The organism is Candidatus Acidulodesulfobacterium acidiphilum, assembly GCA_008534395.1.
Taxonomy (GTDB): domain Bacteria; phylum SZUA-79; class SZUA-79; order Acidulodesulfobacterales; family Acidulodesulfobacteraceae; genus Acidulodesulfobacterium_A; species Acidulodesulfobacterium_A acidiphilum.
Genome location: SHMQ01000016.1, coordinates 1 through 52,527, shown reverse-complemented (window position 1 = coordinate 52,527; position 52,527 = coordinate 1). Strand labels below are relative to the sequence as shown.

The window sequence follows — 52,527 nt, the reverse complement described above, 5'->3', positions numbered from 1 at the left end:
TATCGCTTAACCCGTAATAATCTTCTATGTTGTCCGTAAAGGGAAAAACTTCATATCCGCCGGTTTTTAAATTATTTTTATAAAAATTCTCTGCCGTTTCGGCGTCGCGCAAACCGGTTTGATGATATATGATTATATTGCGCAATAAATTATCGTCCATTCCCGATAACATCTTTAAAACGGCCTTATTTACGGACGAAGCGCCCTGAGAGCCGCCGAAAACGAATATTTTTAATTTTTTATCCGCGGTAAAGTCTTTTTCTTTTTTTGATTCCGAAAGAGCATATCTAAATATTTTTTCCCTTACCGGATTGCCAGCCGTAATAACCGTGCCGAAACTGATTCGCCGTTTGGTTTCTTCAAATGAAGCAAATACCGTTATTCCGAGAAGGGCAAGAATTTTATTTGCAAGTCCTGGTTCGACGTTCTGCTCCATAACTCCGCACTTTATTTTTCTTAACCTTGCGACGACAAGAGGAACTAAAGATATATAGCCCCCAAGCCCTAAAACGTAATCGGGTTTTATATTTTTATAAATTGCATTCACGGTTTTCGCCGCATAAACAGCATTTTTTAAAGATTTTAATTTATTCATAAAATTTTTTCCCGAAAACCCCGTAACGTTTATCGTCAACAGCCTGAAGCCGTAAACGTCTTTAACCTTATTTTCTATTCCTCTCTCCGTTCCTATAAAATAAATATCCGCTTTTTCGTCTAACGCTTTTAACTTTTCATAGACCGCAACGCCCGGAAACATATGTCCTCCGGTTCCTCCGCCGGCAATTACTATGTTCATCGAATATTTTTCCCTTTAATGCTCTGAGAAGATATATTAAGTAAAATCCCTATGCCTATGCACGTAGCAAACATAGAACTGCCGCCGTAGCTGATAAACGGAAGAGCAAGCCCTTTCGTAGGCAGAGCGCCCAGAACTACGCCGATATTTATAAATGCGCTTAGAGCAATCAAGCACGTAATGCCGTATGCAAGATAAGTTCCAAAAAGGTCGGGCGCGTTTATCGCCACTTTTAATCCCCTGTATGCAAGAATAAGATAAAGCAGTATAAACACTAATACGCCTATAAACCCAAGTTCTTCGCCTACCGTAGAAAATATAAAATCCGAATAAGGTGTCGGAAGAAAGAAAAGTTTTTCTTTTCCGTTTCCGAGTCCTACCCCGTATAAACCGCCCCGCGCAAAAGCAAACAAAGATTGTATTATTTGAAAACCTATACCCGTCTTATCGTGCCAAGGATGAAGAAAAGCAAGTATCCTGTCCCTTCTGTATGCCACGGTAAATATTAAAAAATATGCGGCGATTCCGCCGAGTGCGGCAACCGCTAACAGGTAAAACAGCGATACGCCGCCTGCATAAAGCATTATAAAAGTTATAAAAAACATCATCGAACTTGTTCCAAAATCGGGTTCTTTTAAGAGCAGCAAGTCTAAAAATCCCAAAAATATAAAAGGACCTATAAAAATAAACGAATACGGATTTTTATCAAGATCGTCTTTTCTCTTTTCCAAAAAATTAGCTAAATACACTATAAAAAAAATTTTTAAAAATTCTGAGGGCTGTATGCTAAAAAACCTTAAATTTATCCATCTCCTTGAACCTCCGGCATCTATTCCGATATGGGGAACGAATACTAAAAACATTAAAACTATTATTATAAATAAAATAATTTTATAAAAAGATTTAAGCATATGGTAGTCGTTGCGCATTAAAAACCATACGGCTAATCCGGACAACGCAACATATATTCCCTGCCTTAAAATAAAGTGATAACTTACGCCGTACTGAACTATAGAAATCATCGCGCTTGTAGAATAAACCATAACTAAGCCGAGCGATATTAACAGTATGACCGTAAGAAACAACGCCGTATCGTATTTTCTAATAAAAACTTTTCCGTAGTTAATCATAATTTTTCATAAAAATTATTTTTTAATTTCTCGAAACATTTTTTAAATACGTCCCCTCTCTCGCCGTAATCTTTAAACATATCGAAACTAGAAGATGCCGGGGACAGTAAAACCGTTCCAGAAGCGCCGTTTTTAACCGTATCTTTTAAATAATTAAAAGATTTAACGACTGCGTCTTCCATATCGCCGGCAAGCATATATTCTACGCGTCCTTTCAGCGTTTTTTCCAGGACTTCTTTAGTTTCTCCCATTAAAACGCACGCTTTTACGCTTCTTTTTACGGGTTCTACGATGCTCTCGTAATTAAATCCCTTGTCTTTCCCGCCGAGTATAAGGACTATATCCGTTTTAACGCCGTCTTCGCTTAAAGCGCCGAACGAATTAAGCGCGCTTATTACAGCCGCCGGATTAGTAGCTTTTGAATCGTCGTAAAAATATACGTTATCTATACTGCCGATGCATTCAACCCTGTGTTTTAAGAGGCGGTAGCCGTCGAAAGCTTTTTTTATAACGTCTGGAGAAATTCCATACAGAGCCAGAGAACAGGCGGCGGCCATCATGTCTTCTATGACGAATTTTCTTTTATCCGCAACGTCTTTTAAGGAAATTTCGGCGTTAAACCCCAATAAATCTTTAAGCCGCAGATTAATAAAGCCGTCTTTATAAAAAACGTCGCATTTATCTTCTTCAAATCCGTATAAAACGGTATTTGAGCCGACAACGCCTTTTAAAATAGACGAATTATAATCTTCCCCATTTAATACGGCGACATCGTTATATCTAAGATTTTTAAACATTTTATATTTAGTAAGCCTGTATTCGTCAAAATTAAGATATCTGTCCATATGATCGTCTTCTACGTTAAGAAGCACGGCGATATCGGGTTTAAAATCGTAAATCCATTCAAGCTGAAAACTGGATATCTCTAAAATAAAATCTTCGTAATCGTCTATGCCGGATATAAAAGGTACTCCCAGATTGCCTCCTACGAAAGTTTTTCCGCTTAAACCAGCCGCTTCTATCGCGCTTTTACACAGGGTAACCGATGTAGTCTTGCCGTTTGTTCCGGTAATAGCTATAATTTTTGCATTTTTATCTTTTTGAATATTATTAATATTATTATACGCAAATTCAATTTCGCTTAAGACTGGAATATTTGCTCTTTTTAATTTTAAAATAATTTGATGGTCTCTGGGTATTCCGGGACTTACGATGCATTTTTCTATATCTTTAAAATATCTGCCTAAAAGTATTTCTTCGTTTTGCTTATTAAAAAATATAACGTTTCCGTCTTGAACGTCTATGCCGCCCGCATTTTCGGAGGTATCGTCGTATATAAATAGCCTTTCTTTTTCTGCGTACTTTTTTCTGCTCTTAATATATTCGTAAACGGCAGCGCCTGTTTTACCGAAACCTAAAATTAAATCAGACATTAAAAAATCCTCAATTTAAGAGTTGACAGTGCAAATATAGTCAATATCAGGGAAACTATCCACAGCCTTATTACTATTTTCGATTCGGGAACGCCTTCTATTTCAAAATGATGATGTATAGGCGCCATTTTGAATATCCTTTTTTTTCTAAGCTTATAAGAGCCGACCTGAAAAATGACGCTTAAAGCCTCAATGACGAACACAAATCCTATTATAATCAATAAAATTTCCTGCCGAGAAACTATTGCGACGTAACCTAATATAGCGCCCAAAGGTATTGAGCCTGCATCTCCCATAAAAACCGAAGCTGGATAAGAATTGAACCATAAAAAACCTATAGAAGCGCCGAATAAAGAAGCGCATAATATTACGACTCCTCCTATGTTTTTTATATAAGGTATATGCAGATAGTCCGCAAATTTGTAATTCGACGCCGCATACGAAAATATAAGATATCCGGCTATGGCTATGGCAAAAACCCCTATGGCCAAACCGTCGAGACCGTCGGTTAAATTAACTGCGTTGGAAGAACCGACTATTATAAATGCCGAAAAAATTATAAAATAAACGCCGAAATTTAAATAATAGTCCTTAACAAACGGAATTATTACAGTTCCAAGAGATTCGTCGTGAAAATAAAGGGCGGTAGAAATGCATACGGCTATTAAAGTTTGAATAGAAAATTTATATTTGCCTCTAAGTCCCTTTGAAGAATGCCCCCTGATTTTTAAAAAATCGTCCGCAAACCCTATCATAGCAAACGATAAAAGCGTTAAAACGCCCATGTAAAGATAAAAGTTGTTAAGTTTTGTAAGCAGTAAAACCGGAACTAGGACGCTGAATAAAATTAAAAGTCCGCCCATTGTCGGAACGTCTTTCTTTTCGTTTATATGCGATTTTGGTCCGTCTTCGCGGACTACCTGCCCTATCTTCATTTTTTTCAATGCATTAATAAATATTTTACCGAAAGCTATCGATAATATCAGCGACAGTATAATGGCGTATGAAGACCTAAAAGTAATATATTTAAAAAAATCCGCATTTAAACTCAGCATACAGATGATTCGACCTTTTTATTCGTTTCTTCTTTAAAATACTCTTCAAGCTTCATGCCTCTCGAACCTTTAAGGAGTACTACGGCGTTATTTTTGTCTAATTTTTTAAAATCGTTTTTAAAAGTTTCGTCGTCTTTTATTAAAAAAAAATTTCCGGAAAATTTTTTTTCTTCCAGTCCTTTCGTAATAAAATCGGAATAATCTCCTTTATAAAAAATAAAATCGGCTAAACCGCTAATTTCGCGGCCAGCTTTAACGTGCTCTTCAGGAGCGGAATCGCCAAGTTCAAGCATATCTCCAAGAACTAATATTTTTTTGTTTTGGGAATAATCCGTTCTTATAAAATCCAGTGCGGCTTTAAGAGAATCGGGGTTTGAATTATATGCGTCGTTAATCAAAGTCCATTCGCCAGTATCGTCGGTTATACGAATTATCTCCATTCTTCCGTGAGGAATAATAAAATTTTTAAAAGCATCCGAATTAATATATGTTTCTGGAGCTATGCCGCATGCCGAAGCAATGGAAAAAGCACATAAAAAATCGTAAATTAAATGTTTTCCGCTAAAATTAACTTCTATAACGTATTTTTTCCCTTTAAATAAAACGTTTAAGGTTGTTTTACCAGTCTTTTCGTTTGAAACCGCGCTTTCGCATAAAACATCGGGAATGCCGTCGCTTTGAGAACTTTGGGCATTTTGGACATTTTGGGCATTTAGTTTTCCAAACCCGAAAGAAACGATATCGACTCCTTCTTTTATTTTATCCTTGTATTTTGCGGGCGGTATTGCATCGTCTGCGTTAAGAACTAGGAAACCTGCGTTTTTAAGGCTCAGGGCAAGTTCAGATTTTTCCATGAACACGCCTTCCGTATTTTTAAACTCTTCGAGGTGGGACTTCCCTATATTCGTAATAGCGCCGATATCCGGCGATATAATTTCGGAAAGCCTTTTTATCTCTCCTTTTTTGTTGGTTCCTATTTCAAGAATAAGATAATCGACTTTGTCGTTAAGCCTTAGGATAGCCTTTGGAACTCCTATTAAGTTATTATAATTATAATCATTTTTAAGAATTTTTTCTGCGCCGAAAACTGTAGAAAAAATTGCATAAACAATCTCTTTAGTGGTCGTTTTTCCGCAGGAGCCGGTTAAAGCGATTTTTTTCTTTAAATTAAATTTACTAAGATATAATTTGGCAATATCTCCCAAAGAAGAAACCGGGTCTGAAGTTGCTATAATAATTTTATCGCCGTATTTAGATATATCGTTGTTTTCTAAAAAATCCCATGAAACCAAAGCGCAATAGCCGCCTTTTTTAAAAACGGCTTCGACGAAGTCTTCTCCTTTGAAATTTTTGCCTTTTAACGCTATAAATATTGCGTTTCTGCCGAAATCATCCCTTGAATCGGTAAAAATTTCGTTAAAAACCAGCGGTCCGGTACCGTCGCCTGCAATGATTAATTTGCCGTCCGTTGCGCTTAAAATATCGTCTAAAGTTAAGTTATATTGTATTTTCATTTTTTTTACTTTTTTTATTTTTATAATATTTTAATACCTCTTCCTTATCGCTGAAATGAAACTTGGCGTCTTTTACTATCATATAATCTTCATGACCTTTGCCGGCTATAACGACCGTATCGTCCGCTCCCGCTATATAAAGAGCTAATTTTATGGCTTCCGACCTGTCTTCTTCTATAGTATAAGCATGTCTTTCATGCTCGGCAGACTTTTTAAAATTAATTAAAGCGTCGGGGTCTTTCTTATCGACGTACGATGCGTTTGTAACGCCGGATTTTATTTCTTCTATAATAGCCTGCGGATCCTCGCTTCTGGGATTGTCCGACGTTATTATGCTTATATCGGCAATATCGGTGGAATGTCTGCCCATAAGCGGCCTTTTACCTTTATCTCTGTCGCCGCCGCATCCAAAAACGCTTATCAGCTTTCCCTTGGAAATATCTTTTAAAGTGCCAAGAACTCTTTTTAATGCGTCGTCGGTATGCGCATAGTCTATACATACCAAAGGAGAAGACGGAACGCCGGTATCTATCTTTTCGAGTCTTCCAGAAACGTTCAAAAGCGATTCTATGCCTGAAATTATAAATTTGTCGGGAACGGAAAGAGCATGTGCAACGGAAACGGCAGCAAGTATATTATAAAGGTTATAAGAACCTATAAGCGGCGAATGTATATTTTTTAGAATTTTTTCGTTACGGCCTTTCATTTTTATAACGGCGTCGAATTTTAATCCGTCCATAGAATAATCTATGTTCTCGCAGGAAACATTCGACCCCTTATTTAACCCGTATGTAATAATATCGATATCGGTTGCGGATTTTAAAGCAAACAGCGGTTTAAGCTCATCGATAAGTTTTTTGCCGTATGGATCGTCGCCGTTTATAATTGCATATTTTTTAGCTTTGGAACTGTCCGTCAATACTTCGGAAAACAGTTTCTTTTTTGCTTTATAATAGGACTCCATATCTTTATGATAATCTAAATGATCCCGCGTTAAATTAGTAAAAACTGCGGCGTCGAACGGCGTTCCGTAAACCCTTCCCTGGTCTAAACTGTGGGAAGAAACTTCCATAACGCATGCAGAACCGCCCAAGCGTACGGTTTCGGCAAACATTTCGTTAAGTTCGTAAACATCGGGGGTAGTGTTTTTAGATTCTTTTTTGTCTTCTCCGATTTCATAATCGATAGTGCCGATTAAACCGGTTTTGTTTCCCGCGGCGTTTAAAATAGATTTTATAAGAAACGTAGTGGTGGTTTTTCCGTTTGTTCCCGTGACCCCGATAAGATTTAACTTATCTCCGGAATTGCCGAAAAAATTTTTAGACATTACCGCATATGCCTTAAGAGCATCTTTTGCAAAAATTACCGTAATATTTTTTTCGTTTTTAAGTTTTTCGGCAGTTTCTGCATCATCCGTCAATACGGCTACGGCGCCTTCAGACAAAGCATCTTTTGCAAAAATGTTTGAATTAACGCTAACGCCTTTTCTTGCTGCAAATAGACATCCTCTCTTAATTTTTCTAGAATCGTTAGATATGCATAAAATATCAGTATCCGTTCTGCCGCTAATGTATTCTATAAAATCGTTGTTTTTTATAATATTTTCTATCTTCATATAACTTATTTAACTTATTTTTTAACTTTTTTACTTAATTTTAACGCCGAAACCGACGTTAAATTTTTCTTTTTCGGTTTTAAAACTGATTTTGTTTGATTTTTTTTCTCCGTTTTTTGCAAAATGGTATAGCCTTAATTTTTTGGCTTAAATTTTAAAACCGCAGAATTTACGCCGCTGCCTGTAGCAATATATGTTCCGGGTTTAATGCTTTGATAATATAAATATCCGCTTCCGTATATTTTTATAGAAAGTCTCTCGAAATTACTTAATGCGTTTAATGCTTCATAAATCGTATCGCCTTTTAAATCCGGCATTGTTTCGGAATTGCTTGCATTATACTTTTTTTTATGTTTAAAACTTTTATTTTTTAAATTTTCAGTTATTTTCTTTAATTTATTATTACCGTTATAAGAGTTTCCGGCTTTTAACTGCTTTTTATATGCTTTGCCGCCGGGATAAACGTTTAATATATTCAAAGCGGTTTTAAATACGTCGCGGACTACGGGAGCGCTGACCGCTCCGCCGTAATAACTTATCTTAGAAGGCTCCTGCTGTACCACGAGCATTGCAAGAACAGGATGTTTATAGGGAACGAAAGCCATAAAAGAAGCGGTATATTTGTTTTTAAAATACGTTCCTGTCTTAGGATTGTCGACCTGACCCGTTCCTGTTTTACCGCAAACCTTAAAATCTATAAGTTTTGCATACTGACCCGTTCCTCCTTTAACGACTAAACGCATCATATATTTAATTTCTTTGTCGGTTTTTGAATTTATAACTCTTCTTATTTCATGAGGTTTTGCCCTGAATATAACCTTTCCGTATGGATTAACTATTTTTTTAATAATATAAGGCTTCAATAAAAAACCGCCGTTTGCAATTGCCGAAAGAGCCGTGATTTCCTGAAGTCCGTTTATAGCAGCTCCTTGCCCGAAAGCCTCTTCGCATGGACCGACTTCCGACCATTTGCTTACGTTTCTGTCGATTCCGGCATTTTCTCCAAGCAAACCTGCATGAGGCACGGATCGTAATCCCCATCTTTTAAGCCAATGCCAAACTCTTTCTTTTCCCATTTTCATTCCTACCTGACAGGCGCATACATTGCAGGAATATTCTATTAATTGATTTATAGTAAGTTTGCCGAACCAGTCTTCGACGTCATGAACTGTTATTCCGTCTATATAATAGGCTCCATGGTGTCCGTTTATTATAGTATCGGGCTTTATTATTCCGTCCTGCAAAGCTCCCGATATTATAAACGGCTTCATCGTGGAACCAGGCTCGAAATCATCTGTCACTGCCCTGTTTCTCCAGTATCTCGCAGGATATTTCCAGTAATAATTTGGGTTAAACGCAGGATAATCCGCCATAGCAAGAATAGCGCCTGTATTAGGATCCATTAATATCGCAAAAGCTCCTTTAGAATCGGCAGCTTTTGCCTCCTTGTCTAAATAGTACTGCGTAATAAATTGAAGTTGTTTATTTATAGTCAAATAAATATTATCTCCGTGGGTAGCCTTTTTGAGACCAAAACCTCTTATAAATATATACTGCCCCAAACCGTCCTGAAGAACCTTTAACGATTTTTTATTGCCTTTTAAATATTTATTGTATTTATACTCTATGCCTGATAAACCGTTATCGTTTATTCCTACAAACCCCAAAACATGAGCAAGCAATGTGCCGTTAGGATAATACCTGACCGGCTGTTTTACTATAATTATTCCTTCTATTCCTAGCTTCTCGACTTTTTTTGCCGTTTTTGCGGAAACTCTCCTTTTTATCCATGCAAATTGAAGATTTTGCGTCAATATTTTAATTATTTTATCATATTTTAAACCTATTACTTTTGAGAGCATTTCGGCGCTTTTAAGTTTATGCTTTACTATTAACGGATCTACCGCAACTCCGGGAATATTTACGCTTGCGGCAAGTATACTGCCGTCAGTCGAATAAATATTGCCGCGTTCAGGCGTAAAATATACGCTTGTCTGAAATTGCGCATCTGCAAGTTTGCTTAATCTGCCCCCCTCGATTATCTGGATGTCAAATGCCCTAAATATAAGCAAAACAGCAAAAATCGATATTACCATAAAACCGATAATCATTCTCAGTTTTAAAGTGGTTTTCCATACTCTAATCATGCACCATTATAATTTCGCCCTCTTTCGGATAAATAAAACCCATTTTTTTTGCAATACCGTAAATTCTGGACGGTGAACTTAAAGCCGTTTTTTTAATTAATAGTTTTTTATGCTTGTGTTCTAATTTTGATTTAATGTCATTAAGTTTTGTAATATCATAACCCAACTTAATGCTTTCCATAGTCGTCCATACGTAAAAAATTCCAAGAATGGTAAGTATTATAACTAAAATTATAAAATAAGGTTTTATCTTAGTCACGATAAAATGCCCTCAATTTAGCGCTCCTCGATCTGGGATTATTTTCTATTTCTTCTTCCGTCGGAACTATAGGTTTTTTATTTAAAGGTTTAAAATTTAAATTATTTTTTAAAAAATTTTTAACAATCCTGTCTTCGCCTGAGTGAAAAGAAATTATAACCGCTCTTCCGTCTTTTTTTAAAATGCCGTCAAGTTTAGATAGAAAAAGCGAAAGAGAATCGTATTCTTCGTTTACAAAAATTCTCAAAGCCATAAACGTTTTCGTTGCGGGATCGGTCTTGAATCTTTTAAATTTTCCGTATCCTTTGTAAACCGCTTTCCTTATTATTTCGGCTAATTCATAAGGGGTTTCTATAGATTTATTTTTCTTTCTATATTCTATTATGCTTTTTGCTATCCTTCTTGAAAATTTTTCGTCGCCGTATTTATATATAATGTCGGCTATTTCCCGCTCAGAATAGCCGTTTATTATGTCGTAAGCCGTTAATCCCCTTTCGTCGCCTGCATCCATCCTCATATCTAAGCTCGATAGTTTCGATAGGCTGGATAGACTAGATAGGCTGGATAGGCTCGCTTCGGCATCCTTCTTTTCGCCGTTTTCTTCGGAGGTTGCCATAGATACATCTACGGAGGCTTCATTGTTAAAAGTAAAGCTAAACCCCCTGTTGCTTTCAAGCTGTATCGAACTGATGCCCAGGTCGAGAACTACTCCGTCTATGCTTGCAAAACCGGCCGTTTTTATTACTTCGTCTATTTTGTCGAAATTTGAATGAAAAAGTTTAAAATTTTTATTATTAAATTCCGTTTCAAATTTAGACGAAACATTTTTAACCGCCGAAAAATCCCTGTCTATTCCGATAAGAAAACCTTCGCCGTCGAGTTTTTTCAGTATTGCTTCCGAAAATCCGCCGCCGCCTAAAGTTCCGTCGACGTAAACATTGCCGCGTCGTATGTTTAAAGCGTCCATAGCTTCTTTTAAAAGCACCGGTATATGGACTGCAGACTGCACGGCTTTAGACTGAGGTTGAGGTTGCGCCTTACGCACATATTCGCCTGTGCCGTCTATATCAACGCCGCCGCCGCTTTTTTTTCCGGAAAATATTTCCATAATATTTTATCTTATTTATATCATTTATATTATTTATTTATATTATTAACAACTCATATAGTTAGTATCCTTAATGCCATTTATTTTAATATTATCGGAATTTAGTTAGAATCCTATCTGTGCCATAGTAGCGGCAATAGACTCAAAATTTGACTTCGCACCTTGAAAATTAGCATCCCATAAATCTCTGTCCCATATTTCAAATCTGTTTATTATCCCTACGATAACCGCTTCTTTATTTAAATTTCCGCTTAATTTAAGCGATTGCGGAATGTGTATCCTGTCCATTTTATCGAGTTCTACTTCCTCCGCTCCAGAGAAAAAATACCTTAAAAATTCCAGCACGTCTTTTTGCATAGACGGAAGTTTAAGCGCCTTTTCCTCTAACTTGCGCCATTCCTCAAGCGGGTATGCGACAAGGCATTTATCGAGATTGGTAATTACCACGGACGTATCGTTATAAACCGACGCTAACGCCTCTTTTATCTTTTGAGGCACCTTTATTCTGCCCTTATCGTCTATCGCATGGTTATATCTGCCGCTAAACATAATGATATATTGAGAATAGATATTAAAATAAATTAAATTAAATTAATATAATTAATCTTTTACCACTTTTTACCACTTTTTACCACACTTAAATAATATTATTCATTTTATTAAAAGTCAAGTAAATTTAAAAATATTTTTTAAAATATCTATTTTAAAGGAGGTTATACTTGCTATCAAACGCAGTCGGGGGTTGGGGAATAAATAAATCTGACCCTTTTTTTGCCTTTTTTGTCACACCTTTTTTTCCTTTTTTTTAAAGTCGGAATTGAGAATACGGGAGCGTTTATGAAAAGAAAAAGGTGTCAGATTTTGTTTTACGCATACTAAAATGAACAATTAACGATAAAAGATATTGCGTAAAATTAATCTGACACCTTTTTCGACAACGCGATTATTACCTCGCTAAACCATCAAACGCAGTCGGGAGTAAAGATACGGAGGCGGGCGTTTATAAAAGCGAAGCTTTTATGCCCGCTGGAGTGAATAAATCTGACCCCTTTTTCTTTTTCGTGACGCCTTTTTCGCTAAGAAAGATATACTTCCAACCATTCCTTTAAGTGCGTCCTTTTTAATCCTAATATTTCGTCGTTTTTTTGCGATTCATCGTCTGTTTCGCAGATATTGTCGTGCTTCAGCATTCTAATCTGGTCGGAAGTTACGGGGGCGTTTTTGGATAAAGACGCGGATAATTTTTCGATAAAGCCGAGAGATTTTTCCGCAATGAACGAAGGAGTATGAATTTTTAGTTTTTTTGGCGGGGAAATTTCCATAATTAAGTCTATAATTTCCTCGAATTTGTAAATATCGGGACCGCATAAGCGGAAAACTTCGTTTACTGTTTTTTCGTTATATAAAGAATTATTATACGCTTCAGCTATGGAAAAGACGTCTATCGGCGCAAATTTATTTTCGCCGGTTCCTATTATCGGAACAAATGCTCTTGTTTTTATCAAGTCGATTATATCGTCGAAAAAACCGGCGTTGTTTCCGAATATCAAAGAAGGACGGAAAACCGTCCATTTTAAACCGGAATTTTTGACGAGCGATTCGCCTTCGTACTTTGTCGAAAAGTACTCCGAATCGCTATTTTCGGATGCGCCTAGAGCGCTCATATGTATAAACCTGCCTATGCCGTTTTCCTTCGCCAAGTCCAATAAGGTATTTACATAATCTACGTGAACTTTTTGAAAGGAAAAACCGGGTAAGCTTCTAATTATGCCTATAAGATTTATTACGGCGTCAAATTTATTTGCGGATAAAAAGCCGTTGACTGCGGCTTTATCTTCGAGCGTCCCTTCAAAAACTTCGTATCCCTGTTCCTTTAAACTGGGAATCTTATTTTTATTGCGCTCTAAAAGCGTGACGAAAGCGCCGGACGATTTAATTTTTTCGGATACGACCGAACCTACGAAACCTGTACCGCCGGTAATAAAAACTTTCATAAAATACTCCGCGTTATTTTATTTCTTTGTAATTAAAATAGTGATTAGCTTCTATATATCTTATAGTTCCGGTTTTAGACCTCATGACTACGGAATGCGTTTTCGCGCCTCCGTGAAAAAATTCCACTCCGTTCAAATAATCGCCGTTAGTCACGCCTGTTGCTACGAATATCACGTCTCCTGCCGCAAGTTCCTGTATGCCGTAAACTTTATTTAAATCTTTTATACCCATTTTAAGCGCGCGCTCTTTTTCGTCTTCATTCCTGAAAGCAAGCCTGCCCTGCATATCGCCTCCGACGCATCGTAATGCCGCAGCGCCGAGAACTCCTTCGGGTGCGCCTCCGATGCCCATAAGAACGTCTATTCCGGAGTCTTCTTTAGCGGTAGCTATAGCTCCGGCAACGTCGCCGTCCTGGATAAGACGAATTCTTGCTCCCGCTTTTCTGACTTCTTCTATTAATTCTTTATGTCTTTCGCGGTTAAGGATTATGACGGTAAGGTCTTCGACATACCTGTTCATAACATCCGCTATCCTGTGAAGATTTTCGGTAGACGAAAGATTAATGTCTATTGCACCTTTTGCTTTAGGACCGACGGCTATTTTCTGCATGTAAGTATCCGGAGCGTGAAGAAAGTTTCCGTGGTCGCCTATAGCCATAACCGCAATAGCGTTAGGCGCGCTTGTAGCCGCTAAGGTAGTTCCTTCTAAAGGATCGACGGCTATATCGACCTTCTGTCCTTTACCGTTGCCGACTTTTTCCCCTATATAAAGCATCGGAGCTTCGTCCCTTTCGCCTTCGCCTATAACGATAGTGCCGTCTATATCTATGTAATTAAGGGAGTCCCTCATGGATTCGACGGCCGCCCTATCGGCCGCTTTTTCGTCGCCCCTTCCTATAAACCTTGCAACAGATATTGCGGCATGCTCCGTAACCCTGACAAATTCTATAGTCAACGCTTTATCGTCCATACTACCCCTCCCTTATGTTATATTTACGATTAAAGTTTGTAATGTTTTAAAAAATTAAACGGTAAATTCTTAAAAGACATTTTTGCCTCACGTAACTATAAAAAATTATACTATGTTTATCTATATATTTCAATTTTAAACGTCTTTTTAGCTGTTTTTATAGCTTGCGTTCCGGCACTCCGTCGTATTCGTGGAGGTTTGCGGCTAATCTCCTGAAGGGTTTTTCCCTCATCCATTCCTCGAAAACCTGTCCGACGAGTCCGGCGGAACGGGCGATAATAAAAAAGCCTTTGCCGAGCCTGTAATCGAAACCCATATCGGAAATTATTGCGGCGATACAGCCGTCGACGTTAAGAGGAAGCTTCTGCTCCGGTTTTTTAATTTTAAATTCGTCGGCTATATAAACGGCTAACTTAATAAAATCGCCCCCGAAATTTAAATCTTTGGCTACCTCTAAAAGTCTTTTCGTCCTGGGGTCGACGGTATGAAGCTTATGCCCGTAACCTGCTAGTCTCTTTTTATTTTTGAGCGCATCGTCGACTATGTTTGCCGCCATTTCTTTTATTTCGGATTCTTTAAGTCCGTCCTTGCCTTTTAAATAGTCCTGAAACATTTTAGCGGCTTTTTCTATTGCTCCTCCGTGCGCATCGCCGAGAGTCAATACTCCGGCCGCCACGGCGGCATTAAGCGAATTCCCTCCCGAAAATACGGTCCTTGCGGCAACTGACGATGGAGCGGCTATGCCGGCATCTATGCAGGAAACGAAAATTGCGTCAAGCATTTTAGCTTCGTTTTGATTTGGAAGTTCGCCTTTTAAAAGCAGAAAACAGACTTCCGCATAAGATTTATTCCCTATCAGGCTGTCGAGATTGTAACCCCTTATAAGAATTTTGCCGTCCTGATTGGACGTAATTGCGGTTCTCCACTCTTTTTGAGAAACGGTTTCGGACATAAAATCATCGCTCCTTATTTTAAAAATTATTTTTAATATTTAAATTTATATTATGTTATGCTAAGTTAAGTTTAAGTCGGCTTGATTCCAAAATTAAATTTCCCTTAGTTTCGACAAATACATTGAAGAAACTAAGGGAGTGAAATTATAAATTCTATAAAAATTTATTTTAAAGTGCTGTAAAGCGGTTTTACGTCGTCGGAAGAACCGTCTTCAAAATCTCTTTTTACTCCCAGGGAAATAATCGAGTTGACTAATTCGTGATAAAATTTGGCGACCTTGATTGTTCCGGTTTTTTTGCCGACTTCTTCAAGCAGTTTCATCTTGTTGGTAGCTTTTCCCATACCTCTTTCTACTATAGCTCCCGCATGACCGAAAGATACGCCTTCCGGCATCATCTCCTGAAAAACGCCTGCTACGAATACCGCCAACGGCTTAGTATATCCGCCTTTATCCACGAGTTCGGCGACCTGCTCCTCATAAACGCCGCCGGGTTCGCCCATTATAACGCATGCCTGGACGTTTTTGTCTTTTTCCAGTTCCGGCAGGACATCCGCAAAAGTAGTACAGGCAATAACGTCTCCGCCTACGGCAAGCGCCATATAAATTCCGAAGCCTCTTCTTTTAAACATCTCGGAGGTCGTAACGGTAAGTCCGCCGCTTTTTGAAAGTACGACAATAGAGCCGTCCTTGAATGCGATGCTCGGGTCTTTTCCGCCTATCGCCCCTATCCTGCCTACCGAAGGAACGTAACAGCCCAGTGAAGTTCCTCCTACTATAGTAACGCCTTTTTCTTTGGCAAATTCGTATATTATTATAGAATCCCTGATGGGCACATGTTCGGTAATTATATATATAAGTTTAATGCCGTTGTCTATAAGTTCATAGACGGCATCCAAAACGGACGTCGGCGGAACGTAAACAAGTCCGGTATTAACCGAATTTTTTAAATCTTTAGCTTTAAGAGCTTCTTTTACGGTATCGAAAACGGGTACAGGACAGTCGTCCGTAAGCACGGTACCGCCTTTACCCGGCGTTACTCCGCATTTTACTATGCCGGGGAATAATTTTTCCGATTCGATAACGACTTGAGAAGCCTCTCTTCCGGTAATACCTATTACTATAACTCCTGTTCCGTCGTTTAAAAATTTAGTGCCTTTCATATAAATAATCTCCAATCAATTATTTTAACGAACTAAATTATTTTTTATGCAATTTAAATAAATAATATAAAATAAAATTATATTAAGCCGTTATATTAAATTTTTAGATTTTAAAATTTCATATAATTTTTCCGGCGCTTCGGTCAGCGGAAGTTCCGAATCGTATATTACGCCTTCGATGTTATTTTTCTGGAAACATTCGTAAAGCATTTTTAAACCTTTCTGATATTCAGGCCCGCTTCTTCTTACCATCCAAATCAAACCTTCCGGAAATGTCCCTTCTTTCTTCATTTCTTCTATTGCCGATACCAATCCTTCGCCTATCGTTACGTCTATTCTTGTATTACTTGCCGTGCCTCCGCATACTAGAACGGCTTTTAAACCCGGCTTAGAAAGTATTATTTTTGAAATTTTATTCATTTTTTCTGCGGGAGGATTTCCGCCTATATCCGTCAAATTAGCAGGCTTCATTCCAAGCGCAAAAACTGTTTCGGCCGTAATGGTAGAGCCGCCGCCTCCAAAAGTCATCATTCCTATATTGCCGTCTAATTCTACATATGAACCTGCTTTTCCCCTGTGGTCGTCCCTGTCTATCAAATGCGCCGCTTTCTCTCTTTCCGTCAGAGGCCTTCCCATAGCGCCTCTTGCCGTATATATTTTTGAAGGCGCTATTCTGGCATCGTCGTCTATCATGGTTACGGCATCGATGGCAAAAACTTTCTGCTTATCGGGATTTGCCTTGTCTCCAGCTATTATTAAAGGATTAACCTCAAGCAGTCTTGCTTCCGAATTCCAGAATCCTTTATACATATTGGCTATGACTTCGGACATTTGCCTCAATACAGGCTTGTCCTCAAGTCCTATTTCAATAAGATATTCCCTTACTTTATAAGGAAACAGCCCTTCGAGCGGATTTATTTCAAAAGTAAATATTTTAGAAGGGTCCTGCTCTTCGACGTCCATTCCGCCTTCAAGGGAAACTACGAATACTGGACGCCTCGGTTTTGAAGAATATGTAAAACTTACATATAATTCCTTAATTATAGAGGCTTTTTCCTGAAGGATTACGCTTACCGGTTTTTCGCCGTAAACTTCGGCTTCCATTAAAGCCTGAACATGTTCGTTTGCTTCGTCGCCGTTTTTTGCAAATTTTACTGCGCCGGCTTTGCCTCTTTTGCCTACCAGAACCTGCGATTTAATGACTACATCGCCGTACTGCTCTACAAAATCGGTTACATTCTGACCGGGATGCTGAACTACTAAATATTTAGGCGTAGGTACGCCGTACTTTTTAAATATGGTATCATAAGTTTCGTATTCGTAAAGCTTCATATAAAACCTCGATAAATTAATTAATATATTACACTGCGGAATTGAATTCAGCAGCGGTCGCACTTTATCCTCTTATCCTATATTTAACAGCGGATCGTCCGGCGTAATATTATCGCCTACTTTAACGTAAATCGCTTTAACCGTACCATCTGCCGCGGCGTGTATTTCATTTTCCATTTTCATGGCTTCGACCATAGCGACGGTCTGTCCTTTCGTTACTTTATCTCCCTCTTTTACTAATATCTTAGCAACTTTGCCCGGCATAGGAGGAGTAACGTCTCCTGCTTCGATACCTCTTTTACCGTTAGATGCGCCTCCCGCGGAGGTCTTAGAACCGCCGGCTTTTCCGCCGATTACCGCTTCTACTTTGGGAAAAAGCTGTATTTCTTCTAATTTACCGCCTACCCTTACATAATATTTTCTGGGTTTGCCTTCTTCCTGATTTGGAGTTACGCCTTCAATTTTTACGTTAAATTTATCGCCGTGATATGTAACGTCAAACTCCACCGGCGCCGTATTTTCGATAACTCCTGCGCGGGTTTCTATCATGTCTTCGGTACCCGGCGTCACTTCCGGCGTTTCTAACTCTCCGTTTTCCCTTGCTTTCAAAAATTCCATAGCCTGAAGCGGGAACAAGACGTAAAGAAGAATATCCTCGTCGGATTTTGCAAGCGAACCGAGTTCTTTAACCGCCTTATCCCATTCGTTTACGTCTGCGCTGTCGCTTGGACGCTTTGAATAATCCGGTTTGCCGCCTGGTCCCATAATTTTTTCGACAAGATCTTTAGACACCGGTCCCGGAGGCGTGCCGTATTTGCCTTCTATATAATCTCTTACCTCTTTCGTTATCATCTTGTATCTTTCGCCGGATATAACGTTTAAAACAGCCTGAACGCCGACTATTTGAGACGAAGGTGTTAAAAGTGGGGGGTAACCAAGGTCTTTTTCGACGTTCGGAGTTTCTTTAAGAACCTCTTCCATTTTATCGATAGCGTTAGCCTCTTTTAACTGAGCCGTCATATTTGAAATCATACCGCCGGGTATTTTATGGATAAGAACTTTTGCGTTGACTCCGCCGTATTCAGTTTCGTATTTTTTATAATTTTTCCTTATAATTCCGGTTAAAGCTGCTGCTTCCTCCAAGATTTTTAAATCTATGCCCGTATCGTAAGGCGTGCCTTGAAGCGCGGCGACTACGCTTTCCGTAGCCGGATGCGAAGAACCGAAAGCAAGAGGAGAAAGAACCGTATCCAGCATGTCCACGCCGGCATATATCGCCATCATATGATTCATTATGGCTGTTCCGCTCATATCGTGATTGTGAAACAAAATTTTTATTTTGTCTCCAACTTTTTCTTTCATTCCTTTTATTATGTTGTAAGTATCTAACGGCATTATTATACCGGTAGCGTCTTTAAAGGAAATCCAGTCAGGCGCTATTTCTAAAAGTTCGTCTGCGTATTGCATCCATTTTTCGTATGTATGAACGGGGCTTTTGGTATAGCTTATTTCCGCATGACATTCTCCGCCGAGTTCCTTAATAACCTTGCATGCGACTTCGATATTGCGGTTATCGTTTAAAGAGTCGAACACCCTGAAAACGGTAATACCGTTTTTAAGGGCTTTTTCGACAAACTTGTAAACCACCTTGTCGGCTCTAGGTCTATAGCCCACTATGCTCTGTCCTCTAAACAGCATCTGTATTTTTGTATTCGGCATCACGGCTTTAATTCTTCTGAGCCTTTCCCACGGGTCTTCTTTTAAGTATCTTAGGCAGACGTCGTACGTCGCTCCGCCCCATGCCTCGAAAGCGTAAAGTCCTGCTTTATCCATTTTTTCGCATAAAGGAAGCAAATCGTCAGTCGTAACCCTCGTCGCCAGCTTACACTGCTGTCCGTCCCTTGCGGTTAAATCGGTAATTAAAATCTTTTTAGGCTTTGCGATTTCTATCGAGCCTTCTTGCAACATAGTTTCGATATTTTTCATTTATTCCTCCGTTATAGACTATAAACCGTGATACGCCGACAAGGCGGCGCTAATAAAAGCTACAAAATCTTCTTTATCTCTCTGCACTTCATATTCAAAAACATCCGGATTTTCTTTTAAATAATTAGTGGAAAAAAGTCCAGTTTTAAAATTATCTTTTTTAATTATCTTTTTTATAATAGGTATCGTCGTTTTAATGCCTTTAATTTCGTAAGTTTCTAATGCTTCATAAGTTCTGCTTATAGCTTCTTCAAACGTATTGCCCCAGCAGATTAATTTGCCGATCATAGAATCGTAATAAGGAGTTACTTCAAAGCCTACCGATGCCGCGCTTTCTATTCTTATACCGTTGCCTCCTGGAACGTAATAGCGTTCTATAGTGCCGATGCTCGGACGAAAATCGTTTTTCGGGTCTTCCGCATTTATTCTGCATTCTATGGCAAATCCCTTTAGCTTGACGTCTTCCTGTTTTATTGATAATTTATTGCCGGCGGCGATTTTAATCTGCTCTTTAACTATGTCGAATCCGGTAATGCTTTCGGTAACGGGATGTTCTACCTGAACCCTCGTGTTCATTTCTATAAAATATATATTACCCGACAAATCGGAAACGAATTCCATGGTGCCTGCGCTGTAATAGCCTATATCCCTGCATGCCTTAACAGCGGCATCGCCGTAAAATTTACGTTTTTCTTCGGTTAAAACCATAGACGGCGCTATTTCTATCATTTTTTGATTTTTTCTCTGAATAGAACAGTCTCTTTCGCCAAGATGAACTACGTTGCCGAATTTATCGCCGAGAATTTGGAACTCGATATGTTTCGGATTTTCGATAAACTTTTCTAAAAGCAGTTCTCCGTTGCCGAATGCTTTAAGCGCTTCAGCGTAAGCGTTTTCATAATTGGTCTTTACTTCTCCGGCATTGCGGCATAACCTTATTCCTCTGCCTCCTCCGCCAGCGGTAGCCTTAAGAAGAACGGGATAACCTATTTTTTCCGCTATTTCAAGTGCTTCTTCGGCAGATTTTAATATGCCGTCGCTGCCAGGAACGGTAATAACGCCGGCTTTTTTCATAATTTCTTTCGACCTTGCTTTATCGCCCATAAGCCTTATAACTTCCGACGAAGGTCCGATAAAATTAATATTATTGTCTTCGGCGGCTTTTGCAAAATCTTCGTTTTCGGCAAGAAATCCGTAACCTGGATGAATTGCGTCCGCTCCTATAGATTTTGCAAGGTCTATTATAAGCTGATAGTTAAGATAAGTATCGAGAGGGTTTGCGCCTATCATATAAGCTTCGTCGGCCATTTTTACGTGCCGCGCTGTCGGTTCTACGTCGGAAAAAATAGCCGCAGTGGGTATGCCGAGCTCTTTCGACGCCCTTATTATTCTGCAGGCTATTTCGCCCCTGTTCGCTACTAAAATTTTATTAAACATTATTTTAAAAATCCTCCGTCAGATTAATTCGGTTCACTTGGATACTAACCAAGTTTAATGCTGTAGGTTATAGGGCAAGCTTTGTTTACTAAATAAGCAATGCTGCAGGAACTGGTAAGAGCTTCTTCTACGGCTTTTTTAACGTCTTCTTCGGTTATTCCTTTGCCTTTTACTGTAAAGCTTAACATTATTTTCGTGAATACCTTCGGTTTTTCTTCCCTTCTTTCACTGTCGGTATCGACAATTACGTCTTCTACATGTTTGCCCATTTTATGAAGCGCTTCGTATGCATGTATTCCCATGCAGCCTGCAATAGAATATAAGAATAACTCTGGAGGTCTTATTCCCCTTCCCTTGCCGCCGACGTATCCTGCCGCATCTATATTAATTTCGCCGGATTCGCTCTTGCCGACAAAATGAAAATCTTCTTTTTGTTTAACGGTTAATTTCATATAGCCTCCGGAATTGATTTAAAATCTTATTTTAAATTATCGTTTTAAATTATATTTATTCTGTATTTTTAAATCTCTTTTATTATATGTTGACCAAACTCTACGGTGCTTAGTTCAACGGCTTTTTTGTCCAATTTTTCAAAACCTGTGTAAATATCCCTCGTGCCGTTGCCCTGATAAATAGTTCTTTTCACGGCATCGTAAACAAGCTTTGCAGCTTCGTTAAAACCTATATATTCAAGCATCATAGCTCCTGAAAGAGTAATAGAAAGCGGGTTCGCTATCCCCTTGCCTGCGATATCCATGCCTACGCCGTGCGTGCTTTCAAAAAGAGCGTAGCCATCGCCGATATTACCGCTAGGCACGAAACCCGGTCCGCCGACTAACGCCGAAGCAAGGTCGGAAATATAATCGCCGTTTAAATTTTGCGTAATAATAACGTCGTATGCATTCGGATTTAAAACCAACTGCATAAGCATCTGGTCGGTAATAACTTTGGATAATTTTATTTTTCCGGTCGCACCTGCTTCCGTTGAAATTTTATCTTTAAATTCGTCTTCTTTTGCTACTTCGAACGCCCAGTTTAAAAATGCGCCTTCGGTAGCTTTCATTATATTACCCTTACCTGCAACGGCTATAGATTTTTTACCGTTATCTATAGCATATCTGAAAGCCTTTTTTACGTGCCTTTTAGTCTTAAATTCGCTCATGGGCTTTATAGTGATTCCTGCATCTTCAGGTATTGCGTCTTCTTTGACCCCCATTTCTTTAATAAAGAAATTGCGCACCTTTTTTGCGCCTTCGCAACCTGCCATATATTCTATAGCCATATATACGTCGTCGGAATTTTCCCTGAAAATAGTAACGTCCACTCTTTCAGGGTCGGGAATAGGCGTAGGCTGACCGAGATAATAAACAGGCCTGATAGCAGAATAAAAATCCATAGACTGCCTTAATATCGAATTTAAAGATTTTCCGGGTTTGCCTACCGGAGTTCCGAGCGGACCTTTTATGGAAACCACGCTGCGTTTAAGTATTTCTAAAGTCTCCGCGGGCATTCTTTCCAAACCGTTAGATTCTGCTTTGTCTCCTGCGACTGCTTCTACCCAGTATATTTTTTTTGAATCTCCGTAAGCTTTTTTCATTGCGGCATTTACTACGTTAAGCATTACGGGAGTAATCTCCGGACCTATGCCGTCTCCGCTTATAAAAGGTATTATAGGATTATTAGGCACTTCTAAGCTATGGTCGCTTTTTAATGTTATAAATTTGCCGTCTTTAGGTATGTTTATTTTACCGTCCCATAAAAAAACGTTTTCGTTTTTCATTATATATTCCTTTTAAAATTATCGTTATTTTAATTAATTATTAAATTAAACGGATTAAAAAATATGATGGCATTGATTATAATAAAACATTTTTTTAAAATCAAGCAAAAAAAATAAAAACATTAATTTATTTTTTCAAAAATATCTCCGCCGAACGAATAGTTATAAACATCTCCGGTTTCTATATCGTAATGCCATCCGTATATATTTATATCTTTATTTTCTTTAATATAAGGATAAGAATTAAGGTGTTTAAGCTGTTCTTTTATATTTTCCCTTTCGGTAAGCGCCGCTATCTGTTTTTCCGTAAATTTTTCGCCGTTTTCGCCCGCTTTCCTGATGTGTTCGGATACTATTTTTTTTGCGCTGCCTGCAAGCTCAAGCCATTTTTTTGTATGCGGAATATGTTTTAAATCCTGGTCAGACATATATAGAGCCCTGCATCCTCCGCAGTTTGAATGTCCGCATACTACTATATTACTGACTTTTAAAACATTTATTGCATATTCTATAGCCGAAGTCGTCGCAAGATATTCGGCTACGTTTCTATATGGAGGCACTAAATTTGCTATATTTCTGACGACGAAAAGTTCGCCGGGGAGAGACTTAGTTATTAAGGTGGGAACAACTCTGGAATCGGAACATCCGATAAAAAGCGTGTGCGGACTCTGTCCATCCGCTATTTTCTTAAATAGTTCGCTGTATTTTTTATACTCGTTATTATTGAAATCGATAACTCCGTCAAATAAACTTGCCATAACTGCGACCTATTATTTATTATTGATTTTAAAACGAATTATTATAAAAAATTAGTTCTTATTATAATAAAACATTTTTTTAAAATCAAGCAAAAATAAAAACTTTAATCATGCAATAGAACAAAAAACCTCTATAATATGTTCTAACGATTGGAAAAACGTTTAAGAAAAAAGCGTAAGATTTTATTTTACGTTTACGAAAAGTAGCAATTAACATCAGATTGTTGCGTAAAATTAATCTGACACCTTTTTCCTCACCTCTTTTTAGTTTATATATTTTTATTGCCGGTTAAAATCGTTTAAAAAATATTTAAACAGTTTAGAACCGGAGTCAAAAAATAAACCGCTGTTTTGCGCTAACGTTTCGGAATAATTAACGGATGAGTATTTATCTGCCGCCTGTTTTTCCGTTTTAGTAGAAAAACCGCAGAACGGCACCGGTTCCGGAGTATGCTTTTTTAATTTAACCTGATTGTAATGGTCCGGCAAAATCATTACCGTATAATCGCCGAATTTCTTAAGTCCTTCAAGCACTCCTCCGGCGATAAATTTGTCGAAATCTTCTATAGCTTTAAGTTTTAAATCTATTTTTCCTTCATGTGAAGCTTCGTCGGTCGCTTCTACGTGAATATAAACAAAATCTCCGCCATTTAAAGATTTCATCCCGTATTCTACTTTACCTGCATAATTGGTATCCAAATATCCGGTAGCGCCTGGAACGTCTATAACTTTAAGTCCGGCATATTTTCCTATACCTTTTACCAAATCTACGGCGGAAATAACCGAACCTTCAAGTCCGTAAGCTTCTTTCATGGTCGGCATGGAAGGTTTATATCCCTGTCCCCAGAGCCAAATTGAATTTGCCGGCAATTTACCTGCGGCGATTCTTTTTTTGTTTACTTCGTGATTTTCTAATATTTTTTCTGCTTTTTTCATTATTTCGACTATTTCGGAACTTGAAGCCGTGCCGTGAGGAATATATTCGTCTATCTGCAAATCGGGAATGTCATGCGGCGCAACCGTTTGAAGACCGTTTATGTCTATATTTTTGACTACGAGAAGATGCCTGTAGCTGACGCCGGGGTAAAAACGGAACCTGTCGCCGCCGAGTTCTTTCCGAAAAGTTTCAATAATCTGCTTTGCCTCTTCAGTGGTAATATGTCCGCCGGAATAGTCGTGCATATATTTTTTGCCGTTTTTCTCAAGTATATTTACTAGATTAAGCCTGAACGCAACGTCGTCTTTGCCGAGTTCGACGCCCATGCTTGCGGCTTCGAGAGGCGACCTTCCGGTATAATAATTTAAAGGATCATATCCGAGTATCGACATAGAACCTATATCACTGCCGGGAAGACATCCGTCCGGAATAGTTTTCATTAAACCGGTAACTCCTCTTGCCGCCACGGAATCCATATTCGGCGTTTTAGCGTACTCAAGGGGCGTCTTGCCGCCGAGTTCGGATAACGGGGTATCGGCCATGCCGTCGGGGCATAAAATAACGTATTTATGTTTATTCATCTAATTAAATAAATCCTCCTTTTTCAATTTGTGGTCGCCGTATGCTTTGGCGGTGCCTAAAAAGATAAAAAGTCAATTAAATTATATTGTTTCGATTCCGGAAAAGGTGTCATGTGTCAGATTCCGGAAAAGGTGTCAGATTAATTTTTTTTTGCAAATAACTTTTTATGTTAATTGACTGTTTAGTATGCAAAAAAAATAAAATCTGACACCTTTTCCCCCTGACACTTTTTCACACCGGCAATTTCCATTTTGTGACTATCCATTTTGTGACGGGGACAGAATTGAATTCTGTCCCTTTATCCATTTATCTATTTTGTGACAGGGCCAGAATTGAATTCCGGCACTGTATCTATTTTATGCCCATAGCTTTTAGTACCGAGTTTTTATCGCAAGGAACGACGACGGGTTCTTTGGAAACCTTTATGGCGTTGCCGGGGTCTTTAAGCCCGTGGCCGGTAAGAGTCAAAACGCAGACCGAACCTTTTTCAAAAAATCCGCGTCCGTTAAGTTTGATTAATCCGGCAAGGGTAATCGCCGAAGCAGGCTCGCAAAAAACTCCTTCGCTTGCCGCCAGCAAAGCATAAGCCTTTAATATATCTTCATCGCTTACCGATTCTATTAATCCGCCCGACTCTTCTTTTGCTTCTACAGCTTTCTGCCAGCTTGCGGGATTGCCTATTCTTATCGCAGTCGCAACGGTGTGCGGTTCCTTTACTATATGGTTTAAAACTATGGGAGCGGCGCCTTCTGCCTGAAAACCGAGCATTTTTGGAAGTTTTTTTATTTTGCCTGCGGCGAGATATTCTTTGTATCCTTTCCAGTATGCAGTTATATTTCCGGCGTTTCCTACGGGCAGAATATGGTAATCCGGCGCGGTACCGAGTTCGTCCGCTATTTCAAAACTTGCGGTCTTCTGCCCTTCTAGTCTGAACGGATTAACGGAATTAACCAAAGTAACGTCGTAATCTTTTGCTATCTCGCGCGTAATTACCAAAGCGTCGTCAAAATTTCCCTGAATTTGCATGACTAACGCTCCGTGGACTAAAGCCTGAGACAGCTTACCCGTAGCTATTTTGCCTTCGGGTATTAAAACGAAAGATTTTATTCCCGCCCTAGCCGCATAAGCCGAAGCGGAGGCGGAAGTATTTCCGGTGGAAGCGCATATTACGGCTTTGGAGCCGTCAGACACGGCTTTTGATACAGCCATAGTCATCCCTCTGTCTTTAAAAGAGCCTGTCGGATTCAAACCCTCGTATTTAAAATATATTTCTATATCGGGATTTATTATCCCGCATAGATTGCGGGCTTTTATAAGCGGAGTATTTCCTTCGTTTATAGTAATTATATATTTTTCGTCAATTTCGGGTAAAAATTCGCGATATCTTTTTATTACTCCTTCGTATCCTTTAAATACCAAACTTCCCTCCGTCAGTCTTTTTATGAGTTATTTTTTGATTGATTTGTTTTATTTGTTTGAATTACTCGATTTTGTCTTCTATCCTTAAAACCATAGTCTTAGCCGTAATAACGTCTAATTTGTCGCATTTTTCTACGCTCTTAAACAATTCGGCTTCGTTTGCCTCATGAGTGGTGATTACTATAGGAACGGAGCCTTCGACTTTTCTGCCTTTTTGAATCATCGAGCTGATGCTTATAGAATTTTCTCCGAGAATACCGGATATTTTAGACAGCACTCCCGGTCTGTCCATAGCCGAAAACCTTAAATAATACCTTGAAATTATATCTTTTTTTGTTTTTATATTAAGTCTGTTTTTAACTTTAGACATAATAAAATCATGCCTGCTTTCGCCGTTTATTATTCCGGAAATAGTTTCTACCAGATCTCCCATGACGGCGCTGGCGGTAGGATTTCCTCCGGCTCCGTAACCGGTAAGGCTTAACGGTCCGGCAAATTTAGTATTGACTAGAAATGCGTTAAAAACGCCGTCAACCTTCGATATAATGCTCGAAGACGGAATTAAAGTAGGATGAACCCTTATTTCTATTTTGGAGTCTTCGTTTTTGAGAATGCCCAAAAGTTTTATAACGTAGCCGAGTTCTTTTGCGAAACTGATGTCTAACTGCGTTATATTTTCAATGCCTTCTATTATAATATCGTCCATAGACAGGCTCGTCGAAAACGCCAGCCTGCCTAAAATAGCAAGTTTATGGGCACTGTCCGTGCCGTTTATGTCTAAAGACGGGTCGGCTTCGGCATATCCTTTTTCCTGCGCTTTTTTAAGAACGTCTTCAAACTTTCCGCCTTCTTTAGTCATTTTCGATAGTATGAAATTCGACGTTCCGTTTATTATAGAATAGACCGATTTAATTTCGTCGCCCGCAAGTCCGTTTTTGATAGAACGCAATATAGGAATACCGCCGCCGACGGCAGCTTCAAATCCTATATGCACTTTTTTTGCGGCTGATTTTTTAAATATCTCTTCTCCGTGTTCCGCAAGAAGAGCTTTATTTGCAGTAATTATATTTTTTCCGCTTGAAATAGCCTGAAGAATAAAACTTTTTGCCGGTTCTATTCCGCCTATAAGCTCTATTACGATGTCTATTTCTTTGTCTTCTATTATATCGGCGGCGCTTTTAACGAGGAGTTTTTTAATATTTTCCGGTACAGGATGGCTGCCGCCGCGGGTAAATATTTTTTTTATATTAACCGGAACCGAAAATACGCCGTCGATTTCATTTTTCTGCTCGGAAAAAATGTGGTAAAAACTTGAAGCGACGGTACCGAAACCAAAAAGTCCAATGTTGACAGATTTTTTCATATTTTATAGTTTTAACATAATTTATATAATTTAATGAATATTTACAATAAAAAAAGTATTGTTTTAAACGGCTTTGCGTATAAACTCTTCGTTATTTATGAAATGTTTTACTCCTTTAGACGCCTGTCTTATCCTCATCTCGTTTTCCACTAAAGCAAAGCGGACGTATTCGTCGCCGTATTCTCCGAATCCTATTCCCGGAGAAACCGCAACCTTTGCATTATCTAATAATAATTTTGAAAATTCGAGCGATTTAATTCCCGCATCGAGAAACCGGCTCGGTATTTTACCCCATACAAACATGGTAGCTTTGGGTTTTTCTATGTGCCAGCCGGCAAACCTGAAACTTTCTATAAGTACGTCCCTTCTTTTTTTATAGTGCAAAACCATATCGCTTACGGCGTTATGTTCCATTTCTTCGTTGAGGGCTATTATGGAAGCTATCTGTATAGGCTGAAACATTCCGTAATCCAAATAGCTTTTTATTCTGGAAAGCGCATTTATAAGGGTTGGATTGCCCAGCGCAAAACCTACCCTGAACCCCGCCATACTGTAGCTTTTCGACATAGAAAAAAATTCTATTCCTACGTCTTTTGCGCCCTTTGCCTGTAAAAAACTGGGAGCTTTGTATCCGTCGAAAGTCAAATCGGCGTATGCATTGTCATGTATTATATATATGTTGTTTTCTTTGGCAAAATCGACTAATTTTTCAAAAAAATCAAGTTCTACGGTGACGGTAGTAGGATTATGAGGAAAACTTAAAACGATAACCTTCGGTTTAGGCCAAGTCTGTTTAAGCGCCGTCATAAGATGTTCAAAAAAATCTTCGCCCGGAATTAAAGGTATGCTCCTGACGTCTCCTCCCGCAATAATAACGCTGTATGCATGGATAGGATAAGTAGGGTTCGGCACGAAGGCTACGTCGCCTTTATTTATAATCGCCAGCATAAGGTGGCTCAATCCTTCTTTTATACCCATAGTAACGATAGCCTCGGAGTCCGGATCGAGTTCGACGCCGTAATTTCTCTTATACATATTTACTATGGCAAGCCTAAGTTTATAAATTCCTCTGGATACCGAATATCTGTGATTTTTAGGATGCCTCGATGCTTCTATCAGCTTTTCTATTATATAATCCGGAGTAGGAGAATCTGGATTGCCCATTCCGAGGTCTATAATATCGTCGCCCCTTTTTCTGGCTTCCATTTTTATTTTATTTACCTCGGCAAAAACATAGGGCGGAAGCCTTTTAATAGTCTCAAAATCTTCTGTCATGATAAATTTCTCCGAAATTATATAAATAATATAATAGTTTTATATTATATTATTTTGCTCAGATAAAATAAATAATAAAATGAGGTGCGTTTTTAATACGAGTGCTTAAAAAACTTTTCGGCGCCGAAAGAGCTTCTTACAAGCGGAGCGGCAAACACCTGTTTTACGCCTTTTTTGTTTGCATAATTTTTATATTCTATAAATTTATTTAAAGGAATGTATCTTTGTACGGGAATATTTTCAAGTGATGGTCTTAAATACTGTCCTATCGTAATAAATTCTACGCCGTTATCTATCATATCGTCGATAGTCTGAAAAACTTCGCCGTCGTCTTCTCCAAGCCCGACCATAATACCGGATTTCGTAACGATATCCGGCTTTTCTTGTTTTACTGTTTTAAGCAGGTTCAAAGACCTCTTATATGAGCTTGAAGGCCTGATATCTGCATAAAGCCTTTCTACCGTTTCCATGTTGTGTCCGAAAATATCTACACCGCTTTCGGCAACGTCTAACGCGGACTTAATGTTTCCGTTAAAATCGGACGTTAAAACTTCTACGACTTTACAGTCGCTAGTTTTTCTTATTTCTTTTATGGTTTTAATCAAAATATCGGCGCCTCCGTCATATAAATCGTCTCTTGTAACCATTGTTATTACGGCATGTTTTAATTCAAGGGTTTTTACGGCATATGCTACTTTTTGAGGTTCGAGAGTATCGACGGCGGCGGTTGCCGATGAAAGCGCATGCGAGGCAGGTTCTGTGTATCGTGTTTCTATATCCATATGCTCTATATTGCAGAAGGGGCATTTTCTTGTGCATTTGTTGCCGAGAAGCAGAAAAGTTGCTGTTTTATTTGAAAAGCAGAGATGCAGGTTCGGGCATCTGGACGAAGAACAGACGGTATTAAGCTCTTTTTCCTTAATAATTTTAGACGTCTCGAAAATATCTTTTCTGGACTTGATTTTTAGAATCTCTTTTTTTAAATAATCGGGGAGTCTTTCGTTCATTTTATATCCGCATTATCTATTTAATCTAATGCGCTTATTATTATATTATTTTATCGTTTTTTTATTTATTCTGCCATATATATTATCATATTAATATACAGCTTATCCGTTATATAATAATACATAAAACGTCTATAAATTTCAATCGTATTTTGAATGTTTTATTTTACTAATTTTAAAGGTTTTTAAATTTTCGATAAATTTATATAATAATATATCAAGAATGAATAAATTTGACGATAAATATTTTATGAATTTTGCTTTAAAGGAAGCCGAAAAAGCGCTGGACGGCGACGAGGTTCCGGTTGGAGCGGTTATAATAAGCGGCGGCGGCGAGGTTATTTCTTCCGCTTTTAACACGGTCGAAAGCAATATTTCCTGTATTATGCACGCCGAAATAAATGCTATTTTAGCGGCGCAAAAAAAACTTCGCAACTGGCGTTTAGACGAATGTTCGCTTTACGTTACTCTTGAGCCGTGCATAATGTGCTGCGGCGCTATTCTTTTATCGAGAATCGGCAAAGTAGTTTACGGAGCGTCAGACCCGAAAGGCGGCGTTTCAAGTTCTATTTTGGGCGGAAAAATCGAAATTATAGGCGGCATAATGAATGAAGAATCGTCAAGGCTGTTAAAGTCGTTTTTTAAATCGAAACGCGAAAATATAAGGTATAATAAATCTGTAAGCTGATGGGTTTAGCGTAAAATTAATCCGACAAAAAAGTGGTCAGATTAAATTAATCTGACCACTTTTTTGTTTTTTTGCTTTTATTGTTTATTACTATTTATATTAATGCGCCCAGAGCAATAAAACTATGGGTATTATTAAAATCGTGAAAATGTTGACGACCTTAATCATCGGGTTAATTGCAGGACCGGCGGTATCTTTGTAAGGATCGCCGACTGTGTCGCCTGTAACTGCGGCTTTGTGTGCTTCGCTGCCTTTGCGGTACGTCTGCCCGTTATATTCAAATCCTTTTTCTATAAGTTTTTTTGCGTTATCCCATGCCGCTCCGCCGCTCGTCATAGATATAGCGACAAAAAGACCTGATATAATAGTTCCCAATAATATACCGCCAAGAACTTGAGGTCCCATCGTAAGACCGAATACTATCGGACCCGCAATCGGAATAAATGCAGGAAGTATCATTTCCCTTAAGGAAGATTTCGTAACTATATCGACGCATTTGCCGTATTCAGGCTTTCCGGTTCCTTCCATAATGCCGGGAATTTCTTTAAACTGTCTCCTGACTTCGACTACTATGTCGCCGGCAGCTTTACCGACCGACTTCATTGCAAGTGAAGCAAAAATATAAGGAAGCATCGCGCCAAGGAAAAGTCCTATCAGCACCATAGGCTGATGTATCGAAAACGATATTTTTTCTAGTCCAGCTTTTACGTAACCATTTTGTATCAAATTAGAATATTCCCCGAAAAGAACGATAGCCGCAAGAGCCGCCGAGCCTATTGCATATCCTTTCGTTACTGCTTTTGTCGTATTGCCGACTGCGTCAAGAGCGTCGGTGGTTTCCCTGACGTCTTCCGGAAGTTCGCTCATTTCGGCTATGCCGCCTGCGTTATCCGTTATAGGCCCAAACGAATCTACGGCGATAACCATACCGGACATTGAAAGCATACTGGAAGCGGCAACTGCTACGCCGTAAAAGCCTGCGAAGTGATAAGAAATCAAAATTCCAAATACTATCGCTATAACGGGAAGCGCCGTCGCCATTTGTCCGACTGCGAGACCCGCTATAATATTAGTTCCGTGACCGGTAGTAGATGCTTCCGCTATGGATTTAACAGGAGAAAATTCAGTCGACGTAAAATAATCGGTTATTACTATAATTAGTCCTGTTAAAACAAGACCTACTAAAGCTGCATAATAATAATCCATTGCAGAATAGTTTCCAACATGCTTCATAAAAGCCATTGTAAAGAAATAGTAAGCAACTGCGGAAACTATTCCCGTAACAAACAGTCCTTTATAAAGACCCTGCATAATTTTTTCTTTAGTAGGAGCGCTTACGAAAAATACGCCGATTATCGAGGTAAAAACTGCGATGCCGCCCAAAAGAAGCGGGTAAAGTATACCGTGCATTAAACCGCTGCCGCCTCCGTTTAATCCTGCTTTAAATGTCGAATATGCAAGCAGTATAGACGCAATAATTGTAACCGCAAAAGTTTCAAATACGTCTGCCGCCATACCCGCACAGTCGCCTACGTTATCTCCGACCTGGTCTGCAATAACCGCGGGGTTTCTTGGGTCGTCTTCCGGAATTCCGGCTTCTACTTTTCCGACGAGGTCTGCACCCACGTCTGCCGCTTTAGTATATATGCCGCCGCCAAGCCTTGCAAATACGGAAATAAGACTGCAACCGAAAGCGAAACCTATCAATGAATTTATTACACCTTCAAGCCCGCTCGTATGTTTTCCGATTAACATAAAAACCGATATACCTAGTACGCCGAGACCTAAAACCATTAAACCGGTAACAGAACCGCCTTTAAATGCAAACTTCAATGCAGGTTTTACGCCTTTATGGGCAATCTGGGCAGTTCTTATGTTCGCTCGCACAGCATTAAACATGCCTAAGTAACCTGCCAATGCCGATAAAAAAGCGCCCAAAGCGAATCCGCATGCCGTAAGAAGTCCGAACTGAGGCACCCATAATCCGCCGATAAGTATCAATACGAAAATGATGATACCGACTATAGCTACCGTCCTGTACTGTCTGTTAAGAAAAGCCGTGGCGCCTTCCTGAATAGCCTTGGCTATCTGTTTCATTCTGTCCGAACCTTCGTCCTGCTTCATAGCCCATACCGTTACCGCTATGCTGTAGATAACGGCGATAAGACCCGCAATAATTCCGAAAATCATTGCTTTGTCAAATAGACTCATAACCTAAAACCCCCTAAATTAAATTTTTAATTATTATTAAAATTTCTTTAACATTACACATGTTAAAGCATTAATTATTGCTTAGGTTTTTAGCTTTTTCTTTTAAATTTGCAAAATATACGGCAACCGGTCTGTAAGCAAGATGCGACCATTTAGAAAAAGGAACTTCTATTACAAGCATCGGAAATAATATCATTAAATGAATCAGGTATATATAAAAAATAGCCGATACCGAATAGTTATAAACTATAGCCGCCCTGAGCAAAACTCCGCTGACTGCGGTTAAGAACAACAGCGTTACGAACATCCAGTCGGTATGATGGGAAAATTTGCTTCTTTCTATTTTCTTAGAAAATCTTTTAATTATAAAATATATAGTTCCGAAAATTAATCCTATACTGGCAAAATAATCGAATAAAACTATATGAAGATACGGCATGCTGTTTTCGCTTTGAAACCAGTCTAAGAAAAAAACGATGGCTACAAACAGGGATACATAGCTTATCATTAAAAAAAGATGCGCAAGCCAAAAATTATACTTTCCCGAAGCAAGTTTTTTTGATGCAGACTCTTCGGAATCGTCGCATTTTGCATATCTGTACTGCGTAAAAAAATTGAATATTAACGACCAAGCCTCAGTAACGTAAAGACTCAAAGGGATTTTCACGCTTTTATCGCTCAATACCGTCTTGCGGTACATATTGTATATGAAAGACGTCAGCATAATTGCAAGAAAAGCCGATATAGGCCAGTCAAAGAAATAATCTACTTTATCAGGAGATACCGCCTGCGCAAGAGTCGCTCCGGCGGCAGGATGAAGTCCGAATATAACCGCCCACTCAAGCAAAACTCCCAGCGCTACTATTAATATTGCGATGTACTCTGCATATTTAGACTTATATAATATTTTGGAAATCCCCGTCCAGTCGTATGCGCTTATTAAAAAACGGCGCAGCGACATCATAAGTTCGCCCGGTTCTGCTTTCCTTGGACAGTTCTTGGAACATTCACCGCAATAATAGCATAACCACGGGTCTAAATCGGCGGTCAGCTGTTCTTTCATTCCCCATCCCGCCATTATCATTTCTTTTCGCGGAAACGGCCTGTCCTCCGTCGACAAAGGACATACCGCGGAACACGTGCCGCACTGAAAGCATTTTTTAAAATTGCTTTCGCCTACTTCTTTTATATATTTAACCAACTCGTTGTCGGTCTTAATAACTGTGTTATTCAAAATATCCTCCCTATCTTAAAAGCCTTTATATGGATTTGGTCCAAGAGATTTAACTTTATTAACGAAGTCTTCGACTATTTCCGGCAGTTTCATATAGTCGGTATATTCGAGCTGAACCTGCCTGACTCTTTCTTCTTCCAGAACAAGCCTTGTAAGTGTTTCCTTCAGGTTTCCCATTCTGTAAGAAGCCAGTTCCGAACCTTTCGTGAAATGGCACTGATAGTCGTCTCCGTATTTACAGCCCAGCAAAAGAATGCCGTCTATGCCTTTCGAAAGAGCATCGGCATACCATACGTTATTTATAGAGCCGAGACATCTTACCGGAATAACCCTTATATTGGAAGATAATTGCATTTTATTTAATCCAAGTACGTCTAATGCAGGATAAGCGTCGTTTTCGCATGCAAACACAAGTATCCTGTAATTTTCGTCGGTCGGATCTTCCGGAACGTACGTGCTTTTAATCATAGAACCTATAATATCCGGCGAATAATTTTTAAACGATATTATTCTTACGGGACATGCGCCCATGCATATGCCGCATCTCCTGCATCTTTCCGGATTATACTGCGGCGTTCCTTTTTCGTCTTCGTCTATTGCGCCGAAAGGACATTCTTCGGTGCATCTTTTACACTGCGTACATCTTGGAAGGTCAAAAAATGGGTATGTAGTATCGTTTGAACGGGGGTGAACCGCCCTGCCTTTAGAAGTCTGCTCGATGCATTGTATAGCCTTTAAAACCGCTCCTTTAGCATCGTCAACCGAAAAAACCGTATCTAAAGGCATTCTTACCGAACCGGCGGGATATATTCCCGTCCTTCTTGATTCGTAGGGGAAGCATATAAAATTTGAATCCGGAAATCCGTAAACAAGGTCGGGCATTTCTTTACCCTGCCTGTAGGAAAGGTTTAACAAGCCGCTTTTCGGAACCTGAGCCGTCGAAACGGGCACGGAAGGCGGGCAGGATGCTCCGCTTGCAGACTGTATGTTTCCTACGTTTAAAGATGCGGCATTATCTTTTAATTCTATCTCTCCGGAATTCGGAACCATACCCGTAGCGAGAACTACCATTTCCGTATTTATATCGATATCTCCTCCAAAGAGGGTATCTTTTACTTTAACGCCAATGGTATTTCCGCTCTTGTCGAGCGATACGCCGGATACAATGCCTTTAACCATAAAAATACCTTCGTCGTCCTGCATTTTTCTGTAAAAGTTTTCGTATTCGCCCATAGTTCTCATATCTTTGTATATAATGTAAACATTTGCATCTGGATTGTTCTTTCTGATTAAAGCGGCTTCTTTTAAGGAAGACATACAGCAAACGGTCGAACAGTAAGGAAGATGATTTTCGTCCCTTGAACCCGCACACTGAACAAACAATACCGACTTAACCGGCTTGCCGTCCGATTTTCTTTTTAATGCAAAATTTTCGGATTTTCCGTTGTCTGAAAGTTCGGAAAAAAGTTCCTCTAATTCTACGTTTGTTAAAATATCCGGCGTTAACCCGTATCCAAGATTATCTAATTTTTTTGCGTCGTAAGGCTTCCAGCCTGTGGCAACGACGATAGAACCCGCAATCTCTTTAACAGGCTCAGAACCTGAATTTCCTTCCGACGATTCTATTTCTACGTTGAATTTGCCGGGAGCTCCCGATATAGACTTAATTTTAGAATTTTTATATATTTTTATTTTATCGGATTTTTCCGCTTCGTTTATCAGCTCGCCTAATCCTTCCATTATCCAAGTATTTTTATCGAAAGGCGGCTTGGTTTCCCATTTTTTATATTTTGAAAAAGGAAATCCGCCGAGATTCTGCTTTTTTTCGACAAGAATTACGCCGTAACCCGCTTTTGCGGCGTTGACGGATGCGTTTAAACCGGTAACTCCGCCGCCTACTACGAGAACGGTTTTGTTAAGCTCCTGAATTAAAGGTTCCGGAAATGCAGATTTTTTTGCTCTCGATGCACCCATATTTATATAATCTTCGGCAAGAAGCTGGGTATTATTATCGTTCGGCGGGCTTATCCATATAACGTGCTCTCTTAAGTTTACCCTTTCGGTATGAATAGTAAACTGGTCGAAATTAAAAACGTCCTGTTTGGCGCGCATCGAACAGGCGGCTATTACTACTTTATTTATCTTTTTTTCGGAAATATCGTTTTTTATGAGATTTATGCCTTCCGGTCCGCAGAGAAACTCATGGCTTACGCATACTAAAGGCTTATTGGAATCTTTCGCGGTATTGATTAATCTTTCCACATTAAGACTTTTTCCGATATCGCAGCCGGAACATATATAAATCCCCAAATTATTATCCATTTTAACTCCTTCCTAAATAATATCTATAATAATATCTTTTATTATTTTGCGTTATGCTGAATTACCGATAATGCCGCCGACGTCGCCGATTGTCCCGACATATAAACATCCAGAGGAAATCTTGCTACGCCTGCCGAAAATATTCCTTGTTTAAAATTATCGTTAAATATAAATCCGTTTTCATCGATATCTATTTTAATATCTTCGTCTATTTTTATTTCCTTAAGGTCGTCTTTGATGTTTGACGCCATTCCGGCGGCAAGAACCACCATTTCCGCCCTGACTTTATTTTTTTTGCCGGAAATCATATCTTCGACGTCTAAAAGAAGGTCGCCGGTTTCATGGTCTTCGGATATTTTGCCGACTACTCCTTTATTAAATTTTATTTTTTCGTCGCTTTTAACTTTGTTTAAAAAATTTTCGTATCTGCCCGGCGTTCTTAAATCTATATAAAATATGACCGGCGAGGATTCAGGATTTTTATCCCTCAAATACATCGCCTGCTTTAAGGATGCCATGCAGCAAATTGCGGAGCAATATGGAAGATGGTTCTCGTTTCTTGAGCCTGCGCATTGAATAAACGCCACGTTTTTAACTTCCTTTCTGTCGGACGGCCTTAAAATTTTTCCGCCGGTAGGACCGTTTTCTGCGGCAAGCCTTTCCATTTTTACGTTTGTAATAACGTTTTTATATTTACCGTATCCCAAATTTTCTAATTTTTCAACTTCATAAGGCTTCCAGCCCGTTGCAAATATGATATCCGATACGGTTAATTCGATAACGTTCTCTTTTGCATCCAAGTTGATAGCACTGTATCTGCATGCTTCTTCGCATTTTTTACATGCCGAAAATTTGCAGTATTTATCATCTACGCTGTATTTAAGCGGAAAAGAAGATATCGCAGGCAGATATATAGCTTTTGTGTTATCCATGCCGTAATTGAAATCGTTAGGTCTTTCTTCAGGGCAAACCTTAGCGCATTCTCCGCATACCGTGCAGTTATCGTTTATATACTGCGGTTTTTGTTTTATTTTTACTTTATATCCGGTTCCTTCTTTCGCTTTTGTTATTTCTTCGACGTTTGAAGAAACTAAAAAATTTATATTTCCTTCGGTAGACGACTTTATTCTTTTCGTATTGATTTCAAAGCCGCAAAAGGGGGGGCACAATTTTGGAAAATACTTATACATCTGGAGAACCCTGCCGCCGATATACGATTTTTTTTCTACTATATATACTTTTTTATCGACCGCCTCGGTAATTTCTAATGCTGCCGATACGCCGCTATGCCCGCCGCCGATTATTAATACGGCATTTTCATTATTTAGCTCGCTCAACTTTAAATCTCCATTGCTAAGTTTTTATTTATTTAAATATAATATAAAAAATATATAAAGACTTTATACATATTAAAATCCCCTTCTCTATTTAGAGAAGGGGATAGACTTAATTTTTTTATAAATTGTGTTTATAAAATATTAAGTTAGTTTTTCGGTACGATTTCAATATAAGGCTTTTTAAACAATTCCGGCTGTCCGGTCGTTTTATTTAATTTTGAATTGACGAACACCTTCCAGTTCTGTTCGTCAAGTTTCGGATGGTCGGTTCTGTAATAGAATCCCGGATATCTTGTTTCTTCTCTGAACAGTACGTGCCTTAAGTGAAGTTCGCCGACTATAGACCTGTGGTAATTTTCCCATGCTCTCATAAGTTCATGGAGATTTGCGGCCGCAAGTTTAGGCGCATCCTCTTTCAATCTGTTTAAAAGGTCTAACCCTCTTAAAAGACTGGCTTCGCTTGTTCTGTAGAACGTCGAAGTACCGGCGACGTATTCGTCCATAAGTTTATTCAATCTGAACAAATAAAGTCTCGGTTTAATATAATTAGGATTTACGTTTGACTCGGTAGAATAGTCTTTGAATTTTTCAAAAGTTATCATCGGCCCGTACACTTTTTCGGCAAGAACTTTATTGTCGGTATGAACCGTCGGAGTAAAGCCCGGATCGTCAAGTACAAACCTGACTGCCGATTTTGCCGCAATTCTTCCTTCTACGTATGAACCTGAAGAGAATTTGTGTCCGGATGCTCCAACGCCGTCTCCGCCGGTGAAAAGGCCGTTAACGGTCGTCATGCGGTTATAACCCCATTGATATTCCTTAGGAGCTAAATCTTCTGGTCCTGAAACCCACATTCCGCAAGCTCCGGAATGAGAACCTAAGAAATACGGCTCTGTAGGCATAACCTCGGAATTAGTTTCGCCTGGATCTATATCCATAGATGCCCATAATCCGGCCTGCGCAACCGTCATATCAAGGAAATCTTCCCATGCGTCGGCTTCAAGAGATTTCTTTCTCTTTTCGGGAAGGGTTTCAAAAAGCGTCTTCATAGCGCCTGACGTATTCATATAGAACGGGCCGTTTCCTTCCATCCAGTCTTTAAGCATGACATGGTTCCATAAACATGTTGCGGGGACTTTCGCTAGTCCGTAAGGAGCGTAGTCTTGCAGCATATGTCCCCATTTTTGCATGTAGTCCTCTCCGTGAGCATTTAAAACTCTGGATTTAAAGAGCGTAAACCATGCGCCGACGGGTCCATATCCGTCTTTAAATCTGTTTGGAACGAATCTGTTTTCCATCGTTGTCATTTCGGCTCCTGCCTGATATCCCATAGCATAGGTAGAACCGGCATTCCATATTGCATACCATGTTCTTCCCATACCTTCCGCCTGAGACCTCGGCCTGAAAACGTTAACCGTTCCGCCGCAAGCCATAATTACGGCTTTTGCTTTTATAATATATATCTTTGCTTCTCTTAAGCTGAAACCGATTGCTCCCGCAACTCTGTTTTCATGCTTTTCGTCCATAAGAAGTTCGGTAATAAAGACTCTTTCCTTGATGTTTTCTTCGCCGAGAGCTTTTCTTGCCGCTTCGGCAACAAGTACTTTGTAGGACTCTCCGTGAATCATTATCTGCCATCTTCCGGCTCTTAAAGGTTTTGCGCCTTCTTCAATAGTTCTTGTGTCGTCTTCGTCTTCTTTGAATATCGGAAGTCCGAATTTTTCAAAAAGTCTTACGGTAGAATCTACGTGCCTGCCTGTATCGTATATAAGGTCTTCCCTGACTATACCCATAAGGTCGTTAGCCACGTGTTTAACGTAATCTTCGGGCGTGTTATCTCCCAAATAAGTGTTAATAGCGGACAAACCCATTGCTACCGCGCCGCTTCTTTCTATGGCAGCTTTTTCTATCATCGTTATTTTCATATCTTTCGGCGCCCATTTTTTAATTTCGAATGCGGCTCCGCAACCTACCATACCGCCCCCGACTATTAAGACGTCGGTACTGATTTCTTCTATGGTATAATTGTTCAAAACTTCGGTGCTGGTCATTGAACCTTTCATTTCAGCCATACAATTTATCCTCGCAAATTATAAATTATTTTAATTATAAATAAATAAAATGTCTTTTAATTCTTTATTTCTTGGGTGCCGTAAGTTCAACCCCAAGTTCGTCGCATAGACGCTCGTCTTTCAAACTGCCCTGGTTTACCTCGGCTATTCCATGATACGGATCGATACCGCCTTCAGGAGTAGTTCTTATCGGAAATTTAAACCTTTTAATTTTTCCGTTTCTGAATTTTACCGTCCACATAATCGAATCGGAACCTCTCATAGGAATAACGGACGCACCCAACGGCGCAAAATCCTGATAAGATCTTACTTCGATGGCAGACTGCGGACAAATTTTTACGCAGCTATAGCACTCCCAGCACTGGTCTGGCTCTTGATTGTAAGCCTTCATAATGTCCTTATTTAAAACCATAAGGTCGTTCGGACAGATATACTGACAGGCAGTCTTGTCTCTGCCTTTGCATCCGTCGCACTTTTCCGTAATTACAAAACTTGGCATTTCCATACCTCCTTAATTTTATATTTTGTTTTTTTATAAGAATATATATTGTCGCCTTTATATTATGCCGGCAATATAAAATTATAACTGAATTAAATTTCTCCTTTCGCCGCTTTGTGAAGCTTAATTTCTACCTTGTCTTCTTTTGCAAGCGAAGCATAATAATCTTTTAATATAGACAAAACTTCCGGTCTGGAAAAATGGTCGGGGACTTCCTGACCTTCGGACAGTAATTTCCTTAGCATTGTTCCGCTAAGCGTAAGCCTGTCTTCTTTAGGATGCGGACACGTCCTCGTCGAAGCCATGCCGTCGCATTTATGACAATAAAAGGTAAGATCCATTTTTAGCGGTTTTAATTCAAGCGCATTTTTGGGAATTTCGTCGAATATCTTATGCGCGTCAAAGGGGCCATAAAAGTCGCCGACTCCGGCGTGGTCTCTTCCCACTATAAGGTGAGAACATCCGTAATTCTGTCTGAATACGGCATGGAGCAGGGCTTCTCTGGGTCCGGCATATCTCATTTCCATAGGATAACCTGCTTGAACTACGGTATTTTTAACAAAATATTTGTCAATCAACGTATTGATTGCTACCGCTCTGACATTCGCCGGAATATCTCCTGGTTTTAACTTTCCGACTAGCTGGTGTATAAGCACTCCGTCCGTAGTTTCAACCGCTACTTTTGCAAGATATTCGTGGGAACGGTGCATAGGATTTCTGGTCTGAAATGCAGCTACGGTATTCCATCCTTTTTCCTCGAATATTTTCCTAACTTCCGCCGGACGCATATATATATCTTTAAATTCTGTCGGATAATAGCTTTCGCTTAAAACTTTTACTTTTCCTGCGATATTGATGTCTCCCTGAGCCATAACTTTTTGAACTCCGGGATGTTCCATATCCGTAGTTTTAAAAACTTTCTGACATTCATGAGCTTTGTCTATCGTATATTTTTCCGATACGTTAATAATACCAATAATTTCCGAAGTTTCGGAATCTACAAGTGCGGCTTCTTCGCCTATGTTAATTCCGTCGGCAGTTTCTTTTGAAGCGGAAAGTGTAATGGGTATAGGCCAGAACGTGCCGTCTTCCATAGTATAATTATCCACCACGCCCTGCCAGTCTTTTTTTCCCATAAAACCTTCAAGTGGCGTAAATGCGCCTATTCCCATCATTATAAGGTCGGATGTTTCTCTTGACGTCATAGGTATTTTTTTAAGATTTTTAGCTTTTTCTTTTGCGGAACTGAGTTCGCTTCCCGACAAAATCAGGGGTTTTAACTTTTTTTCCTTACCGTGCGGATTTACTAAAGCCATATTTTACTCCGTATATATTTTAAAATTGAATTCTATATATTTAATATTATTTGTTTAAAAAGTCAACATTTATTTTTTTATATTTTAAAATTACGCCCATGTCATCGGATTATGTTCGGTAACTTTTTCTACAAAGCCTTTATAATCTATTACTTTTACGTTTTCTATTATTTCGCTTTCCTGAATTCCTCTTGCTTTTATATCGGCTATAAGACAGTAAACGGCATTTTTTTGCATAAGGTTTTTTAACGCTCCTTCAAATTTTCCGCCTTTTTTTGCGGCATATATTCCGTCTTCGGTTAAAAGCATTATATCGTTTTGCTCTATGTAGTTTATCGCATCGCTGAATGCGGAAGATTCGTACGGAGATTTTTTTACTATGTGCAGCACTTTTAAATTCCTCCTTAATTATTATTCCATAATAAATTTAGGTTTTTATTTTTTAAAACGGCAGTAACGCTTTCATTTCTCTCATCTTTTGCTTCAATGTATTTCTGTCTATTATCTCAACTTCGGTAGCAAGATCGCTTTCGGACATACCTCTTTCTTCGAGAGACTCTTTTTCTACGTATATATGCGAAATTTCAAAGTCGTCTATTAATATAGGATAAGTCATTGAAAAATTTTTCTTTCCCAGAAGTGAAGTATCCTGCCCTTTTTTCAACGAAAATACTCCGTCTCCGGTAAATGTTACGCTTATATCCTGTTCGTATGCGCCGAACATAACCATGGCTTCTATAGCTTCCTGTTCGTATATAGTACCGTACGGAGCGGTTCTGCATACAAACATAACTTTAGTTTTTTCTTGTTCTGACATGTTATGGCTCCTTTATTCAGTATATTTTTTTATTTTTTATTAAAAAGTTATAGTTCTGTCGGATGTTATGCACAGTTCTAACAATTGTCCCAGTCCGGATATTTCTTCCACTTTACATACGGTCTGATTGACTATGCCTCTTCTTTTTCCGGCCGCAACGCAGACTATTAATCTGACTCCTTTCAATTCTAATTCCGTAAGGAGTTTCATAATATTTCTTTCGTCTCTCGGCGGTTCAAGCGTCGCACATCTGTTATAAACTCCGTCGTTATAAAAAAATATGCCCGTTATTTCATGCCCGCTTTCCATAGCCGCTAATATAAAATTATAGGCTGTGTCCATAGCCTGATGCATATAAGGGCCTTCTTTAATAAGAATGCCGAATTTCATTAATTCCTCCCCTGTTAACTAGTTATTTTTATATTATGGTGACAGAATTCAATTCTGTCACCATCACAAATCGTAGGGACAGAATTCAATTCTGTCCCCGTCACAACTTGATACGAACAAATCGGAAATTTACTACATTATTATAGCGTTGCTGACTAACTGATGAATACCGCCGACCATTTCGGCATCTAAGCCGTACAACGGGAATACCTTGGAAAACTGGGTTTTGCATATTGCGCAAATCAAGGCGTAAAAATTTACTCCGTGATTATCTACCGCTTCTTTAACCGTTTGCATTCTCGGCATTGAACCTGCCAGCCTTACGTTCATCACTTCTTCAGTCAATAATCCCCCGCCTCCACCGCAGCAAAAAGTGCTTTCTTTAGTAGTGCCTTCTCTTAATTCCACGAATTTATTTGCGGCGGCTTTTATTAATTCTCTCGGTATAGTAAATTGTCCGCCTACGACGTCGCCTATTCTGGAACCTCTCGCTACATTGCAGGAATCGTGAAACGTAACGACTTTATCGTCGTTTGCGGTTGGATCTAGCTTTATAACTCCGTCTTTTACAAGCCCTAAAGTGAATTCGCAAATATGGGTGGGCTGTTTATATTTTGAATCAAGAAAATCGAAGGGACCATTCATAGTATTGGAATACATATAGGCTGCTCTCCATGCATGTCCGCATTCTCCTATAATGACTCTCTTTACCTTAAGTCTTCTTGCCTCATCCCATATCCTTTTATTGATTTCTTTGGTGTTTTGATAACTTCCTATAAACTTTCCGAAATTACCCGCTTCTGATGCATAGGAAGAAACAGTATAACTTATACCTGCTTTATGAAACACTTTTGCATATCCCTTCAGAGATTCCATATGCGGCATAGCAAAAAAATCAGCCGACGGGGGAACAAGCAAAACTTCCGCTCCTTCTACGTCCATCGGAATTTTTACACCTTTTCCGCCTTCTTCTTCTATTTCTTCTTCTAAGTCGTCAAGAGTATTTCTCAACGCTGCGGCATTTATTCCTATATTGTTTCCGGTAGTATATACTTTGTGAATAACTTCTGTAGTGTATTTTTGTCCGAGGCCTATAGAGTCCATAATCTGCCTTGCCGCCATTGTAATTTCTGCCGTATCTATGCCGTAAGGACAAAACACCGAACACCTTCTGCACTCCGAACACTGCCAGAAGTATGTGTACCATTCTTTCAAAACTTCTTCAGTCAATTCCTGCGAATTTGAAAGGCTTTTAAAAAATCCGGACGGCGTAAAATAATATCTATAAACCTTTCTCATCAACTCCTGTCTTTGAACCGGCATATTATTAGGGTCGGACGTTCCTAAAAAAAACTGGCATTTATCAGTGCAAGCTCCGCATCTTACGCATATATCCATATAATCCCTAACGGCCTTATTGTGGTCCAATATCTGTTTAAATACTCCAAGAGCTTTATCTTTCCAGCCGTCTTGCAGTTTCGCGGGAAAACCGAGCGCTTCCATATCTTCTTTCTGCGCTCCTATCATATGTTCATATGAAGATGCTCCTGGAACTATCTTCGGTATCGAAATATTTCCGTCCAATACCGGTACTTTATATTTACTTTTCGGTTTAGCCATACGTATATACCTCCGATTAATTCGTATACTGAATTAACATTACGGTTATTAATTAATTTATGTTTTGTTATATAGACAGATCCTTTGCATTTGGACGATAGTATCTTTCTTCTATAGGATTATCTGCCATATTTCTTGTCGGCGAAAAGAATATTCCGATGAAATGCATCACTTTGCTAAACGGTATATATAGAATAAGAAGCATTACCAGTGTATAATGTATCAAAAATAAAGGATTTGACGGTATATTCGTAAATTTAAACGTTAAAAGACCGTCCATATATGGACCAAGCTGTTTATCGACCACGGTCAAAGCAGCAGGCGTTAATGCAAAGTTCAAAGACAGACCGGCTATACCGATAAGCATTAATAAAATTAATATTAAATAATCCTGAAAAAGAGATATAAATTTTACTCTTTCTACCACGATTCTTCTCATTATTAAAACAAATAGAGAGATAACCATAACTATGCCGCAGACTATACCCGATATAACGAAATAGTTATACCATGAAGGCAGAGGATTTGTATATACAAAATGGCGCGCAAAATGCATTGCTATCAAAAGAAAAAATGAAATATGAAACAGGTATCCGAATATCCAAGTAGGTTTATTTGATTTATAGAGACTTTTAAAGAAAAAAACTTCTCCCAAAACTCTGGCAAATGCGCCGCTTTTAGTTAGCGGAGCAGGAGTCAGCATAATTTTAATAGGCTGAGGCGTCGTTGCATATTTATATATTCTTAAAACTACGCCTATAACGAAAACTAAACCGACCGAATAAGTAATAAATAAGTATATGGCGGTGGTTACATTAAGAGGTTCCATATTTACTCCCCCCTGAATAAATAATTTAATTTTATTTTATTTGTGTTTATATAATAATCAAGCGGCTTAAAAAGCCGCTTGATTATTTCATAGCTCTTTTTTACGTTAAACGCAGCCTGTCGGTTTTGGAAGACCCGATATTTTTGCAAGCTGTTTTGCCGGGCCTTCGGGAAATAATTCATAAATGAATTTATTTGCTTCTTTTTTGTCCGGTAAATTTTCAAGGCTCATGACTTCTTTCGTCAGCGATTTAATAGCAGGCGCAACCTGAAATTTCTGAAAGTAATCCCTTATCCATTCAATTAATTTCCAGTGTTTTTCGGTTAATTCTACATTTTCCTGTTTCGCAAGAACTTCAGCAAGACCTTTGTCCCAATCTCCAAGATTCTGAAGGTAACCTTCGTCATCCGTTTCTATCGTTTTTCCGTTATAAACAAAACTTGCCATAAATAACCTCCATTAAAATTAAATTTAATTTATTTGAATTCATTACATCATATTTAAAAATATTTAAAAGCTTCATTTACAGCATATCTATATAACCGCAGGGACAGCTTTCGGCGCATTTTTTGCAACCGTTGCACGTCTCAAGGTGAAACTCGAAATGCTGACCTTTCGGCAATTTTTTAACTGCGCTCTGCGAGCAGTATTCAAAACAGCTGCCGCAGTCGAAGCATAATCCGCAGCTCATGCATCTCTTTACTTCCGAAACTAATTCGTCGAAATTAAGGTCGTTTAAAATGCCTTCAAAATCTTTAACTCTTTCTTTAGGATCTCTGGACGTCCTCTTCTTTCTTTCGGCCGGCTGAAAATACGCAAGATACATATTTTTCCCTTCCCTGTTTACAGCGTCGCCGTACTTTATAACTCTTCTTTCGTCGTTAATAACCTGTTCTCCGCTAAACTTTTTATGTATAGCGTATGCGGCATATCTTCCCATTCCTATAGCGTCCGTAACGAGACCGAACCTTAATATATCGCCGCCGGCAAATACTTTATCTTCGCCTGCGACTAAATAATTATCGTCAACTTTTAAAAATTCGTTATTCGGATTTTTAGTCAGATTTTCTAAACCTTTATAATCGGGCTTTTGACCGAAAGAATATATTAAAGTGTCTAATTTTAAATTAAGTTCCTGCCCGCCTTCTATTATTATAGGATGAACCCTGCCCGAAGCATCTTTTTCCGAAAGTTTCATTTTTTTAAGCTTTACGGCAACAGCTTTGCCGTTTTCCGTAACTATCTCGTCGAGCGCAAATAAAAATTCGAATTTTATTCCCTCGGCGTGTCCTTCTTTTACTTCCGTAGAACCTTTTTCTTCTATTTCGGATGCATCGTTAACCGTGCCTTTATTGTATATAAAAGTAACGTTGGCGCCGAGTCTTTTTGCAACCATTCCGGCATCCATTGCGCTGTCGCTTCCGATAACTACCACTTCTTTACCGGCATCTTTAATTTCTCCGGAAGCCGCTTTCTGCAGAAATTCAATTCCGGTATAAACATTAGGAGAATCCGCGCCTTTCATCTTCATTTTTATAGGTTCGTGGGTTCCTATAGCTATAAATACGGCGTCATATTCCGACTTAAGACTGTCTAACGTTATGTCAGTGCCTATACCGACGCCGGTTTTAATTTCAACGCCAAGATTCTTAATGCGCTGGACTTCCGCGTCTATAATATCTAACGGAAGCCTGAAACGGGGTATTCCATATCTTAAATATCCGCCTGTTTCCGGAAACTTTTCAAAAATAGTAATGCCGTATCCCCTTAACGCAAGATGATATGCGGCAGATAAACCTGCAGGACCGCTTCCTATTATCGCAATTTTTTCTTTTCTTTTTACTTCGGTTAATTTTTTATACTGAAGATTATTTTTTATTCCGTAATCTCCTACAAACATTTCTATAGCATTAATCGCTACCGGCGTATCTTTTTCTTTTCTGTTGCATGCGTCTTCACACGGATGGGGACATACTCTTCCGGTCGTCGAAGGAAGAGGATTGGACTCCGTAAGCATATAAAAAGCCTGTTTTAATGAGTCGTCTACAGGCCTGTCGTAAGACTCGCTCTGCGCTATAAGCTGAATATAATCTCTAACCTTTGTTCCATTAGGACAAGTATCCATGCACGGGGGTCTTTTTTCGACGTATTTAGGTCTGTACGGCGACTGAGACATTCCGCCGCCTGTACTCGCCGCAATTTTTGCCGGTTTTTTCGGTTTTTTTAATTCAAGCATAATTTTTCCCTATTTTATTTATTTTTCAGTCGGACAGATTCAATTTAGTCCAACGCTATTTATTATTCAACGTAACGGCTGAAATAAAATTTCCGCCGTTACGTTTTTTTATTATTAATTATTTACTTGTTTTCCGGAAGCGTCAGGAAACTGCCGCCTGCATATCCGTAAACAAGTTTTTCATCATCCATTAAGTCTTTTAATGCTCCTTTAATATCGTCTTTAGTTAAAGCTTCGCTTGCAAACTCCTTTTCCATTTCCTTGACGATATCTATCGGCTTGAACCTTTTTTTTCCTGCATATTCCGTCACAAGCCCTAAAATTTTATCTTCGACTTTCTTTTTAGTTTCATCAGTCATATTATGAGCTCCTAGATACTAAACATTAGTTTTAATTTATAATTTTATCGAAAAACTACAGCCTGGCATGCGAAGAATAGTTCATAGTAGTTTCGCCGAGCCTGAAATCGTCGATATGATATTTCGTGAACGGGAATCCGGTAATCTTAAAGAATCTCGGCCAGCCTATCCTGTCTATCCATTCGCCGACTCTTTCACCTGGTTCTGCGCCTTTTTTATATTCGTTAAGAATTGTTTTAACGGCGTTTACCACTCCCGGCCATCTTGGAGGATCGTTGGGGATAAACGGTATAGCTAATTTAGAGAAAGTCGGTTTAGTTCTGGCATTGGATACTTTTCCGCCGACCCAAATCGATAAGCCGTCGTTTTCGGCGTTAGCTATAGGCATAGCAGGACAGACGGTATAACAGCTTCCGCAGAATACGCAGGTTTCTTCGTTTACTTTTACGCCCGGTTTGCCGTCAACCGTGTCAGGTCTGATAGAGTTTGTGGGGCATGCGGCAATAGTGCTGGGTATTTCGCAAAGATTCCTGAGTCTTTCCGCATCGATTCTCGGCGGTTTTCTGTGTGTTCCTACTATAGCTATGTCCGAAGACGAAACAGAACCGCACATATTTAAACAGCAGGCAAACGCTATTCTTACTTTTGACGGAAGTTTGTCTTCGACGAAATATTCATACAACTCGTCCATAACGGACTTTACGACGCCAGATGCATCGCTTGCGGAAGTGTGGCAGTGCACCCATCCCTGAGTATGAACTATATTTGCAACGATATTGCCTATGCCGCCTACGTTATATCCCATTTTTTCAAGGTCTTTTTTAAGCGGTTCGACGTTTTTTTCATCTTCTATTAAAAATTCAACGTTATTTCTTGTCGTAAATCTTAAGTGTCCGCCGCAGTATTTATCGGCGATATCGCAAATATCCCTCACGAAACTGCCGCTGACTAATCTAGGCGAACCCATTCTCACCGTATATAGTTTATCGCCGCTTTCCGCCACGTGCACCATAGTGCCTGGGTCAAGAATCTCATGATAAGCCCATTTGCCGTAATTATTTTTTATAACCGGCGACAAATATTCGTTGTAATCATGGGGTCCAATATCGGTAAGTCTCTTCTTTTTAACTTCTTCTGCCATATTAACCTCCAAATTTATATGTGATACTAAATAAGTTAATTATTAATTTATTGTTTTAATTTTATAATTTAAAACTATTCTTCTTCGTCTTCGGTAAATTTAATAAACGGATTGCTTCTCGGATGTTCGACCATTTCAGGAATAGGTTCTAATCCTATGCCTTCCAAGAAGGTATTTAATCCAACCCTTCCTATAAGCTCTCCTATTCTTTCCCTGCTGACTCCGTATTCATCCCAGAATTCCCACATATTGGAAATTAATGATTTTATCCATTCGTAATCGTTCTTTGCATCTTCATTTACGTCGTAAAAAGGAACGAGCATCATACCCATTCTAGGACCGGTAACCAAAGGCGCTTTTGCACCAATTAAAATAGAGCAGCCTCTTTCGTCGCCGGCTTTAAGAGCTTTAGGCAGTTCATTTATACAATGCATGCATTTTACGCAGTTTTCGTCGTCTATAACAAGGTTTTCTCCTTCAAACCACATGCACTTTGTAGGACATTTATCTAGAACATATTTTTGAACGTTGAATTTCTTTTTATAATTTTTTACTTCTTCCTGATTGATTTTTATTTTGTCTTTCCATGTTCCTATGAAAGCAAGATCTGACCTTGCCGCAGAAGCAACGCAGTCGTTAGCGCATCCGGAAAATTTAAATTTAAATTTATAATTAAACGCAGGCCTGTGAAGCTCGTCCAAATATTCTTCCGTTAAATGACGGCAAATTTTCATTGTGTCGAAATTTGCAAATTCGCATCTTGCCTGTCCCGCGCAGCATGAAGGCGTTCTTAAATCCGAACCGCTTCCGCCAAGGTCAAACCCTAGTTCGGCTACGGCCTGAAAAACATCTTCAGCCTCTGCCTGAGACATTCCAAGTATCTGAATGTTTCCGGTAGCTCCGTGAAAATTCAGCAAGCCGCCGGCGTGTTTTTCGGAAATATCGGCTAATTTTCTAAGAAAATCGGAATTATAGAAAAAACCTGCTGAAGGTATAATTCTCATAGAATGGCATTCTTTTATTCCCGGATATTTATCGGGATATTCGCTGAACCTACCGACCATACCTGCGCCGTATCCTTTAACGCCCGCCATGCCGCCGTGTTTCCAGTGATTTACTTTGTCATGGTAAGATTCTTCAACTTGCCCCAAAAGGTCTTCGGTTCTTTCGCTCTTTTCTGCCGCTCTTTCTATTTCCCTGACGAAACTTATCCACTTCCCTTTCTTAAGTTCATCAAGAAGCGGAGTCTGGTGCTTTTTACCCATAGTAAAGCCTCCTTTATTTTAAAAAATAAAATTAGAATAATTATAATGCCCCAATATATAAACGCATTATTTTTTAAATAAATTAAAACTTAGTTACAATTTTTATTTATACAATTTTATAGCTATATTTGTCAATAAAAAAATTTACCGTTTTAAAAAAATTAAACGTTATTTTATTTTTTTATATACATAGCTTTTATCTGTTTTATAAAAGCAACCCAGTTTTTGAACCAACCCGGAGAAGACGGAGAATACATATGCGTATAGCAGGCTAAAACGTTCTTATATGTTATACCGTCGGAGAAGCCGTCAACTCCGTAACCTTTTTTCATTTTAAATACTAATTCATATTTGTCTTGAGCCATTTCTAAAAAAGAATGATGAAATTCATGCCCTTTTATTAATTTTATTTTATCGAACCAGAGGCTTTTTTTTCCTTTTCCGTATGAATAAGGCATTAATTTAGTGTATCCGTGACCCTTCGGTTTTTTGGTAAGTTTTACGTCTGCTTCGATAACGCCCGTCATTTCGTTAAAACCATTTTCGTAAGCAATGCTTTTGCAGAGATACATGAGTCCGCCGCACTCTGCATAAACGGGAAGACCTTCTTCTATTTTTTGTTTTATTTCATTTCTTATAGATTTATTATCTTGAAGTTCATTGGAAAATATTTCAGGGAATCCTCCGCCTATATATAATGCGTCGATATCCGGCAAATGCTTATCGGAGATTGGAGAAAATTTAATCAATTCGCATCCGAGATTTTCAAGGGCTTCCAAATTTTCGTTATAATAAAAATTAAAAGCGTTATCGAAAGCAAGTCCTATTTTTATCAAGCCGTTTCTTTTATTTTTTTGCTTTGCGTTATCGGCGTTTAATTTTAAAATAGGTTTTTTTTGGGCATCGGTATAATGTTTGTCAGCAAATTTCGACATTTTTATTATACCTTCCAAATCTATATAGTTCGCAATTTCGGCGGAAGTCTTGTCCACCAACGATTCTATTTCGCCGCCCGACATCGTCGATAAAAGCCCCAGATGCCTCTGTTTTATTGAAAATTCAGGATTATTGGGTATGTTGCCTACGACCTTTAAATCGGTATAATATTTAATAGCTCTAAGCAAATTTTTCTCGTGTCTTTTGCTGTGGACTTTATTAAGAATAACGCCTTTGATATCAACATTTTTATCAAATTCTTTATAACCCAATATTAAAGGAACAACCCCTCTGTTTAATTCTCCTACGTCTATAATAAGTATAACGGGAAGTCCCAGCAGTTTCGCCATTTCGGCGTTGGACGATTTTCCGTAAATATCTATCGAATCGTGCAGGCCGTGGTTTCCTTCTACTATGCTTATGTCAGAATTTAAAGAATATTTTAAGAAATGTTTCCTGATTTTATCTTTGGACATAAAATAGAAATCCAGATTATACGTCCTGTTTCTCGAAGCTATATTCAGCCACATTGGATCGATAAAATCAGGGCCTTTTTTGAACGGCTGGACGGATAAACCCCTGTTGCTCAACAAACGCGACAGAGCTATAGAAATAGTAGTTTTACCCGAATTCCTTTTAGCGGCTGAAATGTAAATTCCGTTAATAATATTTCTATTATTATTTCTATTATTCTTTTTATATTTTTGGGTATTTTCAACCTTAATCATCCTGCTTCCTGAGTTCCGTAATTTTTGAAATCAAATTTATCTTATACGAGGAAAGTTTTTTCCCTTGAGCTTCCGCTTCTTCTTTTCTATGTTCTACGGAATATATCCTTTCGATACCCAGGATGAACAGAGCGAATTCATATTCGGCAGATCTGTCTTTATCGAAGTAGTGCTGATGAAAAGCAAATTCATCGTCTTCTTCTATTATTTTGCTTATATAAAACGCTTCGAGTTTAGCCTGCAAAGGAAGTCCGTCGAAATATTTAAGGAGTTCGAGTATAAACTCTTTGCTCAGTTTGGTAATTTTCGTAATATATTCTATATCGTATTTAAATTTCATATAGGCGGCTGAGTAAATGGCGGAGAGAGAGGGATGAGCGCCCTTCGGACGCTAAAAGCGACGAACCCCCTTGCGGGCTAACGCCCTTCGGTTGTTCGAACCCCTCTCTGTACCGTCTTAATTTTGCTTTATTATTATCTCTGCATTTATCATAAAATGGCGGAGAGAGAGGGAT

At 38.9% G+C, this 52,527-nt stretch carries 45 protein-coding genes; 1 reads left to right on the top strand and 44 read right to left on the bottom strand.

Features of this window, described 5'->3' with window-relative positions; genetic code table 11:
• The 25 genes from EVJ48_06700 to EVJ48_06580 all read right to left on the bottom strand — a co-directional run.
• A partial coding sequence (locus tag EVJ48_06700) for a hypothetical protein (GenBank protein RZV38652.1) occupies positions 1–796 on the bottom strand: 796 nt, incomplete at its 3' end.
• On the bottom strand, positions 793–1,926 hold the full coding sequence (ftsW, locus tag EVJ48_06695) for a putative lipid II flippase FtsW (GenBank protein RZV38651.1): 1,134 nt from the start codon (positions 1,924–1,926) through the stop codon (positions 793–795). The genes EVJ48_06700 and ftsW, both read right to left, overlap by 4 nt.
• Positions 1,923–3,359, bottom strand: coding sequence for a UDP-N-acetylmuramoyl-L-alanine--D-glutamate ligase (gene murD, locus EVJ48_06690; protein ID RZV38650.1), 1,437 nt, complete (start codon positions 3,357–3,359; stop codon positions 1,923–1,925). Before murD ends, ftsW begins: the two co-directional genes overlap by 4 nt.
• The gene (locus EVJ48_06685) at positions 3,359–4,414 is read right to left on the bottom strand and encodes a phospho-N-acetylmuramoyl-pentapeptide-transferase (GenBank protein ID RZV38649.1); all 1,056 of its coding nucleotides are present in this window, start codon (positions 4,412–4,414) and stop codon (positions 3,359–3,361) included. Before EVJ48_06685 ends, murD begins: the two co-directional genes overlap by 1 nt.
• Positions 4,408–5,928 carry a UDP-N-acetylmuramoyl-tripeptide--D-alanyl-D-alanine ligase gene (locus tag EVJ48_06680; GenBank protein RZV38648.1) on the bottom strand — a complete coding sequence of 507 codons (1,521 nt, stop codon included), beginning with the start codon at positions 5,926–5,928 and terminating at the stop codon, positions 4,408–4,410. Before EVJ48_06680 ends, EVJ48_06685 begins: the two co-directional genes overlap by 7 nt.
• Positions 5,912–7,543, bottom strand: coding sequence for a UDP-N-acetylmuramoyl-L-alanyl-D-glutamate--2,6-diaminopimelate ligase (locus tag EVJ48_06675; protein ID RZV38647.1), 1,632 nt, complete (start codon positions 7,541–7,543; stop codon positions 5,912–5,914). Before EVJ48_06675 ends, EVJ48_06680 begins: the two co-directional genes overlap by 17 nt.
• 134 nt (positions 7,544–7,677) lie before the next feature.
• Entirely contained in the window at positions 7,678–9,690 is a 2,013-nt protein-coding gene (locus tag EVJ48_06670) for a hypothetical protein (GenBank protein ID RZV38646.1), read from the bottom strand.
• Entirely contained in the window at positions 9,683–9,952 is a 270-nt protein-coding gene (locus EVJ48_06665; GenBank protein ID RZV38645.1) for a hypothetical protein, read from the bottom strand. Before EVJ48_06665 ends, EVJ48_06670 begins: the two co-directional genes overlap by 8 nt.
• Positions 9,942–11,057, bottom strand: coding sequence for a 16S rRNA (cytosine(1402)-N(4))-methyltransferase (rsmH, locus tag EVJ48_06660; GenBank protein RZV38644.1), 1,116 nt, complete (start codon positions 11,055–11,057; stop codon positions 9,942–9,944). Before rsmH ends, EVJ48_06665 begins: the two co-directional genes overlap by 11 nt.
• Positions 11,058–11,162: 105 nt before the next feature.
• Positions 11,163–11,606, bottom strand: coding sequence for a division/cell wall cluster transcriptional repressor MraZ (mraZ, locus tag EVJ48_06655; protein ID RZV38643.1), 444 nt, complete (start codon positions 11,604–11,606; stop codon positions 11,163–11,165).
• 527 nt (positions 11,607–12,133) lie between these two features.
• Positions 12,134–13,051: an NAD-dependent epimerase/dehydratase family protein gene (locus EVJ48_06650; GenBank protein ID RZV38642.1), complete on the bottom strand. Its 918-nt coding sequence runs from the start codon at positions 13,049–13,051 to the stop codon at positions 12,134–12,136.
• 13 nt (positions 13,052–13,064) lie between these two features.
• On the bottom strand, positions 13,065–14,021 hold the full coding sequence (gene glpX / locus EVJ48_06645) for a class II fructose-bisphosphatase (GenBank protein ID RZV38641.1): 957 nt from the start codon (positions 14,019–14,021) through the stop codon (positions 13,065–13,067).
• A gap of 157 nt (positions 14,022–14,178) precedes the next feature.
• The gene (locus EVJ48_06640) at positions 14,179–14,973 is read right to left on the bottom strand and encodes a citryl-CoA lyase (GenBank protein RZV38640.1); all 795 of its coding nucleotides are present in this window, start codon (positions 14,971–14,973) and stop codon (positions 14,179–14,181) included.
• Between the two features lie 164 nt (positions 14,974–15,137).
• Complete coding sequence (locus EVJ48_06635) at positions 15,138–16,136, bottom strand: succinyl-CoA synthetase subunit alpha (protein RZV38639.1); 999 nt, start codon at positions 16,134–16,136, stop codon at positions 15,138–15,140.
• A 90-nt stretch (positions 16,137–16,226) separates the two neighbouring features.
• A complete protein-coding gene (locus EVJ48_06630; GenBank protein ID RZV38638.1) occupies positions 16,227–17,468 on the bottom strand; it encodes a succinate--CoA ligase subunit beta in 1,242 nt (413 codons plus the stop codon).
• A gap of 72 nt (positions 17,469–17,540) precedes the next feature.
• Positions 17,541–19,454, bottom strand: coding sequence for a pyruvate carboxylase subunit B (locus EVJ48_06625; protein ID RZV38637.1), 1,914 nt, complete (start codon positions 19,452–19,454; stop codon positions 17,541–17,543).
• An 18-nt stretch (positions 19,455–19,472) separates the two neighbouring features.
• Complete coding sequence (accC, locus tag EVJ48_06620; GenBank protein RZV38636.1) at positions 19,473–20,891, bottom strand: acetyl-CoA carboxylase biotin carboxylase subunit; 1,419 nt, start codon at positions 20,889–20,891, stop codon at positions 19,473–19,475.
• Between the two features lie 44 nt (positions 20,892–20,935).
• The gene (locus EVJ48_06615; protein RZV38635.1) at positions 20,936–21,343 is read right to left on the bottom strand and encodes an OsmC family peroxiredoxin; all 408 of its coding nucleotides are present in this window, start codon (positions 21,341–21,343) and stop codon (positions 20,936–20,938) included.
• Between the two features lie 68 nt (positions 21,344–21,411).
• Positions 21,412–22,671 (bottom strand): NADP-dependent isocitrate dehydrogenase, encoded by a 1,260-nt coding sequence (locus EVJ48_06610; GenBank protein RZV38634.1) that lies wholly within the window; start codon positions 22,669–22,671, stop codon positions 21,412–21,414.
• Between the two features lie 122 nt (positions 22,672–22,793).
• Complete coding sequence (locus EVJ48_06605; GenBank protein RZV38633.1) at positions 22,794–23,429, bottom strand: carbonic anhydrase; 636 nt, start codon at positions 23,427–23,429, stop codon at positions 22,794–22,796.
• A 279-nt stretch (positions 23,430–23,708) separates the two neighbouring features.
• Complete coding sequence (locus EVJ48_06600; GenBank protein RZV38632.1) at positions 23,709–24,947, bottom strand: cofactor-independent phosphoglycerate mutase; 1,239 nt, start codon at positions 24,945–24,947, stop codon at positions 23,709–23,711.
• Between the two features lie 352 nt (positions 24,948–25,299).
• Positions 25,300–26,367 (bottom strand): threonine synthase, encoded by a 1,068-nt coding sequence (locus tag EVJ48_06595; protein ID RZV38631.1) that lies wholly within the window; start codon positions 26,365–26,367, stop codon positions 25,300–25,302.
• Positions 26,368–26,428: 61 nt separating this feature from the next.
• Entirely contained in the window at positions 26,429–27,730 is a 1,302-nt protein-coding gene (locus tag EVJ48_06590; GenBank protein RZV38630.1) for a homoserine dehydrogenase, read from the bottom strand.
• Positions 27,731–27,793: 63 nt separating this feature from the next.
• Complete coding sequence (locus EVJ48_06585; GenBank protein ID RZV38629.1) at positions 27,794–29,005, bottom strand: aminotransferase class I/II-fold pyridoxal phosphate-dependent enzyme; 1,212 nt, start codon at positions 29,003–29,005, stop codon at positions 27,794–27,796.
• Positions 29,006–29,097: 92 nt separating this feature from the next.
• Complete coding sequence (locus tag EVJ48_06580) at positions 29,098–30,012, bottom strand: lipoyl synthase (protein RZV38628.1); 915 nt, start codon at positions 30,010–30,012, stop codon at positions 29,098–29,100.
• A gap of 223 nt (positions 30,013–30,235) precedes the next feature.
• Between EVJ48_06580 and EVJ48_06575 the strand changes: the two genes are divergently transcribed.
• A complete protein-coding gene (locus EVJ48_06575; GenBank protein RZV38627.1) occupies positions 30,236–30,700 on the top strand; it encodes a nucleoside deaminase in 465 nt (154 codons plus the stop codon).
• 99 nt (positions 30,701–30,799) lie between these two features.
• On the opposite strand, the gene EVJ48_06570 is transcribed toward EVJ48_06575, so the two are convergent.
• The 19 genes from EVJ48_06570 to EVJ48_06480 form a co-directional block, all read right to left on the bottom strand.
• Positions 30,800–32,911, bottom strand: a complete 2,112-nt coding sequence (locus EVJ48_06570) for a sodium-translocating pyrophosphatase (GenBank protein ID RZV38626.1) — start codon at positions 32,909–32,911, stop codon at positions 30,800–30,802.
• A gap of 70 nt (positions 32,912–32,981) precedes the next feature.
• Complete coding sequence (locus tag EVJ48_06565) at positions 32,982–34,148, bottom strand: 4Fe-4S dicluster domain-containing protein (GenBank protein ID RZV38625.1); 1,167 nt, start codon at positions 34,146–34,148, stop codon at positions 32,982–32,984.
• 12 nt (positions 34,149–34,160) lie between these two features.
• Positions 34,161–36,467: a hydrogenase iron-sulfur subunit gene (locus EVJ48_06560; GenBank protein ID RZV38624.1), complete on the bottom strand. Its 2,307-nt coding sequence runs from the start codon at positions 36,465–36,467 to the stop codon at positions 34,161–34,163.
• Positions 36,468–36,508: 41 nt separating this feature from the next.
• Positions 36,509–37,804: a CoB--CoM heterodisulfide reductase iron-sulfur subunit A family protein gene (locus tag EVJ48_06555; protein RZV38623.1), complete on the bottom strand. Its 1,296-nt coding sequence runs from the start codon at positions 37,802–37,804 to the stop codon at positions 36,509–36,511.
• 146 nt (positions 37,805–37,950) lie between these two features.
• Positions 37,951–39,855: an adenylyl-sulfate reductase subunit alpha gene (gene aprA / locus EVJ48_06550; GenBank protein ID RZV38653.1), complete on the bottom strand. Its 1,905-nt coding sequence runs from the start codon at positions 39,853–39,855 to the stop codon at positions 37,951–37,953.
• Between the two features lie 85 nt (positions 39,856–39,940).
• Positions 39,941–40,375, bottom strand: coding sequence for an adenylyl-sulfate reductase subunit beta (gene aprB, locus EVJ48_06545; GenBank protein ID RZV38622.1), 435 nt, complete (start codon positions 40,373–40,375; stop codon positions 39,941–39,943).
• Between the two features lie 92 nt (positions 40,376–40,467).
• Complete coding sequence (gene sat, locus EVJ48_06540; GenBank protein RZV38621.1) at positions 40,468–41,691, bottom strand: sulfate adenylyltransferase; 1,224 nt, start codon at positions 41,689–41,691, stop codon at positions 40,468–40,470.
• A gap of 90 nt (positions 41,692–41,781) precedes the next feature.
• Positions 41,782–42,081 (bottom strand): sulfurtransferase complex subunit TusB, encoded by a 300-nt coding sequence (dsrH, locus tag EVJ48_06535; GenBank protein RZV38620.1) that lies wholly within the window; start codon positions 42,079–42,081, stop codon positions 41,782–41,784.
• 52 nt (positions 42,082–42,133) lie between these two features.
• Positions 42,134–42,508 carry a sulfurtransferase complex subunit TusC gene (gene tusC, locus EVJ48_06530; GenBank protein RZV38619.1) on the bottom strand — a complete coding sequence of 125 codons (375 nt, stop codon included), beginning with the start codon at positions 42,506–42,508 and terminating at the stop codon, positions 42,134–42,136.
• Positions 42,509–42,547: 39 nt separating this feature from the next.
• Positions 42,548–42,898: a sulfurtransferase complex subunit TusD gene (gene tusD, locus EVJ48_06525; protein RZV38618.1), complete on the bottom strand. Its 351-nt coding sequence runs from the start codon at positions 42,896–42,898 to the stop codon at positions 42,548–42,550.
• 132 nt (positions 42,899–43,030) lie between these two features.
• On the bottom strand, positions 43,031–44,518 hold the full coding sequence (locus EVJ48_06520) for a (Fe-S)-binding protein (protein ID RZV38617.1): 1,488 nt from the start codon (positions 44,516–44,518) through the stop codon (positions 43,031–43,033).
• 67 nt (positions 44,519–44,585) lie between these two features.
• Positions 44,586–45,347 (bottom strand): nitrate reductase, encoded by a 762-nt coding sequence (locus tag EVJ48_06515; GenBank protein RZV38616.1) that lies wholly within the window; start codon positions 45,345–45,347, stop codon positions 44,586–44,588.
• A gap of 105 nt (positions 45,348–45,452) precedes the next feature.
• The gene (tusE, locus tag EVJ48_06510; GenBank protein RZV38615.1) at positions 45,453–45,794 is read right to left on the bottom strand and encodes a TusE/DsrC/DsvC family sulfur relay protein; all 342 of its coding nucleotides are present in this window, start codon (positions 45,792–45,794) and stop codon (positions 45,453–45,455) included.
• Positions 45,795–45,870: 76 nt separating this feature from the next.
• Positions 45,871–47,583, bottom strand: a complete 1,713-nt coding sequence (locus tag EVJ48_06505) for an FAD-dependent oxidoreductase (GenBank protein RZV38614.1) — start codon at positions 47,581–47,583, stop codon at positions 45,871–45,873.
• A 122-nt stretch (positions 47,584–47,705) separates the two neighbouring features.
• Positions 47,706–47,942 carry a hypothetical protein gene (locus tag EVJ48_06500; GenBank protein ID RZV38613.1) on the bottom strand — a complete coding sequence of 79 codons (237 nt, stop codon included), beginning with the start codon at positions 47,940–47,942 and terminating at the stop codon, positions 47,706–47,708.
• A 55-nt stretch (positions 47,943–47,997) separates the two neighbouring features.
• Positions 47,998–49,083: a dissimilatory-type sulfite reductase subunit beta gene (dsrB, locus tag EVJ48_06495; GenBank protein RZV38612.1), complete on the bottom strand. Its 1,086-nt coding sequence runs from the start codon at positions 49,081–49,083 to the stop codon at positions 47,998–48,000.
• A gap of 74 nt (positions 49,084–49,157) precedes the next feature.
• On the bottom strand, positions 49,158–50,348 hold the full coding sequence (dsrA, locus tag EVJ48_06490; GenBank protein RZV38611.1) for a dissimilatory-type sulfite reductase subunit alpha: 1,191 nt from the start codon (positions 50,346–50,348) through the stop codon (positions 49,158–49,160).
• A 173-nt stretch (positions 50,349–50,521) separates the two neighbouring features.
• Positions 50,522–52,012: a hydrogenobyrinic acid a,c-diamide synthase (glutamine-hydrolyzing) gene (cobB, locus tag EVJ48_06485; protein ID RZV38610.1), complete on the bottom strand. Its 1,491-nt coding sequence runs from the start codon at positions 52,010–52,012 to the stop codon at positions 50,522–50,524.
• On the bottom strand, positions 52,005–52,352 hold the full coding sequence (locus tag EVJ48_06480) for a hypothetical protein (protein ID RZV38609.1): 348 nt from the start codon (positions 52,350–52,352) through the stop codon (positions 52,005–52,007). The genes cobB and EVJ48_06480 overlap by 8 nt, the downstream gene beginning before the upstream one ends.
• Positions 52,353–52,527 lie beyond the last annotated feature (175 nt).

Coding starts and splice junctions, on each gene's coding strand:
- EVJ48_06630 (RZV38638.1), bottom strand. CDS start 17,468: ATGAAGCTTTACGAATACGAAACTTATGATACCATATTTAAAAAGTAC.
- EVJ48_06615 (RZV38635.1), bottom strand. CDS start 21,343: ATGAAATTAACCGTTAAACAAAAAGAAGATTTTCATTTTGTCGGCAAG.
- aprB (RZV38622.1), bottom strand. CDS start 40,375: ATGCCAAGTTTTGTAATTACGGAAAAGTGCGACGGATGCAAAGGCAGA.
- tusE (RZV38615.1), bottom strand. CDS start 45,794: ATGGCAAGTTTTGTTTATAACGGAAAAACGATAGAAACGGATGACGAA.
- mraZ (RZV38643.1), bottom strand. CDS start 11,606: ATGTTTAGCGGCAGATATAACCATGCGATAGACGATAAGGGCAGAATA.
- EVJ48_06580 (RZV38628.1), bottom strand. CDS start 30,012: ATGAACGAAAGACTCCCCGATTATTTAAAAAAAGAGATTCTAAAAATC.
- EVJ48_06610 (RZV38634.1), bottom strand. CDS start 22,671: ATGAAAAACGAAAACGTTTTTTTATGGGACGGTAAAATAAACATACCT.
- EVJ48_06590 (RZV38630.1), bottom strand. CDS start 27,730: ATGAAAAAATCTGTCAACATTGGACTTTTTGGTTTCGGTACCGTCGCT.
- EVJ48_06635 (RZV38639.1), bottom strand. CDS start 16,136: ATGAAAGGCACTAAATTTTTAAACGACGGAACAGGAGTTATAGTAATA.
- dsrB (RZV38612.1), bottom strand. CDS start 49,083: ATGGCAGAAGAAGTTAAAAAGAAGAGACTTACCGATATTGGACCCCAT.
- EVJ48_06500 (RZV38613.1), bottom strand. CDS start 47,942: ATGACTGATGAAACTAAAAAGAAAGTCGAAGATAAAATTTTAGGGCTT.
- sat (RZV38621.1), bottom strand. CDS start 41,691: ATGGCTTTAGTAAATCCGCACGGTAAGGAAAAAAAGTTAAAACCCCTG.
- EVJ48_06605 (RZV38633.1), bottom strand. CDS start 23,429: ATGGCAAGTTTATTTGACGGAGTTATCGATTTCAATAATAACGAGTAT.
- EVJ48_06515 (RZV38616.1), bottom strand. CDS start 45,347: ATGGAACCTCTTAATGTAACCACCGCCATATACTTATTTATTACTTAT.
- EVJ48_06685 (RZV38649.1), bottom strand. CDS start 4,414: ATGCTGAGTTTAAATGCGGATTTTTTTAAATATATTACTTTTAGGTCT.
- EVJ48_06560 (RZV38624.1), bottom strand. CDS start 36,467: ATGGATAATAATTTGGGGATTTATATATGTTCCGGCTGCGATATCGGA.
- EVJ48_06625 (RZV38637.1), bottom strand. CDS start 19,454: ATGAAAAATATCGAAACTATGTTGCAAGAAGGCTCGATAGAAATCGCA.
- tusD (RZV38618.1), bottom strand. CDS start 42,898: ATGAAATTCGGCATTCTTATTAAAGAAGGCCCTTATATGCATCAGGCT.
- murD (RZV38650.1), bottom strand. CDS start 3,359: ATGTCTGATTTAATTTTAGGTTTCGGTAAAACAGGCGCTGCCGTTTAC.
- EVJ48_06505 (RZV38614.1), bottom strand. CDS start 47,583: ATGCTTGAATTAAAAAAACCGAAAAAACCGGCAAAAATTGCGGCGAGT.
- EVJ48_06480 (RZV38609.1), bottom strand. CDS start 52,352: ATGAAATTTAAATACGATATAGAATATATTACGAAAATTACCAAACTG.
- EVJ48_06680 (RZV38648.1), bottom strand. CDS start 5,928: ATGAAAATACAATATAACTTAACTTTAGACGATATTTTAAGCGCAACG.
- EVJ48_06520 (RZV38617.1), bottom strand. CDS start 44,518: ATGGCTAAACCGAAAAGTAAATATAAAGTACCGGTATTGGACGGAAAT.
- rsmH (RZV38644.1), bottom strand. CDS start 11,057: ATGGAAATATTTTCCGGAAAAAAAAGCGGCGGCGGCGTTGATATAGAC.
- accC (RZV38636.1), bottom strand. CDS start 20,891: ATGTTTAATAAAATTTTAGTAGCGAACAGGGGCGAAATAGCCTGCAGA.
- glpX (RZV38641.1), bottom strand. CDS start 14,021: ATGGACGATAAAGCGTTGACTATAGAATTTGTCAGGGTTACGGAGCAT.
- EVJ48_06640 (RZV38640.1), bottom strand. CDS start 14,973: ATGTCCGAAACCGTTTCTCAAAAAGAGTGGAGAACCGCAATTACGTCC.
- EVJ48_06675 (RZV38647.1), bottom strand. CDS start 7,543: ATGAAGATAGAAAATATTATAAAAAACAACGATTTTATAGAATACATT.
- EVJ48_06585 (RZV38629.1), bottom strand. CDS start 29,005: ATGACAGAAGATTTTGAGACTATTAAAAGGCTTCCGCCCTATGTTTTT.
- EVJ48_06650 (RZV38642.1), bottom strand. CDS start 13,051: ATGAAAGTTTTTATTACCGGCGGTACAGGTTTCGTAGGTTCGGTCGTA.
- tusC (RZV38619.1), bottom strand. CDS start 42,508: ATGTCAGAACAAGAAAAAACTAAAGTTATGTTTGTATGCAGAACCGCT.
- EVJ48_06670 (RZV38646.1), bottom strand. CDS start 9,690: ATGATTAGAGTATGGAAAACCACTTTAAAACTGAGAATGATTATCGGT.
- dsrA (RZV38611.1), bottom strand. CDS start 50,348: ATGGGTAAAAAGCACCAGACTCCGCTTCTTGATGAACTTAAGAAAGGG.
- ftsW (RZV38651.1), bottom strand. CDS start 1,926: ATGATTAACTACGGAAAAGTTTTTATTAGAAAATACGATACGGCGTTG.
- aprA (RZV38653.1), bottom strand. CDS start 39,855: ATGACCAGCACCGAAGTTTTGAACAATTATACCATAGAAGAAATCAGT.
- EVJ48_06570 (RZV38626.1), bottom strand. CDS start 32,911: ATGAGTCTATTTGACAAAGCAATGATTTTCGGAATTATTGCGGGTCTT.
- EVJ48_06575 (RZV38627.1), top strand. CDS start 30,236: ATGAATAAATTTGACGATAAATATTTTATGAATTTTGCTTTAAAGGAA.
- EVJ48_06600 (RZV38632.1), bottom strand. CDS start 24,947: ATGAATAAACATAAATACGTTATTTTATGCCCCGACGGCATGGCCGAT.
- cobB (RZV38610.1), bottom strand. CDS start 52,012: ATGATTAAGGTTGAAAATACCCAAAAATATAAAAAGAATAATAGAAAT.